Genomic DNA, 44,696 nt, shown 5'->3' with positions numbered 1-44,696 from the left:
CCTCGTCTCTTATAAGCGAAGCGACGTTGTTCCAGCATGGCATTGTATAGCCATCGGCACATGCCCAGACCCCACTCAATCTTCTCCCTTTGCTCGGTGGTGGGAACTAACTTGAATTTATAGGTGCGGATCACTGAATCACCTCCTTTTAACCATATTCTACCTTGGAATTGTCGGACTTGCGAGAGAGGGGGCAAGCCCTCCCTCGTCCGACGCTCGCTTTCATCCCAACTCTAAAGGGCTGGGTTTTCCCGCTCGCATTCTATAAAGGGGAGATTAGAATTCTCTAAGAGAAGATATTCACTTCAGAGGCAACCGTACTTTCACTTCTGTCCATTCTCCCACCCTGCTGTCAATCGTGATTTCCCCTTCGTGCAATTGAACAATCCTCTGGGCGATAGACAGCCCCAGCCCACTTCCAGACTTCTTTTTCCCCCGGCTTTGTTCCGTCCGGTAAAACCGCTCAAATACCCGATTCAGCTCTTTTTCCGGAATACCAACACCGGCATCACGGACGGTGAAGAGAACATGATTCCCTTCTCTTTTCAGGGTAACCGTGACCGGGGTGTTCTCCGTTGAGTACTTGCCGGCATTATCCAACAGGATATCTACCAACTCCTCCCAATCAGAGCGGGGGATGCAGGTGTAGATGGCGCCGTCTTCGATAAAAGTGACCTCCCGACCCGTATAAATCTGTTGCCACCGCCGAACACGCTCCCGCGTAATCGGGATCAGATCCGTCAGTTCCACTTTCTGGGGAGGAGCCTCCCCTTCCAGTCGGGCGAGGCTTAGAAGACGGCCTGTCATCCGCTCGATTCGATCTGTCTCCTGGTCAATCGCCTCCAATGCCTCCTTCAACACCTGAGGGTTTTCTTTTCCCCATCGGTTGAGAAGGTTGACATAGCCGCGAATCACAGAGACAGGCGTTTTCAACTCATGGGAAGCATCAGCCGTAAAACGCCGCTGTTGTTCCATCATGTGGTAAATGCGATCCAACAGCCGGTTGAACGTACGAGAAAGTTCCTCGATCTCATCATTGGTGTCAGGAACATGGAGACGACTTTCCAGGCGGGCGGGATCCAATTCCCGAACCGTCCGGATGGTCCGCTTAACCGGGTTGAGAGCAATGCTGGACATCAGGTAACCACCAGCCGCGACAGCCACTAACAAGATTGAGGAACCAATCATCAAGGCTGTCAACATCGTATCCAGGTAACGATTGAGAGAGGTGAAGTCGGTATACAGCTCCACCCTTCCCTCTTTGCCTTTGGAGAGAGGGAGAGCCAAAACAGAGACGTCCTTCCTTCCCCCTTTCCACACTTCCGTAACCGAACTACGGGGATCATTCGGCTTTAGAAAAACATCCTGTGGAATCCCACGGTTGACTTCCCATTCGATTCGTCCATTGGAAATGACACGAAACGCCTGTCCCTCGTCCACAAATGGGCGCAGCCAGCTCGAAAGCCAGTTCCTCAATTCCCATTCCTCGTCGTCCCCGCTCTTGTAGATATCGGTCAGAGTAGATAGTTTTTGGTGCAATACGCGTTGCTCCGTCTCGATAACCATATTATGGAATATCTTGTACACGAAAATATGAAACAGAAACAAGATGACGATCAGCATTAGAGCGGACAACAAGGCTAATCTCCATTTAATAGGCATGATCCACACGGCGGATCACGTATCCGACCCCCCGGACCGTCTCAATCAGATCCGTCACTTCCGCCTCGGATAACTTGCTTCGCAGGTATCGAATATAAACATCGACTAGGTTGGTATCACCGGTATACTCAAATCCCCAAACTTGTTCTAAGATCTGTTCCCGGCCCATAACCCGGTCCAAGTTTTGCATCAAAAATACGAAAAGGTCGAATTCCCGGGTGGTCAGGCGAACTTCTTTCCCATGGCAAAGAGCCCGTCTCTGCTCCAAGAGCAAGCGACAGGGCCCGTTGACCAGGGTATCTCCCGGCTCCGGATGGTTTCTCCGCAATAGAGCCCTCACCCGGGCAAACAGCTCTTCAATAGCGAAGGGTTTGGTTAAGTAATCATCCGCACCGGCGTCCAGACCACTCACCCGGTCGGGAATGGCATCCCGAGCGGTCAGCATAATCACAGGCACTCTGCTTTCGCTCCGAATGCGTCGGCACACCTCCAGCCCGCTTAGATCAGGCAGCATGACATCCAGAATGATCACCGCCCACGTCCCACTCAACGCTTTAGCAAGCCCTCCACGCCCTTTAGTCGCCGTTTCCACCGTCCAGCCTTCATGCCGAAATTCCAACTCCAGAAAACGCGACAGGTTTTCCTCATCTTCAATGATTAACACGTTGTTCTCCATGAATCATCCCGCCCCGTTCTTTTTGTCGGCTCTCCCCCATTATATAACAGGCCATCTATGTCTCCTATAGGGAGGGATAGGGGGATAGGGCACACTCGGGGGTATAGGAGCAGGCGGCATAGGAATTGGGGTTATCGGAGGTGGCGACGGAATTACGGGGGGAGGTACGATCGGCGGAACCACTTGGGCGAAATACCTTCCTCTGAGCGGATCACGAAAAAAACCGGGATGTAGGGAGTAAGAAAGCAGCGGATAGAACAATGGAATACCTCCCTCTACCTTCAGCAAAAAATGGATGCCTCTCTCGACTCTCCAATCAGGCACCCGGGGACGGGGGGACACCCGGGGACGCTGGGGGGACACCTGGGGGCGTTGGCGTGGGCGGTTCCTCTCTTGGAGGGGAAGGTGCTCTCTCTCTTCGTAAAACCGCATTAAGCGTCGTGCCGATGTTGAGGGAACCTACATCAGAGATGGACGTTACTTTGATTTTGTGAATGCAGATACGGAACAATCGGATCTCCCCCTTATCAACCAATCCTTCCTTGATCAATCAGATCATGATCGTTGTAGATGTTATCTCCATTGTTGGCGTTCCGTCCATAATCCCCGATGACCGATGAAGTGCCTACCGCTTTGGAATTGCTTTCCGCCCCGATGTTAATCGTGTTGCCAAAATTGACGGAACCCGCTCCGGTGACAGCGGCGATCTTCAGGATATTGACATTGTTGATTGTCGCCATCATCGATCCTCCCCGCAGGATCCGGCCTGGTCCGACTCAAGGGAACTGTCTAGCGCACCCGGCCCTCATGGGCGAGGCGGACGAACCATTCATTCAATAGAACGTCAAAGGGGGCCACGGTTTTGATCCGCCACATCCGTATCGAGGTAGCCATTCCCTTCAATAGTCACTGTTTTTCCGAAATCTCCAATCAATGAGGAGCCGCCCACTCCTTTTTCATTCGATTCCGCCCCGATGTTAAGGGCGTTACCAAAGTTGAGGGAGCCCGGTCCGGACACGTTCTGGATTTTCAAATTGAAGATGTTGTTCAACGTTCCCATAGATCGATCTCCTCCCGTTGCCACCTCATCCTATGTGCCTAACCTGGTAGATGTGCCCAGCCTTAAGAATCTGATACCCGGATGCGCCTGTCATCACCTGTAGAGGAAATCATGGGCAACCGGATTTCCAAGACACCCCTGCGGTAACGGGCACTGCCCTGACGCCGACTGACCACCCGACCAAGCGGAATGACCCGTTCAAAGGCCCCTCGGAAGCATTCGCTCACCAAGCGATCACATTTCGTATAGGGGGTAGGGACCGTCCCTTTAACAAAGAGGGTTTCCCCCTCGACACGGATATCTACGTCTTCCAAGTTGTCAACACCCGGCAGATCCATTAACACGATCACTTCGTTCCTTCCCAGCAATACATCGGTTTTAGGATGCTTCCCCTCTCCCATCCCGGACACTTCCGACCAAAAATCCTCCCCGAGAAAATCCCGGGCCATTTGGCTCCATTTTGAAAAGTTAGCAGATTCGTTCACTCCATTCGACCCCTTTCCCTACCGTGGGATACCGTACTTCGGTCCATCGCAGAAAAACGGCCACCACCATTGTATTCACAAGGAGGCCCATGGGTCACTGTCCCCGTCATCCGGAAAACAAAGGCGCCTTCCAATCCTGGCATGGAATACCCTTTCCACCCCATATACTGATAGGGGACTGCAGGCCGGAGGTGAAACAGATGTATGCCTATCTATGGGACCGGATCAACCAGTTGCAACAGGAGCTTGAGGCTTTAAAGAAAGAAAACGAAGAAATCCGGCGGAAGCTGGATTCCATACAGCCTCTGCGGATTGATAAAATCGATTATAAGGTGCAGGAGCTACACGTGGAACAACTCAGTGGAGCACTCAATATTGGGCTTACCCTCAAAGGGGATGAGGACAGCATCATGGGTATCGTGGATAAATTGAAAAACGAGACGGATTCGCAGATCGATTTGGCGGAAGCAACCGGAGAGAAGCCGTTTTGGGAGGAAAAATCCTCCATTCCTGTAAAAAAGGAAAGTTCATCTTCCGGCGAACAAGAACCAGGAAAGGGTACCGCCCCTCCTCCCCAGAAGGGGGATTCTGATTCGCCATAAAAAAACATTCATCCTTTTCGCGACTCAGACACCCTTTGGGCGATGATTGGCATAAGCTAGGGGGAACCTGCTGATTTCATAGAGGGGGATGCCGGAATGGGAACCATTAACAACCTGAAGGACGTGAAAATACAGGAGATAACCAGTGCCGGAGCCGTGGGTTACGGAAATACCATCAACGTGAATCCGACCCAAAACATAAAAAGTGAAGGAGTTATGGTTTCTTTGGGAGACTATCAACGCGGGTACTACCGTTCTAAAAACTTCTACAACGACCGGGATCTCTCTGACCAAAACCGTACCCCTTGATCAAGCCTGTGCAGCGAAATCAAAAAAAGAACCGATTCCATAGGGAACCGGTTCTTTTTCTTGGGGGGAGAACCTTTAGCTTCCCGCTCCCCGATAATGGCGAATCCCGTAATTCCATACCGTGACACCTAGAAACAACCAGACCACACCCACGACAGGCGTCAAGAGAGCAAAAACGAGCCAACGTTCATCCTTTAGAAGAAAACTGGCGGGATAAAACCCGACAAAGGCAAAGGGCATAACCCAAGTGAGGACCCCTTGGATCACCTTGTTGTAGATGTTGACCGGATAGCGGCCATAGTTTCCCACATTGTACATAATCGGCTGGATATCTGTTTTGGAATCGGAAAAAAGGCTGATGCTGGTTAGCATAATGTAAAGACCACCATAAATAGCCGCCCCGCCGAGGACAAACACGAGGAAAAGGATCGGATCATACCAGACCGGATTCAATCCCATCTGCCAGACAGACCATCCCATCACAGCGACACCCGTCACCGCCCCGGTCAGGGACTCGGGAGTCATCGTTTCCATAATCACCTGCAACAAGCTGTGAACCGGCCGGGTGAGAACCCGATCCAACTCCCCTTTAATAATGTATCGTTCATTAAAGTCCCACAGATTGAAAAACGCTGCGAAAACAGCGAAAGGAACCAGGAAATACCCGTAAATAAAGATAACTTCCTCCCGGGACCACCCGGCAAGGTCGGACGTGTGGGAAAAGACCACCAGAATAAAAATCAGGTTGACAGCCTGGAACAGTAGGTCCGTCACTAGCTGAACAAAAAAATCGCTCCGGTACTCCAACCGGGTCTTCAGATATTGGACAAAATAATAAGTAAAGAGCCGGAAAGGATACACAGCTTACCCTCCTTGAACAACCAACCGACGACGTGCCTGCATCCAGAGGAGTTGGATCGGCACCCACAAGAGCACTCCCCAGAAAAGTTGCACGGACAGAAAAGAAGTGATCTCCCCCTGCCCCAGCCCTTTTGACAAGATGGTGCTGGGGACATAACTGATCCCCTGAAAGGGAAGTAGGGACAACACCTCCCTGGCCCAGCCGGGGAAGAAAGAGATAGGGATGATTAGGCCGGAAAAAAGATCGACCAATACCCGCTTGGCTCGGATCATACCGGCGTTGTTCAAAACGAAAAAAGCCATTAATCCTGTCAAAACGTTAATCTGCGAATTAATGACAAAAGCGAGTACAAGGCTGAGACTGAACCAACCCCAGGGCCCCAACGCCGTCGGCAAACTGATAGGAAAGACGAGGGAAACAATCGCCATTCCTGGTACACTGAAAAGAAATAGCCGGAATAGGCCCTCCCCCAACCCCTGAAAACACTTGACTAAGATATATTGGTATGGGCGAATCAGTTGAACCGCAACCGTTCCATCACGGATTTCCTGCGCGATTTCCCGATCCAGGTTGTTGAAGTAAAAAGCCCGAGACATCCAAGCCACAGCCACATAGGTGGTCATTTGGAAGACGCTGGTGCCCTGGATGGAACCCTGGCTACCGTAGATGGCCATCCACAAAAAATAATACACCCCGATATTGAGACTGTAGATGATAATACCGCTGTAGTAGTTGACTCGATAAGCCAGCATCATCAAAAAACGGATCCTCACCAGTTCCAGGTAAGTGCTAAGCATGGTGAACACCTTCCCGGTAAATGCGGCGGACAATATCCTCTGTCGTTGACTCTTCAATTCGAATTTCTTTCACCGTCACATGAGATACGAGGCGGGAAAGCACCTCCGAGACCCCTGATTCCTGACCGGTCAAACGAACCTGATACCGACGCTCTCCCTCTTTCGTCCAGACTACAGAGAGACCGCGGGTTTTTTCCTCGAGGGGGAGGAGGGGCCAATCCTCCTCTAACTCTAATAGGATTCGCTGGCCGCCTCCCCATTGGACAGAGAGTTCTTTTAAGCCCCCGTCATAGATCACCCTCCCTTTGTCCAGCATCACCACCCGGCTGCAGAGAGCTTCAATGTCGGAAAGGTCATGGGTGGTGAGGAGAACCGTCGTCCCGTATTCTTGATTGATCTGTTTGAGAAAACGACGAATATTTTCTTTTACGAGGACGTCGAGGCCAATCGTCGGCTCATCGAGAAACAAGAGGCGCGGCTGATGGATCAGAGCAGCGGCCAGTTCACATCGCATCCGTTGCCCTAGGGAGAGTTTCCGTACCGGCTGATCAAGGAAGCTCCCGATATCAAGCACCTCCACCAGCCGGTTCATATGACATTCATGAACATCGTCGGGAACGCGGTATAACTTCTTCAAAAGGCGAAATGACTCCCGGACGGCGATGTCCCACCACAGCTGACTGCGCTGACCGAAAACCACCCCGATCGTCCGTACAAATTTCTCCCTCTCTCGATGCGGATCATACCCGTTCACCCTTAAGTGCCCCGCTGTCGGTTCAAGGATCCCGGTCAGCATCTTGATCGTGGTTGATTTACCCGCGCCATTCTCTCCGATATATCCAACGATCTCACCTGGTTCGATGGTAAGATCAATCTCGTCCACTGCACGAATCGTCCGGTATTGCCGGTTAAAAAGGTCCCGGAAGGCGCCAGCAAGCCCGCTTCGACTTTGGACCATCCGGAATTCCTTGGTCAAACCCTTTGCTTCAATGCTCTTCAACGGTTTCACCCCTTCCCGGTATACGCCTTGCATCCCTCTCGCAAAAAAGCATCCCATGGCCCGGGATGCTTTCGCAGGGTAGCCGTGACTGGTTGTTATCTTTGATCAATATTCCTGGATGACAGGATGGACCATGATCTCATCCACAAGGGCATGACGAGGGGCCGCCGCCATATAAACCGCGGCTTCTGCTACATCTTCCGCCTTTAACCAACCCTCCTTGGCTGGATCCCCTTGTTTGGTTTCATTGAAGAAAGTATCGGTCATCCCCGGTCGAATCACACCCACTTTGATGCCTAACTTCCGAACTTCCTTAGTCAGAACCCCCGTAAACCCTTCCAAGCCATATTTACTGGCACAGTAGGCGGAAGCCCGAGGAATGGTTCGGGTACCGACATCGCTAGAGATGTTGATAATCTGTCCCTGGCCCCGTTCCGTCATGGAAGCGAGCACCTCACGCGTGAAAAGAAAAGCCCCTGTCAGGTTGACTCCCAGTATTCGGTTCCACTCCTCTATGGAAGTCTCCCGGATCGACTTAAAGGTGCCGACCCCGGCGTTGTTGACCAGGATGTCAACCTTGCCGAAAGCATCCACCGCTGCCTGAACCGCTGCCTTTACTTCCCCTTCATCGGAGACATCAGCGGCGAACACTTTACACCGTCGCCCTTCTCTTTCTACAACCTCCGCTACTCTCTCCAGGTCGGAACGGGTCCGGCCCACCAAGAAAAGATCCACCCCTTCCCTGGCAAAAGCAAAGGCGATGGCTTCTCCGATGCCCCGTCCAGCACCAGTAACAATCGCTGTTTTATTTTTTAGCTTCACATCCATCACTCCCGTCGGAACAAGCCAAAACTCTTCCGAAACCTTCGCGAAAGATTCAACTACCCTGAAAATCCATCAGCAGCTCTGCTGGATGCGATTCCCTCAGGCTGCTACAATACTCCACTTCTCTATCATATGAAGATCGCGAAAAAGATGCAAGGCAGCAGGATCTCCCTGCTGCCTCATAGAGATTGTCAATAGAGATTAGTGCGCATGTTGCTGGATGAGGTCGGAAATTTTTTTCTGCAAAGCTTCCGTCCCCCCGGCCAAATCCGATTCACGAACCGTCAGCCGAACGGTTCGGTTGTCCAGCTCCAGTGCTTCCTCCAGAGAGGTCATCAAATCGGTGGCCCGGCGGTCTAGTTGCATGATGACCTCTACTTCTTTTTCGCCGATGTAAAACATCACTTCCAGCTCGTCGAGGACCCCTCTCAGATCACCGGTGGGCTTAAATTCGAACTCCTGAATGAAAGGATGCCGGGAAAAGTAATTTTCAAACTCGAAGTCGATGTCGACCAGCTGGAAGCCCACCTTTTCCACGACCGCCAGCACTTTTTCCACTAAGGTATGGGGAAGAATCTCAATGCCGTCCGTATCATCCGGATCCACTGCCATTTTAATATCGAGGCCGGTTTTCAAGTAAACAGGACAACCGCCGGTAGTAACCGGCGTATCATAGGGAAGGCGAATTTCGAAGGGGATCACCTTCGTTTCGCGAGGGCCAATGGTGAAGACCTCAGAAAGGCGGTACTCCTCCATGATATATTCATGTTGAGCCCGATCATGATGGTAGAGAACAACGAGATATAGGTAAATCTCGTCGATTTCCTGCTCCACCTGTCCCCCCTGGATATACACTTCCCCCTCAATGAGGCCGCCTTGGCGATATTGGGTTTGCCGCAGCCGGGTATCCACTTTGGCATTACCAACTCCAAGACTGGCCAAGGCTTTCGAAAAGAGTGACATGGGCTTTTCCTCCCCGCGGGTTTATTTTTTGAGTAGAGACTGGATCGTGGCCGCAGGGCTTTCCACGTGTTGCTTCTGGCCTCCGCTGGTTAGGGAGAGCGATCCGTCAGGATCAGCCAATTGCCAGGAGAACGCCGTATTCAGCACCTTGGTTCCACGTTGAATCTCTACTTGCATCTGGACATCATGGTTGTCCACATCGAAATAGAGATTGAGTTCGTCCAGATACCCGTGATACCGTTCTGCCGGCTTAAACTGAAATACTTGGATGAAAGGGAGGGCTTTCGATCCCGGATGATGTTCATTAAACACGCGATACATGATAAAACCGGATCGCTCGATTTCTCCAAGAACTTGCTCGACTGTCGAATGGGGAAAGACTTCGATTCGATCCAAGTCCGTAGGATCCACTGCTCGCTTGATATCTAAGCCTGTCTTTAAGTAAATGGGGAAACGGCCGCAGGACATCGGTGTTTGATACGGGAGCCGGATCTGAAAGGGAATGATCTGGTATCCCTTTTCCGGAATTTCAAAGGATTCACTCAGATGGAACTTATCAAGGATGTGTTCCACTTTCTTTCCATTCTTCAAGTAATGGATAACCAGATACAGATAAATATCATCCACCACCTGACGGGCTTGGCCTCCCCGGATCATCACTTCTCCCCGTACCAAGTCTCCCGGCTGGTAGTGATTGCTCTCCAGCCGAGTATCCACCTTGGCATTTCCGACACCGAGGCTGGCCAGTGCTTTATTGAACATAAAAAATCACCTCCTTGTTTGGATTCCCCTTTTTATTTACGTTTTTTTGGAGGGATCATTTGGTTAGGGTCCATTGCCTGATCCATTTCCGTTTCTGACAAAAGTCCTTCGTCACGGATGACTTCACGAACCGTCTTTCCTTCAGCGTAAGCTTTTTTGGCTACCTCCGCTGCACGGTCATACCCAAGAAAAGGATTGAGGGCGGTTGCAAGGGCGAGGGACTGCTCCATTAACTCCTGGCAGCGCTCCTTGTCAACTTCCAACCCTTCCAGGCAACGTTCCCGAAAGGCCTCCATCCCGTTGGTAAGGATGGTAATCGAGTGGAGAAGGTTATGGGCGATGACGGGCATCATGACATTCAATTCCAACTGGGCATGTTCACCCGCGGAGGTAATACAGGCATCGTTTCCGATTACCTGGGTCACAATCATATTCATCATTTCCGCCATCACGGGATTCACTTTCCCCGGCATAATAGAAGAGCCCGGTTGAACCGGTGGTAGCCGGAATTCAGCCAACCCCGTTCGAGGGCCCGAGGAAAGAAGGCGTAGATCACTGGCTAGTTTGCCGAGGTGTACGGCCAGATTCTTCAGAGCGGCACTCGTTTTCAGGGCAGCTCCAGTATTCTGCATGAAGGCGAAGCGGTTTTCCGGCTCTTTGAAAGGAAGACCGGTCCGTTCAGCAATATTTTTTATCGCCGTTTCTGCATAACCGGCAGGAGTGTTGATCCCTGTTCCAACTGCATTGCCCCCCAGCCCGATCTGATAAAGGAAAGCGAGGCTTTCCTCAACTCCTTCTCGAGCGTAGCGGATGGCGTAGGCGTGGCCGGAAAGTTCCTGTCCCACTTTAATCGGCACAGCGTCTTGTAGATGGGTTCGTCCCGATTTCACAATCTCCCCGAACGCTTCCGCCTTCTGTTCCAAGGTCCGGATCAGACGATCGGTAACAGGAAGAAGCCCGTGAACCAGTTCCTCCGCAGCAGCAATGTTGATAGCAACATGAATCGTGTCATTGGTGGATTGCCCACGGTTAACATGGTCATTGGGATGGACCAGAGAAATATCCCCCGGCTTGCCGCCTAAAATCTCCGCCGCCCGGCTGGCAATCACTTCATTGGCGTTCATATTCTGCGAAGTTCCGGCCCCCGCTTGATAGACATCGACGACAAAATGATCATCCCAGCGGCCCTCAGCCACTTCTTCTGCTGCCTGGATGACCGCATGGGCCAATCTTTCCTCCAGCTCTCCACATCGATGCTGGGCGTGAGCGGCGGCAGCTTTTATCAATCCCTGAGCACGGATAAAATGACGGGGCAAACGAAGTCCGCTAATCGGGAAATTTTCCACTGCCCGCTGGGTCTGTGCCCCATAAAAACGGTTGGCGGGCACCTTTACTTCACCGAGAGAGTCTCGTTGAATCCGATAGTTTTCAGCCATCCGAACACACCTCCGCCATGGATTCCCCCAGACAAGATCATCCGGGCGCTTCCAGACGCAGCTCCAAGTACGATGCGGCCCCCGAGATCCGGGAGCCATCCCCTGGGGAATCGTCAGGAAGTCCTCCTTTGTTTTTCCCTAGCCCTGACGGTTAAACACATGCCGAACATATTCCTCTAGCTGACCGGCCAACTTATCATGTTCTCTCCGCTCCGCTTCCAATCCGTTCACCACGGGAGCGGCAGCAACTACCCGTTCTTTCTCCCGCGAAATGGACTCTGGCCGGGTATGCTGTTCCGCTTCCCGGAGCTCCGCCTCTTCTTGGGCGCGGTGTTCCGCTTCCCGGCGCTCCGCCTCTTCCTGGGCGCGGTGTTCCGCTTCCCGGAGCTCTACCTCTTCTTGGGCGCGGCGTTCCGCTTCCCGGCGCTCCGCCTCTATTTGAGCGCGGCGTTCTGCTTCCCGGAGCTCTACCTCTTCTTGGGCGCGGCGTTCCGCTTCCCGGCGCTCCGCCTCTTCCTGGGCGCGGTGTTCCGCTTCCCGGCGCTCCGCTTCTTCCTGGGCGCGGTGTTCCGCTTCCCGGCGCTCTGCCTCTTCCTGGGCACGGCGTTCCGCTTTCCGGCGTTCCGCTTCTTCCTGGGAGCGGCGTTCCGCTTCCCGGCGCTCCGCCTCTTCCTGGGCGCGGTGTTCCGCTTCCTGGCGCTCTACCTCTTCTTGGGCGCGGCGTTCTGCTTCTCGGCGCTCCGCCTCTTCTTGAGCGCGGTGTTCCGCTTTCCGGCGCTCCGCTTCTTCCTGGGAGCGGCGTTCCGCTTTCCGGCGCTCTGCCTCTTCTTGAGCGCGGCGTTCCGCTTCCCGGCGCTCTACCTCTTCTTGGGCGCGGCGTTCTGCTTCCCGGCGCTCTACCTCTTCTTGAGCGCGGCGTTCCGCTTCCCGGCGCTCTACCTCTTCTTGGGCGCGGCGTTCTGCTTCCCGGCGCTCTACCTCTTCTTGAGCGCGGCGTTCCGCTTCCCGGCGCTCTACCTCTTCTTGGGCGCGGCGTTCTGCTTCCCGGCGCTCTACCTCTTCTTGGGCGCGACGTTCTGCTTCCCGGCGCTCCGCTTCTTCCTGGGCGCGGCGCTCAGCTTCCCGGTGCTCTGCCTCTTCTTGGGCACGGTGTTCCGCTTTCCGGCGCTCCGCTTCTTCTTGGGCGCGGCGTTCTGCTTCTTCCTTCAATTTGGCTTGACGGGCTTGCTCCAATCTTTGTTGCAGGACACTGGATGGAGGAGTGGGCGGAATCGTGGGATGCCGTTCCGATTTTTCGATCGTACGTCCCCCATCCTCCACCGTTTTTGGCCGAATGGTAGAAGAATCGTCCTGCTCTCCCTTTTTGAACAGCTGGTCCAACAATCCTTTGGAATCCCGCTTCTTCAAATAGGAGTCAATCTGGGAGATGACATACCCGACATGACGATTAAAGCTTTTATGTACCGCTTTACCTAGGGGTTTGGAAAGGCCTGCATCCGCCGGAACGCGTTGAAATGGCTCCTCGGAAACCTTTCCTGTTAACAGCATCAGCATCAGGTTTCCCCAATCATAAATCGGTTCCGGCAACGTTCGCCCCTCTACCCCACAGGCGATGACTTTGAGCTCCCCTTCCTCCGTGACACCGATATTGGAAGGGTGGAGCAGGGTATACATACGGAGAGGCTTTTCTTTCAACACATGTTCTACTGGTGCCAGGCTTTTAACCCAGTGAAACACCTGATCTTCATCCACCGGTCCCCGTGCCGCCCGTTCATGAAGACGTTCCCGAAAAGGGATATAGGGACGGATAAAAACCAGGGAACGCTCTTCGGAATAGACCTGGAGATACGGTACAATCTCCTTTTGATCCAATGATAAGTACTGTTGGATCGCACGGGGTGGTGCCGGTTTGGCGAGCGGTGTGTACTGGAGATAAAAACGCTCCCCTCTGGAAGAGGCGACAGCCCACTCTCCTCCAAAGAAGGACTCCACACTTTCAATTTGATAAGTTTCCCGATAATACTCTCCTACAGTAAAGAACGACAACGCCCTCTCCCCCACTTGCTTTATTTCAAAATCGTATGGATTTCCATTCCATTTGTCTACAAAACACCATTTTCAGAATACCACAGCCTTCCCGAAAGCGTACAGGTAAAATCGATGGGGACAACAACAAAAAAGCCGACGCATCCCTCCTCGTGAAATGCTAGGGGCTTATGGCGGCTTAAAAAATCGTCTATTTACCCGATTGATGAGAATAGTCTTTCCTTCTATGCCACACTACATAGGCTAATCGGCAGGTATCCTTGACGGATCGCCTCGGCTGATCGATGCGGAAACACTGACAACGTTGGCATCCCCACAGACTATCGCTGTTTAAATGACCTTAGCCCCCTCCCTTGTCTTTCCTTTCTGAAGGGTACTCTTTGAGTCTTCCTTCCTTTTCCATGGCGCTTAAGGGTCCGTCGTACACTTGCTTTTGCAAATAGGCAGCCTCATCCGCTGTTTCTTTGGTCTTCTTTTCCTTCTGGTTTTCCTGATCCATTGAAGTTCCCACCCCTTTTAAACCATGCAACGAAAATAGGGTGCCCAGCCCTCCTTTGATCCATCCAACTATCGACCACTAGTGCCCCGCGATGTATAACATCCTGTCTCAGGGGGAACTCTGAAGGTGGAAAAAGGGGGAGTCTCAGTGGCTGGATTGATTGCCAAACTAATCATCTGCCCTCTCGTTGTGTGGATCTCCATGTTTTTATTTGAGGGGGTTTATTACCCTAACTGGGTACAACCGATCATCGTTGGAATTATCTTAGCTGTATTGGCCCATTTCATGGAAGTTCTCTTTCTTCGAAGAGGGGTCTTCTGGATCAATAATTCCATGGACTTCGTTGCCGCTGTTCTCGTTCTTCTCTTCAGCGGAACCTTCTTTGAAGGGGCCCGTGTGACGATGACTGGAGCCCTGCTTACAGCCTTTATCCTGGCGGTGACCGAATATTTTCAGCACCTTTGGCTGCTTAAGTCGGGCCGTACTTATAAAGGAGCCGGTTGAACAACTTTCTTTATGTGCGGCTGATTTGCCGCATTTTTTGCTCCTAATAAAACAGCCCGCGTTAACGCGGGCTGTTTTTTATTGCTTCTTCTCGTTCTTTTTTGCATCGGCCCCATATTCCTCGGACATATCCCTACGGCCTTTTTCTACATCCATATCCGTCAGTTCTCCACTTTGTTCATAGGCAAACTGGACGTTACTATTGATATTTTCTTCGTTTTTCGTTTCGTAATCGTTTCTCTCGATATCTTTTTCCGTCAAAGGTTTCCCTCCTTTCAACCGATATCCTGTACTCACCTTTCAGTTTCCTCCCAAAAAGGAAAGATATGCATCCCAGGGAGTTTGATAAATACCATCCCTTTAAACTTGCTGTTCAACCAAACATCCATCCTGGTCCCGTCGCCAACGGTCTTCTGCCAAATGAACGCCCCCTACCCACCAGTCGATCCCTGTTGTTCGGATCCGATCCGTTTCTCCTTCCAGGATCCGCTTACCAAGGGGGGTAAGTTGCAGCCGATCGTTTTCACCGAGAACTTCTTTTCCAGACAGCCCGTCAACGGTATCCAATAAAGCACCGTTGGCAGAACCCAGTTCGTTAATGATAGCGGCGAAATGGACTGCATTTAATCCGTCCCCCGGTCTTGCTGCCGCCACCTCTCCAAACAGATTCTGGAATGTATCCACTCCGTTCCGGATCAGTGTAAGAGAAAGCTCTTCCACTGCATTCAAACCGTTTTGCTGAGACGGGAAGTATTCCATATTCATCTGGAATGCCTCTCCGAGGTAAGGGAAAAGCAGGTTCTCCCAGCTTGCCCGCTCAACCATACCCCTGGGGACGGGGGAGATATAATCTTGCCAAGCCTCTGCTCCCTCCTCCAAATGTTCAACCCCCAGAGGAAGGCGTTCGTTAAAAATGCGTTCCACTGCTAGGGGAGAAGCATTTGCCAACGTTAGGTCCTCCGGAATCGTCACCAGCTCCAGCCGCGAATGATCCAGGTTGCGAATCCGGAAAAGAAGATACAGGAGCATCAACTGATCATGACGATTGGGCTTAAACCAGAGGACAATGCGGGAAGTGCTCGGCAACCGTTTCAATCGTTGCTCCTGATAAGTAAGCACCATCTTCATCTGCCCAGCAGGGATCCCGAGCCGCTCTTCAAAATAAGTTGCTCTCGCCCCAGCCTGTTCGGTTTCATCCCAATCTGGGGAAAAAGGCCCAAAATCGACCATTTCCCGCCAGACAAAAACTTCTCCCCGAAGCGGTTCACAATCGCGCAGTACATCGGCCCAATGATCGCCGTTAACAATATGGATCATCTTCCTTCTCCCCTTCTTTATCTAGTGAGTTCTGCCACTCCATCAAAAAAGCCGGGCAAGCCCAGCCTATCCGTCTTTTTTGGTGATCCCATCCTGCACCCCTCGGATCGTCTCCACCTTCCTCCGTCTCTCAGGGTGCCTCCTGCCCTTCGATAAAGCCTACTTCCAATGGTAGATCTATTCCCGGTTTCCCCTGTATATATGCGATATTCCCTTTGCGGGGTTCTTTGATAGAATAAGAAGGGTCAGAGAAAAAGGAGGAAGTAATCGTGGAGCATTCCCGTTCGAAATTATTACATAGAGAAGCGATGGACCTCATTGTCGGGGGTGTCAACAGCCCGTCCCGTTCCTTCAAGGCGGTGGGGATGGAGCATCCCGTCTATATGAAAAGCGCAGCTGGCGCTCATTTCTTTGATGAGGACGGCAATCGGTACATCGACTACCTGGCCGCTTTCGGCCCCATCATTTTAGGCCACGCACACCCCGGCGTTACTCAAGCCATCCGAGAAACCGCCACGGAGGGGGTTCTTTTTGGCACACCGACGGAGAAGGAAGTCTATTTTGCCCGAATGTTGCGGGATGCGATTCCTTCCATGGAACAAATCCGGTTTGTCAACAGCGGTACAGAAGCAGTGATGAGCACGATTCGCCTCGCTCGGGCTGTTACGGGCAGGGATAAGATTATCAAGTTTGCGGGATGCTACCACGGCCATTCCGACTTGGTCCTGGTGGCAGCCGGTTCCGGCCCCTCAACTTTAGGAACGCCAGATTCCGCTGGTATCCCCCAAAGTATTGCCCAGGAAGTAATCACCGTCCCCTTCAATGATCCGGATGCCCTCGGAGAAGCCCTCGACAAATGGGGACACGAGGTAGCCGCCGTGTTAGTAGAGCCCCTAGTCGGGAATTTCGGGATTGTAGAGCCCGCCCCTGGGTTTCTGGAGTCCGTCAATCGACAGGCCCATGATGCTGGCTCCCTCGTCATTTACGACGAAGTGATTACGGCTTTCCGTTTCCATTATGGCGGGGTACAAACTTTGTATGGAGTGGAACCTGATCTGACCGCCCTCGGCAAGATCATCGGAGGAGGTCTTCCCATCGGTGCTTACGGCGGGAAGCAGTCCCTTATGGAGAAAGTGGCTCCCACAGGCCCCACTTACCAAGCGGGTACTATGGCTGGTAATCCGCTTTCCATCGCTGCCGGAATCGCCTGCCTGGAAGCATTGGCGGAGCCCGGCACCTATGAAGAATTGGACCGGAAAGGTCGACTTCTCGAAGAGGGGATCCTGCAACACGCCCAATCAGCAGGCCTCCCTGTCCAGGTTAACCGGAAAGCCGGGGCGCTTACGGTTTATTTCACGGATTCCCCCGTTACTGACTACGACGGAGCCCAAAGGGCAGACAGCGAATCCTTTGCCCACTTCTTCCGCCTGATGCTAGCAGAAGGTGTCTATCTTGCCCCTTCCAAATATGAGGCCTGGTTCCTGACCACCGCTCATACGGAGGAAGATTTGGAGCACACTCTAAAGGCGGTGGAAAGAGCCTTCCACGCTATGGTGCACACCTAAGAACCATCCATCGGAGGGATCCGTATGACTGAACCGATTACCTTATATGAGCGGATAGGGGGGGATCCGACGATTCGACGGATCGTTGAGTCCTTTTATCCCCGGGTACAGAAGGACCCTTTGCTCTCCCCCCTCTTTCCCGAGGATATACGCCCGACTATGGAAAAACAACGCCGTTTTCTCACCCAGTTTTTCGGCGGTCCGGCCCTGTACACGGAATTATACGGTCATCCCCGTATGCGTGCCCGCCATTTGCCCTTTCCGATCACACCGGAACGGGCGGAAGCCTGGCTCCACAATATGGCCGCCGCCCTGGATGACGCCGGAATCACCGGCCCGATCCGAGAAGAAATGTGGAGCCGACTCTGCTTCACTGCCGCCCATATGGTAAATAGACCGAATGCAGATGAGCGCGACACCAACTGATCACGGCATAAAAAAGATCCCCGCAACAACCGGGGTTTCGCCTCTCCCGAATAGATCTTTGATCAGAAGTCGGCCTTCCCTTTCAGGGGCAAGGACCGACTTCTTTTCCTACCTTAGCCCTTCCGTATCCTCTTTCATCCTGATCACGTGTAACCTTCAACCCTTCAGGAGGATCGATCTCGCATATCATCTACTTCATAAAGATTCCTATTATTGAATAAACACACAACCCTGCCCTTGTTGTGTCAAAGGATTCATGATATTCTATATTTACTTTTTTCCCTGTTTTTTTTGACCTTTCAGGCCGGTTCTATCCGGATTTTTAATGATGAGGAGACGGTACGACAGGTTCCAACCGCCGGAGGTGTTTATTCATGCAGAAAATCCAGACTGAACTGGGACGCTTTCGAAATCTGCTGGCCGATGAGCATGACAGCTGCGGGATCGTGGCCGTTATTGAAAAGGACGGAAATCCTACCCACCAAAACATGCGAAACACCATCGAGGCCCTCATCAAGATGGAACACCGATCCGGTTTTATCAACGGCGAAGGGGACGGGTGTGGGATCTTGACAGACATCCCACGGACACTGTGGGCTCAAAAATTGGCCCGTTCCGGAATGGATGCCGCACTCGCCTATTCCTCCAAATTTGTTGTCGCCCATTTTTTTATTCCCTGTGGGACGGAAAAGCCCGTCGGCTCCATCCAGGAAAAAATCCGACAGAAGCTGATGGACTGCGGGCTAGAACTCCTTCTCGAAGAGGCGGGAGCCGTCAACAGCGATGTCTTGGGCCCCAACGGACGTGCCGATGAGCCGCTTTTTTGGCAGCTGGGTTTGAAAGCGGATACGGAGACTCCGGGAAACCTTTCCGCTCGCCTTTTTAGCCTGACAGTAGAGATCGAGGAAGAAATGCCCGTCCAGGCAGCTTCCATCAGCGAACGGACTGCCGTCTACAAGGTGATGGGGGCCGCCAGTCTGTTGCCCAAGTATTTTCATGATCTAACCAAAGCGGAATTCCAATCAACCGTTACCATTGGCCATAACCGATACTCCACCAATACGCTCTCCAACTTTTTCCGCGTCCAGCCTTTTTCTGTCCTAGGGCACAATGGGGAAATCAACACGATACGCAAACTCCGGGACGAAGCACGGATGATCGGCGTCCCGCTGGCCGATAACGGAAGTGATTCCCAAGATTTGAACCGAGTGGTTGAAACCCTGATCCATCGCTACCGCTTCACCCTGTTCGAGGCGATTGAGACGGTGTTTCCCACCATTGTGCATGAGATCGGCAACCTGCCGGAGGCTATACAGGATCTTTATGCCTGGCTGAGGCAGACCTGGGGACCTTTCGCCCAGGGACCGGCTGGGATCGTTTCCCGATATGGAGATGAGTGTGCCTTTAGTGTTGACGCTCTCGGCTTGCGGCCCCTTTGGCAGGTGGAGAGCGAACATTGTCTTTACTTTTCCTCAGAGCAAGGAATTATCCCCGTTCATGAAATGACGGCAGAACCAAAGCCCCTCGCCCCTGGTGAAACGGTTGGGGTCGAACTAAAACCCAACGTCAAAATCATCCCCCACCACCTCCTGCAGCGAAAAGTGTTTGAGCGCATTGAAAAACGGACGATTTTCTCAGGCCGCAAGCGATTCTTGGCCTCTCCCGAAGAAATGGAGTGCGATATTTACAACCTCTCCGTCCCCACAGGCCGTCAATATGCAGCCTACGGTTGGGACAGGGACCATATCAAACTGGTCGAACAGATGGCCGACACCGGAAGTGACCCGATTCGTTCCCTTGGTCACGATTCCCCTCTGGCCGCCCTGGCCAAAAACCGTCACAATATTTCGGACTATATCAAAGAAAGCGTCGCTGTCGTCACCAACCCTGCCATTGATCGGGAACGAGAACAGGAGCACTTTTCCACCCGTGTTCTCCTCGGAACCCGTCCTCCTCTGACGGGTTCGCCAGCGGAGGAGATCCTGGTGGAACTCCCCTCCCCGATCCTGGTCGAAGGGGAGCAGGGCCTTTCCCTTCGGCGAAAATTCGATACCCTATCCTATGAAGAGTTACTGGCTACATTTAAAGCCGATAATCAACTAGCTGTGCTCCCCCTCCATTTCCCCCTTGGCCTTTCCATTCCCGAAGTCCTTGACCAATTGGCGGAGCAGGCGGTCCGGGCGATCCGGGAAGGAAAAACCCTCCTCGTTTTGGATGACACAGGTTGCCATCAGGAAAACCGCCTCTTCCTCGATCCTCACCTAGCAGTCTCCAAACTGGATCAGAGCCTGAAAGTGGCAGAAGTTGGGGGCGGCGGGCAAAACCTCCGCCGCCGGGCGGGATTGGTCCTTCGTTCCGGCGCCATTCGTAACCTGCACGATACAGCAGTAGCCCTCGGGCTGGGTGCGGATGCCGTTTCCCCTTACCTGATGTTCGCCACGATTCTGGAGGATGAGGAAAGGAAAGAAGGCCTCCTATTTGAAGCGATCAATAAAGGATTAGAGAAAATCTTCTCCACCATCGGCATTCACGAATTGCGGGGTTACGCCCGTCTCTTCTCTTCGATCGGCTTCGCTCCCGAAGTGGCCGATATCCTTCAAATCGCCAATTATGCCGGTTCCTCCGAGGCAGGAACGACTTTTGCTGATCTTCTCGCCGATTCAAAAGCCCGCTACGAGGAAATGGCCAATGAAAAAGCACGTCCGGGGCGATCCTTTCAGCTATGGCCCCGAATCTGGAAGTCCATCGTCCAGGTGGCGGAAGGTTCCATCGAATATGACGATTTCAAAGAGAAACTGGAAGGACTGGAAATCAACGATCCCCTCAGCCTCCGCCACGTGACGGACCTCAACCTAAGCCTGGCAAAGGCACAAAAGAACCCGATCCATCCCGACCAGGTGGAGATCGGGGTTGGAGGGCATGACCTCCCTTTCGTCATCAGCTCCATGTCCTTCGGTTCCCAAAACGAAACCGCCTTCCGCGCCTACGCCGAAGCGGCGGAACAGCTCAACATGGTCAGCCTCAACGGCGAGGGCGGCGAGATCAAGGATATGTACGGCCGCTACCGGAAAACTCGGGGCCACCAGATTGCTTCCGGACGATTCGGGATCAATGTCGAATTGGCCAATTCCGCTGATATTCTGGAAATCAAGATCGGTCAGGGCGCTAAACCCGGTGAAGGAGGACACCTCCCGGGTAAAAAGGTGTCAGCCAAAGTGGCAGCCGCGCGGAACGCCACTCCGGGAACCGACCTGATCTCCCCTTCCAATAACCATGACATCTATTCCATCGAGGACCTGGCCCAGATTATCACCGAATTGAAGACCGCAAATCGTAACGCTCGCGTCATCGTTAAGGTACCCATCGTTCCCAACATCGGGACGATCGCCGTCGGAATCGTGAAGGCCGGTGCTGATATCATCACCCTGTCCGGCTTTGACGGCGGTACCGGAGCCGCCCGGATTCACGCTTTGCAACATGTGGGTTTACCGGCGGAGATCGGGGTTAAAGCAGCCCATGTCGCCCTTGTGGAGGCGGGTATCCGGGACCAGGTGGAAATTTGGGCCGACGGCGGGGTAAAAAGCGGTCTGGACGTAGTTAAATTGGTGTTGCTGGGCGCAGATCGAATCGGGTTTGGGACACTGGCGATGCTGGCCATCGGCTGCACCACTTGCCGTGGCTGTCACTTGGACACCTGCCACGTGGGCATCGCCACCCAGATTGAAACCGAGGAGGAAGCCCAGGAACACGGCCTGCGCCGATTTGTTCCCCGCGTTCCCGAACACGCTGTCGCTGGCTTAAAACGCATGTTCACCGCTTTTGGGAATGAGGTGCGCCAGTTGACCGCCCAACTGGGTTTCCAACGACTATCCGATATGGTGGGCCGGTCTGATTTATTGATTCAAACACGGGCTCTGGATCGCCTCTCCCTGGCCGACCTCTTGCGACCAGTCCCCGATGGCTGGAAGCGGAAGACCCCTACAGAAGCAGAAGAAACGAACCTGTTTATCGCCGCTGGGGCAGAAGGAGAAGGAGTACAGAAGGATGTCGTTGCCTTCAGCCAACCCGGCACCCATTCCTACGGTCCCGTTCACGCCACCCACCGGGTACTGGCAGCAGATGTCTCCGGTGCCCGAGTCCGTAACCACCTGGATGGCAGTTACAAAAACCTTTCCGGAGTCCATCTTCAGTTCGCTGAAGGATCCATACCGGGAAACGGCCTTGCCGCTTTTAACACCGAGGGGATCACCGTCACCGTAAAAGGGGGGGCCCAGGATGGTGTCGGTAAGACCTCTTTCGGCGGCCGCGTCGCAGTGTTGAAAGCTCCCGGCGCCAACCGCCGATACATCAACGGCTCCGTAGGCAAGGGCTTCTGTTACGGCGCCCAGAAAGGCCTCTTCATCGTTCAAGGGGATGCCGATTCCCGTGCCGGTATCCGGCTTTCAGGAGCCGACATCCTGATTGCCGGTGAACCCCGGGAATCACTCCGAGACAATTTCGGCCTTCTAGGCGCCCGAGCCAATATCAAAGGCTTCGCCTTCGAATACATGACTAACGGACGGGGAGTTGTCCTCGGGGACCCCGGCCCCTGGATCTGCGCCGGCATGACAGGGGGTGTCGTCTACCTCCGCCTGCTACCAGAGATGGGCCTCGATGAAGCGGCTCTAGCCCGCCGCATCGCCAAAGGGGCTAAAGTTACCCTGCAACCCCTGTCCGATACAGGAGAAAACGATTTGACCGAACTGCTCGACGCCTACCAACAAGTGCTTCTTGAAACCGGCCAAGAAAAAGAAGCCGATAAAATCGGCTCCCTCCTTCAAGGCTTGAAGGTACATTTCATGCAGATTATCCCCCATAAAGTTCAGGCGGATCCGGCTATTTCAACAGAGTAATCCTTCACCAAAACAAAAAAACGGCCCAGGTCGGGAGCCGTCTTCCACAGCAGTAAGAGAGTATCGAGGGACACCTTTATTTTACAAGAAACGACGCCAAAATACAAGAACATTCGTTCGGAAAGGTCAAACAAAAGGGGATCTTTTTCGACAGAAAAAGGCTGCTGACCTGCATACTTTGTCAGCAGCCTCAGATCCATTGTAATATATTACAATGGATCGTTTTTTTATCTGCACCAATTATCTCAAATCTACTTTATATTCGTTATTTGGGAATGGAGGGAATAAGTATTTAAAGTCTACATGTTTATGAGTCATTATCTTTTTCCAGCCACCACCAGTTGCATAGGGTGCAATATAAAATTCATGTGAGGGTGCCTGGTCGTTAGTACCTTCTACATGGCCTGTACCATTTCTGTAGACCTTTGCTCCATACTCTGCGTCAATCGCAGGAACTAAATCCAAAAGAGGTATTTTAGATTCTAGCTTGACCCAATGAGTAACTGATTTTCCGGTGTTAGACACCCTTGATAATTGCATGTCAGACTCAGGTGCTTTACCTTCCCCGATAGGTTTTTTATCTTTATCATAACCAACTGTGATTCTAGTTGATGGGTTCATTTTTACATCATTAGATTTTTTGTTTTATAATCCCAGGTTACATAAACATCTGAGCGTGTTCTAAAACTGCTAGCCCAGGGATCAAACCCTCTTCCATAGGAAAGTAGATTTCCTTTCCTTTACTTCTATCTGTTATCCCACTTGATTGCATAATAGATTTTTTTGCCTAATCTGACTTTTGGTTTTCTTAGTTGATGTATTTACGATAACATAATCACTTTTACCAGAAAGACCGCCATGGGTTAATTTTACTTTGTACTCCTTTCCTGGTTCTAAATCTTTTATCTCATATTCACTTTTGTTTCCAGACCAAACTTTAGAAAAACTGCCATTTTCGTTAAATAAATCCAATTCAAAGTTTTCATTTCCGCCTTCCCAACTTATTTTAATTGAATTGCTAGTGCTTTTTGTATGTACATCAATCTCCTTTTTACTGAATGCAAATAATTGATTTGGTGTAAAAGTGGAAAAGCCAAAAAGCAAACTAGCAGCTAATGCAACCAAAAACCACTTTTACAAAACAACCGCTCCCTTTGTTTTTTTATAGGCGAATTAATTATATATACTACAACTCTTGTCAATAAGCCAATATACAAAAGAAGAAATAAGACCGAGTAGCAAAAATTTATAATAACCATCTATATTTAATAAAAGGTGAAAGTTTGGCGCTATCTCTATAATGTCGAAAAAAAGCGGGAAAAGAATCCCACCCAATAAATATATACCCAAAGAGGTAATTAAATTTACTTTTGCTATCTTTTCAGATAATAACGATATTATGGTCCCATAAGTTGAAAATAAGCAAAAAAATATTAAAAAAAACATCATAAAAGAAGCCATATCGTTAACTAAATTACCTAAATAATATCCCAACACAATGACTAAAGTTGACAATACAGACACAATGATTTTTCTTGTTGCATAAAGCAGCAATTTTGACCCCACCTTGTTAATAAGGATAGAGGGAGGGGGAACCTCAGAAAATAAACCCCTCTCTATACCATTGATTCAAAGAACTGGATTGGTATGTTTTCACCAAAGCTAATTTAAATATATCATTTTCTAGGTGATTTAAAATTTTCGGTACGAGGAACAAGTTTTATACTTATTTAACCATTACTATCCGTTACAACCTCAATTTTCGCAGTTAAAAATTAATGTGTAAAATCGAATATATGTACTAGAGTTATTCCGAAATTCAATTGATGGACAGAGGATGAGAGCTGAAAGACAAAAAGCCTTGTCATAATGAACCACCAAACGGCGGCAATAATTATCCATCCACGCAAAAAAGCGCTCGACTTTCTAGCGCTTTCGATAAGCCGATCCCACGTAAATCGGCCGTCCCTGTTTTGGCTTCCGATGCTTTCTTTGTGGCATAGTAGGCCTTGCTCCTCTCTTTCGTAAATATTGACGCCAACTGCGGCTGTCATAGGCTTGATCGGCTACCAACTCCTTGGGGCGATTGTGTGCCCCGTTTCTGCGGAACCCGAACCTGTTTTCCAACGTTTCCTGCGCCACGGTAATTTCGTGCGTCGTACGCTGGTGACATGGATCCCCATTAGCAGGCCGTTTCCATCGGATACCAGAATCACCCTGGATCCCTTCCCCCACTTGGTTTTCTCTCCCCTTTTTTCGCAAAGATTCCGTCCAATCCAACTTCTGTTGCTGATCCATTTGTTACAGGAGCGCTTGCCAAATCCGTTCCCAGGCTCCATCTTTTGACACTGGTTTAAACGACGTTAACAGGTTACGGGGGAGCCGTACTGAGAAGGCATATCGGACCATGTGCAGCCCGTTTTTAGCACGTACAAGATCCCATTCATGGCCTTTCTGTCATCTGTCCTTGGTCGTCCCCGACCTTGTTTAACAAGGCGGTAGAAGGGGCTTGATCGTGGTTCCCACTGTTCGGGAGTTAAATCATGTCGTGTATACACACAGTATAACAACTATCTAATTATTTTTGAATTAGGTTCAAATACACATACTCTTTAGCAAGCTAAAATATATATTGGTTGATTTTTGGTTTTGAATTAGGTATATTGTAGTTATAAAAACAAACCAGTATTTTGGTATAAAGGAGGATGAATGTACTGACTATAAGTGCATACATATGAGCTGTTGTACCTAGATGTCATTTACAATAATAATTTTAATGGGTGGGATATCAATGAAAAAAATATTAGCCTTCATTCTTGTGTTCGTCAGTTTTTTCTTTTTCACAAATAAATCTAATGCAACTGAACCGATTATGGAATATACCGAAATAAATAATAAAATAAATTTAACCAATCCGAAAACGGACTACTATAAAGTCTTTAATAATGGAAATATAGTGTATAAAGGCAGTGAAAGGGTTTGGAATGAAGAATTGAGGAGCGAAAGGGAAAATTACAAAGTAGGAATCTACAAAAAAGGTAAATTGAGTGAAGTTGTTTCCATAAAAACGGGTTCTCCGCAATCAAATGATTTTATTGCAGTGGAGAAAGACCAAGATAAAAATGAACGAAACATGGAAAGGTACATTAACTCCAACATGTTAAAACTGGTTGCTACATCTAAAAGTGTTGTTTTAGAGTGGGATTATCTACCTGATAGAGATGGATATTTTGAAATTTACCGTAATGGAGGATATATTGGCAAAACCAAAAAAATAAATTCGTAGATAACGGAACTTTAAAAGGTATGAATTATGAATATAAAGTAATGGCAAAGACTAGAGTTAGCAAAGATAGGAGGAAGGAAATAAATAATTATATCAAAAATAATTATAAAGAGATGACAAAGGAGAAGAAAGAAAAATTATTCGAAGTAACAGGGACTTTATCAAACAAGATCAGGACACCTGTTAAAAAAGAAAGCTTTTTGAAGCAAGAAGATCTTTTTGTGAAAACACAAGCGGCAAAGCGCTTACCTGGAAGTAAAAATTGGATGAACTATCTTGTACGGTATACAACTTTTATACCTTATAAATCTGTGGAGGATCCCAAACCATTTAATAGTACTTACTTAAAAGGTGATAATAGGGGTTTTGGTTTTTTTGCAAGATCTTTTAGAACTAGGTCTGACATTTATACTTATTTTTCTCCCTCTAAAAAATTTAAGTATGATAAAAAAATTGGGCAATCAGAAAGGTGCAAGGACAAAGACTGTAAAAATGTAATCGAAAAGAAAACAGCCAGTGATAGTGGTATCGAAGTCTTTAAAGATAAGGTAAGCAATAAAGAAATAAAATGGAGAGTAAAGCACGACGTAGGAATTCCCTTTGGTGATGAATATCCAAATATAAATTATTTCTATGAAGCTACACTTACTAATAAACCTTCTCTTGTAGTAAAAGGTGCACATGACAAAGCGCCAAACCATGAGTTCTATATCGCTCTTCAAAACAGCGATGCACCAGTACAAACAATACACAAATACAAGGTGAGTAGCAAATCTGATTTTCTTTTTTTAATCCCTGGGGCACCACAAGAGTTCTTCAATGTCTCTCTGTAAGAGTAACAAACCTGTTTCGGTGTTTTCACACGTTAAGAGGTGTATAGGTATCCTTCTTAAGGATACCTCTCGCCTTATTTTTGAAAATTTTAGGAGTTGGTTTTTTGCTTAAAAAACACATGAAATCAATTCTTTTATCGTCTATTTGTATGTCTTTAACCTATTTAGTGTTGGAATACGGTATCGAAGAATTAATTGAGTCAGAGTCCATATTCGGCAAGTTATTTATTATTATTACTATTTTCTTTTTGTTATTCTCTCTGTTTGCACTGCCAATAAGATTGGTATTAATTAATAAGTATAAATCTTCTGCATTTACCTTTCGATCTTTATCTATATATACAATATTCTCCTTCTTTATTATCTTTCTAATTTTCCCTGTATTTAATTATAATTATAATCCACTTCTGAATGACGAGTTTTATTATTACTCTTTTTCTAGTGCATTCTTCTTCTGGGTTTGGGAGTTTATATATAAGTAAAACCCCCTTTCCCTGACTCCCGCTACCGTGCTTAAGTTCAACTATTGGAACCTAGTTATTCAAAGCTTTGATGTACAACATATCGTAAGAGCCAAGCCCCCTACACAGGAGGCTTGGCTCTTTTTTATCCCCGCTCAACCGCCCTCCTTTTTTCCACCCTCCACAACATGTAAGTGGGAGGCAGAAGGGACTGGTTTCCCGGAAGAAGGGACAGCTTCCCTCTCTTCCTTCTCCCGTTCTTCCCTCACCCATTGGAAGAAGACGTGGGCCAGGGCAGAAGCATAGATGATCTCTTGCAGGACCTTCATGATCACGCCTCCCAGTTGCTGGTCATCTCTGGGAGATAGGATGGGAAATAGGGGATCGCCCCCCGAATAGGAGGCAAAGAGTAAGTGATCGGCAAAGATGATCAGGGCGCAAGCTGGGGTCAGGAGCACTCCGGCGGCGGCGATATAGGCGATTTTTCGCAAGGGGGAAAGAACCGTCCTCTCCTGCAGCGGGGTGACCACCGGCCACCACATGAGGGAAGCGGTCAGAATCAACACCATGTGAGAGAGGAGATGGAGAAGTTCGTCCCCCATCAGCGCATCAAAGATTTGCGGCACATGGTAAAGGGAGAAGAGACCGTTGAATAGGAGGAGGGACAGGAGAGGACGTTGGCCGAGAGCGAAGAACCGTTCCAACCACTGAACCTTCATTCCCCTCCGCCACATCCAGTCGGGAATACCCCGGATCAGGAGGGGAGGCATCATCAGGTAGAGGATCGACTGTTGCAGCATATGGACACTAAACAGCTCGTGGCCGATTAAGGCCATCGGGCTGCCCAGGCTTATGTAGAACAGGGCCAGACCGGTTAAAAAGAGCATTTTTTGTCCAGTGGTAACCGTCTTTAACGACATGGGGCGCCAAGGGCCGGTCGCCGCCAAATAAACGACCCCGAGGGCGACGACAACCAGGTTGAGCCCCAAATTCCACATGCCCGGTGTCAGAAATTGTTTAACCAGTGCATCCATTCTCGGACGCCTCCATTCCCTTTTCCTTGCCCAAATACCCCTTTAGGGCATCATCCCCATCAGGTAGACGACCGTGAAAATGAATACCCAGACCACGTCGACAAAGTGCCAGTAAAGACTGGCCACGTAAAACTTGGGCGCCGTATGGACGGTAATCCCCTTGTTTCTCCCCTGGATAATCAGGGATAGAATCCAGAAAAAGCCGTAGAGGACGTGACTTCCATGAGTTCCCAATAAAAGATAAAAACTGGACCCAAAGGCACTGCTCGTAAAGGTGTGCCCCTCATGGACATATTCGAAAAACTCATAGGCTTCCAGGCCGAGGAAAACCGCTCCGAGGAGAATGGTAACCAGAAACCAGCGGAGCATTCGATCAGCTTCGTTTCTGCGCATAGCGATGATGGCCAGCACGCTGGTGAGAGAACTGGTGAGCAGGACCAGCGTCGACGCAGCCACCATCGGCATCTGGTATAACTCTTGGGGTGTCGGTCCCTCCATGGTCGCTCCCTTGAGGGAAAGGTACGCCCCGAACAGGGTGGCAAAAAGAGTAGTCTCTGCCCCCAGAAAGAGCCAGAAACCGAGCACTTTGTTCTTTCCCTCCAGAGTCGCTTTCTCCGGCTCGGCGGGGAGACCTGCCACGGTACCCGTCTGTTCTTCGATGTGCATCAGCCTTCCACCCCTTTCTCTGTCCATTCATCCGGTCGGATATGATAGCCGTGATCCTCCTGGAAGGAGCGGATAAACAGGATCACAATCACAACGAGCAAGCCCAACACTCCCACCTGCCAGCTCTGAAAAACCAAACCAAAACCAGCGATAAAGAAACCAAGGGACATGACAAATGGGAGATAAGAGGGAGAAGGCATGTGGATGGGGGCCAACGGTTCTGCTGCCGGCATCCGATCATTTCCCTCCCGCTTTTCCAGCCACCAGGGATCTAACCCGCGAATGAGGGGTGTCTGGGCGAAATTGTATTCCGGAGGCGGAGATGAAACCGACCATTCCAGGGTGCGCCCGTCCCACGGGTCGTTCCCTGCCGGCTTCCCCTTGGACAGCGACCACAACACGTTATAGACGAGGAAAAAGACCCCCGCAGTCATCAGGAATGCTCCGATGGAGGAAAGAAGGTTTCCCCACTCCAGATGGTAGCCCGCCTCCCAGGTGTATACACGTCGCGGCATTCCGAACAAACCCAGGAAATGCTGAGGGAAAAACGTGAGGTGAAGCCCGAGGAAAAAAGCCCAGAAATGCCATTTCCCCAGTTTTTCGTTGAGCAGGGATCCGAACATCTTGGGCCACCAATAATAGAGACCCGCGAAAAAACCGAAGATGGTTCCCCCCACCATCACGTAATGGAAATGAGCCACCACGAAATAACTGTCGTGAAATTGGTAATCTGCCGGTGGAACCGCCAGCATCACCCCGGTTACCCCTCCCATGACAAAGGTGACGATAAAGCCGGAGGCAAAAAGCATGGCGGTTGTAAACCGGATTCGCCCGCCCCACATGGTAAACAGCCAGTTAAACACCTTAATTCCCGTCGGAACGGCAATCGCCATCGTTGCAATGGCGAAAATCGTGTTGGCAATCGGCCCGAGACCCACCGTAAACATGTGGTGAACCCAAACCATAAACCCGAGGAAGCCAATCAATACCAAGGCAAATACCATGGAGTGATAACCGAAGAGGCGCTTTTTTGAAAAGGAGCTGATCACGTCAGAAAAGACACCGAAGGCAGGCAAAACGATAATGTACACTTCCGGGTGACCGAATATCCAGAAAACGTGCTGCCATACCGTCACATTCCCTCCACCGTGAACAGCAAAGAAGTTCGTGTCAAAGAGACGATCAAACATCAGCATAAACAGACCTGCAGTCAGAGGAGGGAAAGCGAACAGAATCAGAGCTGAAGTGACGAAACTGGCCCAGGTGAACATCGGAAGGCGCAGATAGCTCATACCCGGAGCTCGCATGTTGATAATCGTCACCAAAAAGTTGATCCCGCTGATCAGCGTTCCAATCCCAGAAATCTGCAACCCTAGTACGTAGTAATTGACCCCCGGGCCGGGACTGTATTCAGGAAGAGCCAGGGTGGCGTAGCTGGTCCAACCTGCATCGGGCGCACCACCAAATAGCCAGCTCATATTGAGAAGAAGCCCACCAGCGAAAAACAGCCAGAACCCAAGAGCATTTAGAAAGGGGAAGGCTACGTCCCTTGCCCCGATTTGCAGGGGAATCACTGCATTCATCAGGGCAAACAGCAACGGCATAGCGACCAGGAAGATCATTGTCGTACCATGCATCGACAATAGTTGGTTATAGATATCCCCGACAATGAATTGATTGTTAGGAAACATCAATTGCAAACGGATCAGGAGTGCTTCCAACCCACCGATTGCAAAAAAGAGACCGCCCCCAATCAGGTACAGGATCCCGATCCGCTTATGATCGACGGTCGTGATCCAGCTCCAGAGCCATGTCTGTTCCATCCGCTCCAAATATCTCTTGTTATAACCGCCGGTCAGGATGGCCGACAGAAACAAGGCGAAAACAATGAGAATAATTAACGTGGTCATGGAAATCCATCCCTCCTTGTCATCAGCTGCTTCCTTTTAGTTCACGAAGATACCGGACAATGGCCCGGATCTGTTTGTCGCTCAGGTGGTCAAATGCGGGCATCCGGTTGCCCGGTTTGACTGCATGGGGATTTTTCAACCAGGCTGTCAGGTTTTTATCGTTGTTATCGATGACACCGGCAATCCGGGTTCGTTCGCTAAAGGCGGTCAGGTCAGGGCCTTTTTTACCTAAGACCCGATAGCCGGCATTCCGAATCGCATGGCAGCCGATGCAGTTCTGAGCCACCAGCTTCTGTCCTTCCCGGGCCATGACACTCTTCCCACGGGAGTCCGGCTTCTTTCTGGATCGGATCCATGCATCGAATTCATCCGGCGGATGGGCGATCACCCGAAAGTTCATCAAGGCATGCCCTGCTCCGCATAGTTCTGTACACTTCCCTTCATAGACCCCCGGTTTATCCGCCTGCAAAATCAAACGGGTATTTTTTCCAGGGCTTAAGTCCTGTTTACCGCCGAGACTGGGCACCCAGAAGGCATGAATGACATCGTGAGCCTTCATGATAAACTTCACTTTTTGCCCTGTCGGAATATGGACTTCATTGGCGGTTGTGACCCCTGCCCCAGGATATTCAAACCCCCACCAGTATTGGTAACCGACAACATTGATGCGGATGGCATCGTCGGGAGCCGGTTTTCGGTCAATGTTCAAGGTGGTGGTAATGGTGGGAACCGCCAGGATGACAAGCAGGACGATGGGGATCACCGTCCACAGAATCTCCAACTTTTTGCTCCCCTCCACTTGTTCCGGGATATGAGTCTGCCCGGGTCTCTCCCGGAAACGGAACACCACGTAAATATAGATGACAGCGACGACCACAGTTACCAGGGTCATGATCCCCGTAGCCAGATAGATCAGATTGAGCTGGGCTCTTCCCACCGGCCCCGTCGGATCGACAACGGATATCGATGGGTTAGCACAGCCCGACTGGGTTAACAAAGCACCCAGTACTCCGGGAATGGCGACTGGTGCAAATCGCTTCATGTTATCGAACCCCTCTTTCTAAAAACCTAGGAACAGCTTCACAACGAATATGGAGAATTCTATCCATCCTACTGGACAAAGAAGATCATCGCCGCCAGCATTCCCGACAGATAGATCAAGGAATACCGAAAGAGAAGCCTGGCCCACCGCTCTTCCCTATCCGGTCGCCAACCTGTCATGGCTAAGAAGAGATAGATCCCCCCCAAGACCAGTGCAACCATGAAGTAGCCCAGCCCCACTACTCCAACAGCGTGAAGCCAGAGAGACACCGGTAAAAGAATGGATACGAAGAACAGGATCTGACCCCGTGTCGCTCGGCTCCCCTTCACCACAGGTAACATCGGAATTCCCGCCCGCTGGTAGTCTTTTTTCTTCAACATTGCGAGGGCGAAAAAATGGGGGGGTTGCCAAAGGAAAAGGAAGGCAAACAGCGCCCATGCTCCAACATTTACCGTCCCGGAGGCAGCAACCCAACCGATCAGGGGCGGGATTGCTCCAGAAAAGCTACCGATCACGGTGTTCCACGTGGTGACCCGTTTCAGCCACAAACTGTAGACGACAACATAGGATAATGCTCCCGAAGCAGCCAATAAGGCACTCTGCTCATTCACTCGATACAGAAGCGTCAACAACCCGCCTGTAGTCAAACCGAATCCAGCCAACAGAGCTTGAGCCGGGGTGATGCGCCCCGTGGGAAGAGGGCGGTAGCGGGTTCGTTCCATCAATCGATCGATATCTCGATCGATCCAGTTGTTTAGCGTACAACTGCCAGCAATCACCAGGGCTGTCCCCCCCAAGGTCATCAAAAAACGAACCCAGTCTGGATTCCCCCCGCTACCCAGCCAGAAACCAGCCGCACAGGCCAATAGGTTAGACAGGATGATTCCCGGTTTGGTCAGCTCCAGAAAGCTTGCGGGCACGGATCGGGCATCCGCCCACTTTCCCCCGGTACCTTCCCGTATATACGGTCCGTTCATGGAACACCCTTTCCCGCCGTCCATCCGACAGCGCACAGAGTCTCATCTCGAATTACGATTCCAAAAACAGCACGGATTTATGTAATAATTGGTGTACTTGGCGAAATGTACACGTCTGATGGACAAAAAAACACGGAGGGTTCACCATCGGTTGAACCTCCGTGTTTTATGCTTCACGCTTTTCACTGTTCGCCTTAACCGGCAGCTGGTCTATGCACCCTTTCTTTTTTCCCGTCTTTGACGGAGGATGGCTCCTACCAGGCAGGTGATCCACAACAGGGAAAGCAACCCGTATACACCGATATGCCATTCTACCGGAATGGCCGGAATACAGAGGAGGAGGGTTTTTGCGTTGGTGATTAGAATTAACCCGCCAACCAGAACACCCAGAATATAGGAAGGAATAATCCTGACAAACCAAGCTGCAATAGGAGCGGCAACTATTCCACCCAGCATTAGTACCCCGACCCAAGTCCAGTTCAATTCTTGCCAGCCCAGGGAGATCAAAAACCCAAGCGTTGCGGAGACAGCTATGGCAAACTCACTCGTATCCACGGAACCGATTACTTTACGGGCTTCCATGCCTTTGCGAGAGAGGAGGATCGGCGTTGTCAACGGCCCCCAGCCCCCACCTCCCGTCGAATCAGCAAAACCGGCAAAAAGGCCGAGAGGGATCGTCCATTTACCCGGTGGGCCCTCCTGAGTGGATCCTTTTCCTGGACGCGAGTAAAGAAAACGAAAAAGAACGTAGAATCCGAGCAGGAACAAAAAAGAGGCAATATAGGGCTTCACGATTTCCCCTGGGAGACTGCTCAAAAAGCAAGCTCCCAGGAAGGCACCGATCGATCCGGGTACCATCAGCCGTTTGACCATGGTACGATCCACATTATTAAATTTCCAGTGCGAGATTCCGGAAGCTGCAGTCGTCACCACTTCCGCCATATGAACGGATGCAGAAGCGACTGCCGGGGCGATTCCAAACACCAGTAACAAGGAAGTGGAAGTCACTCCGTAGGCCATTCCCAAGGAACCATCAATCAACTGGGCGACAAAACCGATCAATGCCAGGACCAGCAATCTCTGCATACACCCTATCCCCCTGAACCTGTCGTTTTCCAACGGACCCCATTTCGTTATCAAGTGAAATCGTTTCAATTGGATTTGACCCGATATGCATCCTATGCAGGAATACCGAACAGGTGCCAGGAACGGGTGCCATGATTGCAGAATTAGAATCATGGGCAAAGCCATCGGCAAAGCGATTCGCCAAACAAAAAGGCGCCGACCCTTTCTTTCAGAGGTCAGCGCTTTCATCCAAACCAAGATTGTGGCTTGGTAGCAGCCAATTTGGGATATTGGACCTTTCAGAGGACTTTTTCGTAGGATAACCAACATCATTTTCTATTTATATCCGTTTAACTACTGCCATTTTTATATTTATCATAGAACATGTTCGTGTGGGTGCCAGTTCCCGATAATCCGGCGCGGGAGATTCAGGAACAGTGTCATTTCCCGGGAAACGTCGCCGCCTGTCGTTTCTTATACAAAAAAAGCCTGGGCAAACGCACAGGCTCTTTCCACTGGTATCTTTTCCTTAGTGGTTAAAGGATACGCTGGAAACATCGGTGTCTTTTTCTTTTTTGCGGGCAGCAAGCTCATCCGCATCCTCTCGGCGCTGCTTCTTCACCCACTGGAAAAAGGTATAACCGAGAACCCCCCCATACGCCAATTCCTGAATGATCTTCATCGCGACTCCGCCTAGGGATTGATCGTCCAGGGGCTGCAGGAAAGAAAATACCTGGCTCCCTCCCTGGTATGTGCTGTATAAAAGTACGTCGGAGAAGGCGATGATAGCACAAGCTGGAGTGAGCAACACGCCGTCGCCAAAGATGTAAGCCATCTTTTGCAGGTGGCTAAGATGGTCCTTCTCCGGTAGCGGGCAGATCACCGGCCACCACATCAGGAAAGCACTGACGGTCAACACCCAATGAGACAAGGACATCAGCCACCCGTAACTCATGACGGTGTCGAAGACCACCGGCAGATGGTAGAGGGAGAAAAATCCGTTAAACAGGATCAGGGTAATCAGAGGTTGGGTGAAGAAATGGAGTACCCGTTCCCGTTTCTTCCCGTTCCAAAGGGGCCGAATCAGCCAAGCAGGCGTTCCGAACAAAAGGAGCGGAGGCATTGCCAAGTAGATCAGAGCCATCTCCGTCATATGGGCGCTGAAGAGCAGAGGGGCAAAAGCCTGCACTGGACCTGTAGCCAAATAATAGATCAGCAGCCCGCAGACAAAAGAGATTTTCTGGCTAATCTGTACCGATTGACCCGCCCCGCCAATCCGGTCCTTCCAAGGACCGATGACCGCAAAATAAAGAACGGCCAGAACCAAGGTTATGAGAAGGGTACCAGGGCTTAAAATACCCCAAAAATCTGGAATTGTCGGGTCTCCATGGTGTTGATGCATGGAAAGCTCCTCCTTTCCAGCGGTTTTCTCCGCAAATATGGGTCTCCCCCTCGCCGAAAGCAAGGGGGAGATGCCCGACTTTCATCAGGAGATCAGCCAGAGGGCAATCGCACAGATGAGGCCGATTCCAAGTCCGGTAAAGGTGAACATCACCGTTAGCCAATTGTTTTTCAAATCTAGATGCATGAAGGTAAAAAGCTGCAGAATCACTTGAACCGCGGCCAGAGCGATAATAAATGGAATCACCATCGCATCGGGAATGACTTGAAGCATTACGGCCGCAAATGCAGCAGCGGTCAAGAGAATCATCCAGACAAAAGACATCACGTATTTGGTGCCGCTAGGTGCTGCATGCGTGGTTTGTGTATTCTGTTCGATATTACTTTCCATCGGTTAACCCACCTTCCCCATCAGGTAGACGACGGTAAAGATGAACACCCAGACCACATCGACAAAGTGCCAGTACAAGCTGGCAACATACAACTTCGGAGTGGTCTCCAGCGTGAGGCCTCGGCGGGCCACCTGAATCATCAGCGCGGTGATCCAGCTGATCCCGAACAGCACGTGAGATCCATGGGTGCCGATCAAGGTGTAGAAGGCCGATCCGAAGGCACTGCCGGTAAAGGTGTGCCCTTCATGGACATACTCGAAAAACTCGTAGATCTCCAACCCGAGGAACGCGGCTCCCAGGAGTACCGTCGCCCCGAACCAGAATTGTGTCTTCTTCACATTGTTCTGGTGCATCCCCACAATTCCCAGCACGCTGGTCAGCGAGCTGGTGAGCAGGAGCAAAGTGGCAACGGCCACCATCGGGATATTGTACAGTTCAGCCGGGGTAGGGCCGTCCAAAGTGGACCCTTTCAGAGCCAGATAGGTGCCGAACAGACAGGCGAACAGCACGGTCTCCGCACCGATGAGCAACCACATTCCCAGAACCTTGTTGCGCCCTTCCAGTGTGGCTTTCTCCGGATGGGGAGGGAGCGGCGCAGATGTCCCCGCATGTTTCACTTCTGCAGTGTTCATCGTGCCTACGCCCCTTTCTGCGTCTTTTTAATTTCATCCAGTTCGATGTGGTAACCATGGTCTTGTTCAAAGGAACGGAGGAACATGGTAAGCAACACCACGATCAAGCCCAAGACCCCGACTTCGACGGAACGGAAGACGAAGCCCAAGCCGGAAACAAAAAATCCAAGGGTCATGACAAAAGGCAGATGGGTAGAACTCGGCATATGGATGGGGGCCAAGGGTTCAGCCGGCTCCATTTCCTTATTACCTTCCATCTTCTCCTGCCACCAGCAATCCAAGGAGCGTACTCGAGGCAGTTGGGCGAAATTGTACTCCGGCGCCGGGGACGGGATCGTCCACTCCAAGGTACGACCATCCCAGGGATCATTGTCGGCGGCCAATTCTTTACGGTTACGGTAGCTAACTACGAAGTTGACCACCAACACAATGGAGGCAATTCCCATCAGCACAGCTCCAACCGTACTGATTTGGTTGAAGAGGGTGATTCCATCTTCAGCCTGATAGGTGAAATAACGGCGCGGCATCCCGTACAGCCCGATAAAGTGTTGGATGAAGAAGGTGAGGTGGAACCCGATGAAAAACAACCAGAAGTTCCATTTCCCCAAGGTTTCGTTCAATTTGTAACCGAACATCTTGGGCCACCAGTAGTAGAGACCCGCCAAGATACCGAAGACCGTACCGCCGATCAGTACGTAATGGAAGTGAGCCACAACGAAATAACTGTCATGGTACTGATAGTCAGCGGGAGGCGAAGCCAGCATGATACCGGTCACCCCGCCTAGTACGAAGGTGGGGATAAAGCCTACCGCATAGAGCATCGCTGTCGAATAGGTAATTTTTCCGCCCCACATGGTAAACAGCCAGTTAAACACCTTAATCCCCGTCGGAACGGCGATAGCCATTGTCGCGATAGCAAAGATCGAGTTGGCCACAGGCCCCATACCGACGGTAAACATATGGTGAGCCCACACCATGAAGCCGAGGAACCCGATCAGGAGCGTAGCGAACACCATGGAGGTGTACCCGAAGAGACGCTTTTTGGAAAAGGTGGAGATGATATCGGACATGATCCCGAAAGCGGGCAGAATAACAATGTACACTTCCGGGTGGCCGAAGATCCAGAACAGATGCTGCCAGATCACCGGGTTGCCCCCAAGGGCGACATCGAAGAAGTTAGCCCCGAATAGCCGTTCGAACATCACCAGGAACAGCCCTGCCGTCAGCGGAGGAAATCCAAACAGGATCAACGCGGAAGCAACGAAACTGGTCCAAGTGAACAACGGCATACGCAGAAAAGTCATCCCCGGCGCACGCATGTTAATGATGGTGGCAATGAAGTTCAAACCGCCCATCGTCGTCCCAATCCCCGATATCTGCAGGCCCAGGACATAATAGTCAATCCCGGTACCTGGACTGTACTCGTTGAGAGCGATGGGAACATAGTTGGTCCAGCCGGAATCCGGCGCACCCCCGAACAGCCAGCTGAGGTTCATCAGAAGACCACCGGCGAAGAACAACCAAAAACCGAGGGAGTTCAGGAAGGGAAACGCGACATCCCGCGCCCCGATCTGAAGCGGTACCGCCACATTCATAAAGGCGAACAGAAGCGGCATCGCAACGAAGAAGATCATGGTGGTGCCATGCATGGACAGCAATTCGTTAAACGTGCGGCCCACGATGAAATCGTTATCGGGGTAGAAGAGTTGCAAACGCATCAGCAGGGCTTCAATCCCACCGATGACAAAGAAGATACCGCCGCCGATCGCGTACAAAATTCCAATTTTCTTATGATCGACCGTCGTGATCCAATCCCAGAGCCAGTGGGACCGGAACCGGTCCAACATTTGCTTGTTGTAGCCCCCGGTCAGAATCGCCGCCAGGAACAAGGCGAAGACGATCAAGGTAACCAGTGTAGCCAAGGGTGTTCCCTCCTCCGTTCCAATCGGATCTGCAACCATATCCCCCTCGGGGAAAATAGTTGCGGTCTGGATGCCTTATTCAAGGCTCCTTAGATACTCCTGCAGAGAGGACATATCTTTCTTGCTCAGATGGGAGAACCCGGGCATGTAGGTCCCTGGTTTGAGACTCTGAGGATCTTTCAGCCACTGATCGAGGTTCTCCTCGTTGTTTTCCATCAGGCCGGCCACTTTCTTGCGCTCGCCGAACCCGGTTAGGTTAGGGGCTTTATCCCCTTTGACCTTCAGGTTTGTGCCATCGATCGCGTGACAGCTCATACAGTTCTGACTGAAGACTTTCTTGCCTTCTTTCTGTGCAACTGTCTGCGGTTCGGAGGAAGGCTTCTTCCGCTTTTCTACCCACTTGTCGAAATCGCTGGGTTTCTCTGCCACCACCTGGAAGTTCATCAGCGCGTGGCTGGCTCCGCACAATTCGGCGCAGCGCCCTTTGTAAGTACCGGGTTTGTCCGCATCCAATTTCATCCTGTTGATCCGGCCTGGTACGAGGTCGGTTTTACCAGCTAGGCTCGGAACCCAGAAGGAGTGAACGACATCATCGGACTGCAACTCCAGGAAGACTTTCTTACCCGTCGGAATATGGAGCTCCTGGGCCGTTTTGAAACCGTATTCCGGATATTCGAACTCCCACCAAAACTGGTGCGCCGTCACCTTCACCTTAACAACGTCATCCCTCTGCTCTTTGGGAGCTTTTTCGGCTAGGGAGAAGGTCGTTTGCAGTGTTGGAACCGCCAGGATCACCAGCAAAATGATCGGGATGACAATCCAGAGCAACTCCAATTTCATATTCCCTTCTACTTGCTCAGGTATGGTGTTGTCCCCTGGCTTTTGTTTAAAGCGGATAAGTACGTAGAAATAGATCGCGAAGACGACTACGCAGACGAAAACCATGATGTAAACGCTCAAATTAATAAGCGCGAGCTGCTCTTTCCCGGCCCCGCCCTGGGGGTCGAGCACATTCGACATCGGTTCTTCGCAACCGGTCAACAAAAGGGCGAACATGGTGAAAACAAAGAAAATCCGCCCAAAATATTTTCCTCGACTCATACCCCTGTAACCCCGCTTTCTCTCATCAGATGGATCAGCCGATCACTATTTTATATATGAAAACGCCGTCAGGCTATTGGGAAATAAAGCCGAGCGGCAAAGATACCGCTCAGCTTTCCCGATTTATCAGCCCAAAACGGCAGGATCCAAAAACATGGCAACTTGCATCAAAGTCAGGTAAAACAGGGAATAGAGGAAAAGCCTCCGCGCCCATGCCTCGTCATCTTTCGATGAATACCCCGACAGAGCCAAATAAATGAAGCCGCCACCAAGGACGATAGCCGTCCCGAGATAAATCCAGCCGACCACTCCCGCTGCATAGAGCAGCAACGAGGCAGGCAAAATCAGAATCACGAAGAAAAGCGTCTGCCGCTTCGTCTCTGCAAAACCCTTCACCACAGGAAGCATAGGAATCCCAGCTGCCCGGTAGTCCTCCGTCTTCATCATCGCCAGGGCAAAGAAGTGGGGCGGCTGCCAGACAAACATAAACAGAAACAGCACCCAAGCCGGCCAATCCAGTCCACCGGTCACAGCAACCCAGCCGATCATCGGCGGTACGGCCCCGGATATGCTCCCGACTACGGTATTGAGCGGCGTCGTTCGCTTGGTCCAGGCCGTATAGACGAAGACGTAGACAAAAAAGCCTACGGCTGCCAGCAAAGCAGAGAGCGGGTTAACCAATGCTACCAATACAGCTACCCCGGCCAGTCCCAGAATGAGGCCCATCCATAGCGCTGTTTGGGGTCGGATACGACCTGTAGGAACAGGCCGATCTTTCGTCCGGGCCATGAGCGGATCGATATCCCGGTCGATATAATTGTTGACGGCGCACCCTCCAGCGATAACTAAGGCTGTTCCCAGCAAGGTAGCCAACAACAGACCGAAATCGAAGGAATGGTGCCCGGCCAGCCAGAAACCAGTAAATGCAGCCATTAGGTTGGACGCGTTGATTCCCGGTTTGGTCAGTACCCAGAAATCCCTCCACGTAGCTCGTCCCGAGACCCCGGATCTCGCCTCGCCGGTTAGAAACCCTGCCGAGGGTTCTTGTGTCATTGGTCGTTCCACGGTACCCCTCCTTTCTATGGACCGGGCCCAAAGAGAATCGAATATACTGCCCCGCAGGTACCCGCGGATTCTCATTCATCTCAGTTGGGAAAGACCGCAAAAAAACTGCGCTGGAAAAACCCCGTCCATGTCCTTCAAAGGACAGGGCCCCAGCGTGTTAGGCCGGGGTCGGAAGCGTCGAAAGGCTTCGCGGTCTGTCGACACCGGCTTATGCTAAATTTAGTCAAGACTACGAAGGCATGATGGGGTCTTCCCCATCATTTAGCAGAGTGTATACAATAGATGGCAGTATAGCTCAGTACCATTTTAGATGTATCTTCCGATAAGCGTCAAGAGCGGCCCTAAAAGGTTCATAATATAGATACATACACATTGGAAGGGAAAAAACGCTGTCGAAAAGAAGCCATATAAAAACCGTCCCCTACCCAGGACGGCGAGGTTATTGACAAAAATCCCATCGGATAGTCAGTGCAAACCGGTATCGATGATTTCCGGATGACGAAGCTCCAGAAGCCCTCTCAGCCGCAGAATCTCTTCGACGGAGCCTTCAACGACGGCGCCATATACCCGTAAGGGCCCCGAAGCCAACAATTGCCTGTGATGGGCTGGATCAAAGGTTTCACCCAGCCACTTCACTGGACGACTCTGCTCTCCCAATGTTTCCATCAGCAAACTCCGCCGTTTCGGCAAGTTGGTTGGGGTGATCCCCCCCTCTTCTCCGGCTGGAATACCAAGGGGATGGGCCAAATGCGGCCCGGATGCTTCCCAGATCGGCATCCACTCCACGCGGAGCCGATAGGGAGACAGCATATCGAGTAGCCCTTCCGGCGAAACGGGGTGGCGGGTAGAAAAAGAGAAGCGAACCCGCGCATGGGGCGGCATTTCCTCCAGGGCCATCCAGACGGCGGCCTCCTTGCTCTCCGGTTTTCCGCGGATGTTCGGCGGTGTAAAGCGGGGTAAGGTATTCGCATCCATCCGAAACAGACGGATTTCCGAAGAGAGGCCCTGTCTCCTCTCCAACAGCGTTCCTTCAAACCGCCACCTTCCCGACCGGCGGGAAAACAGGGAGATCTCGGTATCTCGTATGTAAAAAGGAAACCAACTTCTGTGTGTGACTTGGCCCCGGGCTTGCAAACCGGGCATCAGCAAGGGAGCGAAAGCCGTTGCCTCTTGTCCCGGCTTTCCACGCACCCAAAAATCCTCCACCTGACAGAAGACGGAAAAAAGAAGCAACAGCACGATCAGCCAACGTGCTATGCTTTTCAACTGTTCTACCGCCTTCTTCATCCCTCCATCCCACTCCTTCGTGCCTGTCTCCTTATAAAAGCTTATGCCGGGGACGTAGAGGACAGAAGGAGGGTGAAGAGTTATCCATTTTCGTTCTCCATCGGTTGTGGATATCTTAGTCGGAGGGCCTCAGGTCGGACTCATCTTTCCATTTCGTTACAGATACATAGGTTCCCTTTCCGTCCACCGCACGAATAGAGAACTCATCCATCAGTTCCCGCACTTGCTTCAGTCCGTATCCTTCCATGGAAGTAGGGGATTCAGACAGGCGGATAATTTGATCTAGATCTTCGATGCCTGGCCCGAAATCCTGCACGATAATCCGAATCCCTGCTTTGCCCTCTCCCTGGACTGATTCCACCTGAACCATCCCCTCCACTGCGTGATGAACGACGTTACTGGCCAATTCAGATACCGATTGCACGATACGGGCCTGGTTCAATTCGCTGAACCCATGTTCCCGGGCCAGTTCCCTCACCGACTTTCGAATGGCAACGATATCCCATTCGTATTTGATCGGGAATGACTTTTCCACTCGTTTCTCCTCCCAATGGTTCAAGGTGCTCCGGTCGTATGACTGGCCGGTTCCCCTGCCCCTTCTAGATTTTGCACACTGAAGAGACGCGCATACCGACCGCCAGCGTTCATCAGTTCCCCGTGGCTTCCCTTTTCCACGATTCGACCGTTTTCTATGAGATAGATTCGGTCGGCGTGGGTGATCGTTGAAAGGCGGTGGGCCACAATCAGCGTCGTTCTATTTTCCGCTAAGCGGTTGAGAGATTCTTGGATCAACTGCTCGGATTTCAAGTCGAGAGCGGAGGTAGCTTCGTCCAGGATGAGGATTGCCGGATCTTTCAGGAAAACACGGGCGATGGCGACCCGTTGTTTCTGTCCTCCGGAAAGTTTCACCCCTCGCTCGCCAATCTCTGTCCTGTACCCATGAGGGAGTTCAAGGATGAAATCATGGGCATTGGCTGCCCGGGCAACCGCCTCCACTTCCTCCATGGAGGCGCCTGGCTTCCCCATCCGAATGTTGTCCAGCACACTTCCGCTAAACAGGATGTTATCTTGGAGAACGATTCCGATCTGTTCTCGCAAACTGGCCAGGGTCCAGTCACGTACATCTCGTCCGTCCACCATCACCTGTCCTTCCTGGACATCGTAAAACCGGGGTATAAGAGAAACGATGGAGGACTTCCCCCCGCCGCTCATCCCTACAAGCGCCACCGTTTGTCCCGGCTTAATCTCCAGATCCACTCCTTTCAGCACTTCTTCTCCACCCTTCCCATAGGAGAAACGAACATCATGAAAGGCGATGGCGCCCCGGGCACGGCCTAGCTCACCCGCTCCAGCCTGGTCTTTGATATCGTATGGCTCATCCAATAGTTCGAAAACCCGGTCCATCGAGGCTAGAGACTGAGTGAGGGTCGTGGACGCGTTAACCAGTCTCCGAACCGGTGAGTAGATCAGGCCGAGATAACCGTAAAAGGCCGTCATCTCCCCGATGGTTACATCTCCCTCAATCACCTGGTACGCAGCAAAACCGATGAGGAGGATCGGTGCGATATCCGTAATCGTATTGATGACGGCGAAGGTTTTCCCGTTCCAACGGGAATGGGCTAGGGCACGATCCAGGAAATTGCGGTTCTGCACCTGAAACTGCTCCTGTTCGTGCTTTTCAAGGTTGAAGGCCCGGATCACGGAAACTCCCTGGATCCGTTCATGCAAATGTCCCTGCATTTCAGCCAGCGCCTGGGATCGCTCCCTGGTCAAATGGCGAAGCCGTTTGTAGAAATATTTGACCGCCACCCCGTATAGCGGAAAGACTGCCAGAGAGACGAGCGTCATCCCCGGATCCATCCAAACCATGATCCCGATGGCGATAAAAAGAGTAATCATATCCAGCCAGATGTTCATCATCCCCGTCACCACGAATTCTTTTGTCTGTTCCACATCATGGATGACTCGAGAGATGAGCTGCCCAACTTTCTGGTTGTTATAAAAACGAAGCGAAAGCTTCTGCAAGTGGGCAAAAAGACGGCTGCGGACGTCAAACAGCACTTTACTCGCTGTCCACTGCGCGAAATACTGTCGATAATATTCAATAGGCCAACGCAAAACCGTAAATACAAAAAAAGAACCTGCCAAGACCCAGAACAAGCGATCCAACTTCTCCTCCGTAGGGCGATCCGTCAATAACAGGTCATCGACAACATACTTCAGGATCAACGGCAGGAGGAGGGGAATGCCGAACTTGAGTACGCCAACAACCATGGTCGTTGCGATTTCTTTTCGATAGGGTCGTATAAAACGAAGGTATCTCCGAACACTCCCCAATAGCTTTCATCTCCCAATGACAAAAAATCTCCCCGCCCCGTTCTGATCGAACCCCTCTATTATACAAAAGGGATAGGCGATCATCATCACACGGCCTTCGATAAGGTCGTGTAATCCTTTTAACCTCTAAACGCTTTTTTGAGAGAGAGGGATTCCTCGGGTTCCAAGGTTGTTACCTTTCCCCCTCGTATCAACCAGATCCTACTCATCGATGGATTTGCCGATAAATTCTTCCTCCACCAAAACCATGCTAAGATCCAGACCAACCCGGATGCATTCCTCCCGCTCTCTCCGGGACAGCGGATCCGCTGCGACGTGCTTCTGGATTTCTTCGTAATGAGAGAGGCCGGCATATTGCCAAATCGCCGTCACCTCAGTCTTACCCTCGTTGGTCCATCGACCAACCAGTTTCGCTCCGTATTTCATCTGAACCGGATGGACGAATCGATTGAAATAATGGTTGAAGTCGTCGGCCATTTCCGGCGGGATCTTGTAGACCCTTTTGCGGAATAGCATGGAGTACCCCTTTCCCCCATCCATCCACCCCCTGCTCTTAAGACCTTATCCTAATGATGGAAAGGAAGGCAAGTTCATCGA

General features: G+C 51.1%; 45 protein-coding genes. 8 read left to right on the top strand and 37 right to left on the bottom strand.

Annotated elements, in window-relative coordinates; translation table 11 throughout:
- The 6 genes from ACFOUO_RS12940 to ACFOUO_RS12915 all read right to left on the bottom strand — a co-directional run.
- Positions 1 to 134 (bottom strand): helix-turn-helix domain-containing protein (locus tag ACFOUO_RS12940; RefSeq protein ID WP_380705581.1); only part of this gene is annotated, 134 nt, incomplete at its 3' end.
- A gap of 166 nt (positions 135 to 300) precedes the next feature.
- Positions 301 to 1,635, bottom strand: coding sequence for a sensor histidine kinase (locus ACFOUO_RS12935; RefSeq protein ID WP_380705530.1), 1,335 nt, complete (start codon positions 1,633 to 1,635; stop codon positions 301 to 303).
- A 16-nt stretch (positions 1,636 to 1,651) separates the two neighbouring features.
- Entirely contained in the window at positions 1,652 to 2,338 is a 687-nt protein-coding gene (locus ACFOUO_RS12930) for a response regulator transcription factor (protein ID WP_380705529.1), read from the bottom strand.
- Positions 2,339 to 2,865: 527 nt separating this feature from the next.
- The gene (locus ACFOUO_RS12925) at positions 2,866 to 3,078 is read right to left on the bottom strand and encodes a spore germination protein (protein ID WP_380705528.1); all 213 of its coding nucleotides are present in this window, start codon (positions 3,076 to 3,078) and stop codon (positions 2,866 to 2,868) included.
- Between the two features lie 104 nt (positions 3,079 to 3,182).
- On the bottom strand, positions 3,183 to 3,398 hold the full coding sequence (locus tag ACFOUO_RS12920) for a spore germination protein (protein ID WP_380705527.1): 216 nt from the start codon (positions 3,396 to 3,398) through the stop codon (positions 3,183 to 3,185).
- Between the two features lie 62 nt (positions 3,399 to 3,460).
- Positions 3,461 to 3,883, bottom strand: coding sequence for an Hsp20/alpha crystallin family protein (locus ACFOUO_RS12915; RefSeq protein WP_380705526.1), 423 nt, complete (start codon positions 3,881 to 3,883; stop codon positions 3,461 to 3,463).
- A gap of 200 nt (positions 3,884 to 4,083) precedes the next feature.
- Between ACFOUO_RS12915 and gerPC the strand changes: the two genes are divergently transcribed.
- Complete coding sequence (gene gerPC, locus ACFOUO_RS12910) at positions 4,084 to 4,485, top strand: spore germination protein GerPC (RefSeq protein WP_380705525.1); 402 nt, start codon at positions 4,084 to 4,086, stop codon at positions 4,483 to 4,485.
- 96 nt (positions 4,486 to 4,581) lie between these two features.
- On the top strand, positions 4,582 to 4,794 hold the full coding sequence (locus ACFOUO_RS12905) for a spore germination protein (protein ID WP_380705524.1): 213 nt from the start codon (positions 4,582 to 4,584) through the stop codon (positions 4,792 to 4,794).
- 75 nt (positions 4,795 to 4,869) lie between these two features.
- Here ACFOUO_RS12905 and ACFOUO_RS12900 read toward each other — a convergent pair whose 3' ends face one another.
- The 9 genes from ACFOUO_RS12900 to ACFOUO_RS12860 all read right to left on the bottom strand — a co-directional run bounded on the left by ACFOUO_RS12900 (position 4,870) and on the right by ACFOUO_RS12860 (position 13,984).
- Complete coding sequence (locus ACFOUO_RS12900) at positions 4,870 to 5,655, bottom strand: ABC transporter permease (RefSeq protein WP_380705523.1); 786 nt, start codon at positions 5,653 to 5,655, stop codon at positions 4,870 to 4,872.
- Positions 5,656 to 5,658: 3 nt separating this feature from the next.
- Positions 5,659 to 6,453 (bottom strand): ABC transporter permease, encoded by a 795-nt coding sequence (locus ACFOUO_RS12895; protein WP_380705522.1) that lies wholly within the window; start codon positions 6,451 to 6,453, stop codon positions 5,659 to 5,661.
- The gene (locus ACFOUO_RS12890; protein ID WP_380705521.1) at positions 6,446 to 7,453 is read right to left on the bottom strand and encodes an ABC transporter ATP-binding protein; all 1,008 of its coding nucleotides are present in this window, start codon (positions 7,451 to 7,453) and stop codon (positions 6,446 to 6,448) included. Before ACFOUO_RS12890 ends, ACFOUO_RS12895 begins: the two co-directional genes overlap by 8 nt.
- A gap of 105 nt (positions 7,454 to 7,558) precedes the next feature.
- Positions 7,559 to 8,275 carry an SDR family oxidoreductase gene (locus ACFOUO_RS12885; protein ID WP_380705520.1) on the bottom strand — a complete coding sequence of 239 codons (717 nt, stop codon included), beginning with the start codon at positions 8,273 to 8,275 and terminating at the stop codon, positions 7,559 to 7,561.
- A 204-nt stretch (positions 8,276 to 8,479) separates the two neighbouring features.
- Positions 8,480 to 9,241, bottom strand: a complete 762-nt coding sequence (locus ACFOUO_RS12880; RefSeq protein ID WP_380705519.1) for a sporulation protein — start codon at positions 9,239 to 9,241, stop codon at positions 8,480 to 8,482.
- Positions 9,242 to 9,262: 21 nt separating this feature from the next.
- The gene (locus ACFOUO_RS12875) at positions 9,263 to 10,003 is read right to left on the bottom strand and encodes a sporulation protein (RefSeq protein ID WP_380705518.1); all 741 of its coding nucleotides are present in this window, start codon (positions 10,001 to 10,003) and stop codon (positions 9,263 to 9,265) included.
- A gap of 32 nt (positions 10,004 to 10,035) precedes the next feature.
- Entirely contained in the window at positions 10,036 to 11,439 is a 1,404-nt protein-coding gene (locus tag ACFOUO_RS12870; RefSeq protein ID WP_380705517.1) for a class II fumarate hydratase, read from the bottom strand.
- Positions 11,440 to 11,577: 138 nt separating this feature from the next.
- A complete protein-coding gene (locus ACFOUO_RS12865) occupies positions 11,578 to 13,485 on the bottom strand; it encodes a hypothetical protein (RefSeq protein WP_380705516.1) in 1,908 nt (635 codons plus the stop codon).
- Positions 13,486 to 13,825: 340 nt separating this feature from the next.
- Positions 13,826 to 13,984: a hypothetical protein gene (locus ACFOUO_RS12860; RefSeq protein WP_380705515.1), complete on the bottom strand. Its 159-nt coding sequence runs from the start codon at positions 13,982 to 13,984 to the stop codon at positions 13,826 to 13,828.
- Positions 13,985 to 14,131: 147 nt separating this feature from the next.
- Here ACFOUO_RS12860 and ACFOUO_RS12855 point away from each other — a divergent pair, with 147 nt between their 5' ends.
- The gene (locus ACFOUO_RS12855; RefSeq protein WP_380705514.1) at positions 14,132 to 14,488 is read left to right on the top strand and encodes a hypothetical protein; all 357 of its coding nucleotides are present in this window, start codon (positions 14,132 to 14,134) and stop codon (positions 14,486 to 14,488) included.
- Between the two features lie 78 nt (positions 14,489 to 14,566).
- On the opposite strand, the gene ACFOUO_RS12850 is transcribed toward ACFOUO_RS12855, so the two are convergent.
- Positions 14,567 to 14,749, bottom strand: a complete 183-nt coding sequence (locus ACFOUO_RS12850) for a hypothetical protein (protein ID WP_380705513.1) — start codon at positions 14,747 to 14,749, stop codon at positions 14,567 to 14,569.
- Positions 14,750 to 14,848: 99 nt separating this feature from the next.
- Entirely contained in the window at positions 14,849 to 15,805 is a 957-nt protein-coding gene (locus tag ACFOUO_RS12845; protein WP_380705512.1) for a DUF1835 domain-containing protein, read from the bottom strand.
- A gap of 269 nt (positions 15,806 to 16,074) precedes the next feature.
- Here ACFOUO_RS12845 and ACFOUO_RS12840 point away from each other — a divergent pair, with 269 nt between their 5' ends.
- The 3 genes from ACFOUO_RS12840 to ACFOUO_RS12830 all read left to right on the top strand — a co-directional run bounded on the left by ACFOUO_RS12840 (position 16,075) and on the right by ACFOUO_RS12830 (position 22,688).
- Positions 16,075 to 17,370 (top strand): glutamate-1-semialdehyde 2,1-aminomutase, encoded by a 1,296-nt coding sequence (locus ACFOUO_RS12840; RefSeq protein WP_380705511.1) that lies wholly within the window; start codon positions 16,075 to 16,077, stop codon positions 17,368 to 17,370.
- A gap of 24 nt (positions 17,371 to 17,394) precedes the next feature.
- Positions 17,395 to 17,796 (top strand): globin domain-containing protein, encoded by a 402-nt coding sequence (locus ACFOUO_RS12835; protein ID WP_380705510.1) that lies wholly within the window; start codon positions 17,395 to 17,397, stop codon positions 17,794 to 17,796.
- Positions 17,797 to 18,170: 374 nt separating this feature from the next.
- Positions 18,171 to 22,688, top strand: coding sequence for a glutamate synthase-related protein (locus tag ACFOUO_RS12830; RefSeq protein ID WP_380705509.1), 4,518 nt, complete (start codon positions 18,171 to 18,173; stop codon positions 22,686 to 22,688).
- A 240-nt stretch (positions 22,689 to 22,928) separates the two neighbouring features.
- Here ACFOUO_RS12830 and ACFOUO_RS12825 read toward each other — a convergent pair whose 3' ends face one another.
- From ACFOUO_RS12825 to ACFOUO_RS12810, 4 genes are all read right to left on the bottom strand, one after another.
- Positions 22,929 to 23,309, bottom strand: a complete 381-nt coding sequence (locus ACFOUO_RS12825) for a hypothetical protein (RefSeq protein ID WP_380705508.1) — start codon at positions 23,307 to 23,309, stop codon at positions 22,929 to 22,931.
- 132 nt (positions 23,310 to 23,441) lie between these two features.
- A complete protein-coding gene (locus tag ACFOUO_RS12820; protein ID WP_380705507.1) occupies positions 23,442 to 23,813 on the bottom strand; it encodes a fibronectin type III domain-containing protein in 372 nt (123 codons plus the stop codon).
- A 48-nt stretch (positions 23,814 to 23,861) separates the two neighbouring features.
- Positions 23,862 to 24,242, bottom strand: coding sequence for a hypothetical protein (locus ACFOUO_RS12815; RefSeq protein ID WP_380705506.1), 381 nt, complete (start codon positions 24,240 to 24,242; stop codon positions 23,862 to 23,864).
- Positions 24,243 to 25,051: 809 nt separating this feature from the next.
- Positions 25,052 to 25,246: a transposase gene (locus ACFOUO_RS12810; RefSeq protein WP_380705505.1), complete on the bottom strand. Its 195-nt coding sequence runs from the start codon at positions 25,244 to 25,246 to the stop codon at positions 25,052 to 25,054.
- A 233-nt stretch (positions 25,247 to 25,479) separates the two neighbouring features.
- On the opposite strand from ACFOUO_RS12810, the gene ACFOUO_RS12805 reads away from it, so the two are divergent.
- Positions 25,480 to 25,974, top strand: a complete 495-nt coding sequence (locus ACFOUO_RS12805) for a hypothetical protein (protein WP_380705504.1) — start codon at positions 25,480 to 25,482, stop codon at positions 25,972 to 25,974.
- Between the two features lie 41 nt (positions 25,975 to 26,015).
- Positions 26,016 to 26,807, top strand: a complete 792-nt coding sequence (locus ACFOUO_RS12800; RefSeq protein WP_380705502.1) for a DUF3238 domain-containing protein — start codon at positions 26,016 to 26,018, stop codon at positions 26,805 to 26,807.
- Between the two features lie 616 nt (positions 26,808 to 27,423).
- Here ACFOUO_RS12800 and ACFOUO_RS12795 read toward each other — a convergent pair.
- The 16 genes from ACFOUO_RS12795 to ACFOUO_RS12720 form a co-directional block, all read right to left on the bottom strand.
- Positions 27,424 to 28,302: a cytochrome c oxidase assembly protein gene (locus ACFOUO_RS12795; RefSeq protein ID WP_380705501.1), complete on the bottom strand. Its 879-nt coding sequence runs from the start codon at positions 28,300 to 28,302 to the stop codon at positions 27,424 to 27,426.
- Between the two features lie 42 nt (positions 28,303 to 28,344).
- Positions 28,345 to 28,968 carry a cytochrome (ubi)quinol oxidase subunit III gene (locus tag ACFOUO_RS12790; protein WP_380705499.1) on the bottom strand — a complete coding sequence of 208 codons (624 nt, stop codon included), beginning with the start codon at positions 28,966 to 28,968 and terminating at the stop codon, positions 28,345 to 28,347.
- On the bottom strand, positions 28,968 to 30,791 hold the full coding sequence (gene ctaD, locus ACFOUO_RS12785; RefSeq protein ID WP_380705580.1) for a cytochrome c oxidase subunit I: 1,824 nt from the start codon (positions 30,789 to 30,791) through the stop codon (positions 28,968 to 28,970). Before ctaD (ACFOUO_RS12785) ends, ACFOUO_RS12790 begins: the two co-directional genes overlap by 1 nt.
- Before the next feature lie 109 nt (positions 30,792 to 30,900).
- Positions 30,901 to 31,920, bottom strand: coding sequence for a cytochrome c oxidase subunit II (gene coxB / locus ACFOUO_RS12780; protein WP_380705498.1), 1,020 nt, complete (start codon positions 31,918 to 31,920; stop codon positions 30,901 to 30,903).
- A gap of 68 nt (positions 31,921 to 31,988) precedes the next feature.
- Positions 31,989 to 32,897 carry a heme o synthase gene (gene cyoE / locus ACFOUO_RS12775; protein ID WP_380705497.1) on the bottom strand — a complete coding sequence of 303 codons (909 nt, stop codon included), beginning with the start codon at positions 32,895 to 32,897 and terminating at the stop codon, positions 31,989 to 31,991.
- Between the two features lie 210 nt (positions 32,898 to 33,107).
- Positions 33,108 to 33,983, bottom strand: coding sequence for a sulfite exporter TauE/SafE family protein (locus ACFOUO_RS12770; protein ID WP_380705496.1), 876 nt, complete (start codon positions 33,981 to 33,983; stop codon positions 33,108 to 33,110).
- 508 nt (positions 33,984 to 34,491) lie between these two features.
- Positions 34,492 to 35,364, bottom strand: coding sequence for a cytochrome c oxidase assembly protein (locus tag ACFOUO_RS12765; RefSeq protein ID WP_380705495.1), 873 nt, complete (start codon positions 35,362 to 35,364; stop codon positions 34,492 to 34,494).
- A gap of 84 nt (positions 35,365 to 35,448) precedes the next feature.
- Positions 35,449 to 35,754, bottom strand: a complete 306-nt coding sequence (locus ACFOUO_RS12760) for a cytochrome C oxidase subunit IV family protein (RefSeq protein ID WP_380705494.1) — start codon at positions 35,752 to 35,754, stop codon at positions 35,449 to 35,451.
- A gap of 3 nt (positions 35,755 to 35,757) precedes the next feature.
- On the bottom strand, positions 35,758 to 36,387 hold the full coding sequence (locus ACFOUO_RS12755; protein ID WP_380705493.1) for a cytochrome (ubi)quinol oxidase subunit III: 630 nt from the start codon (positions 36,385 to 36,387) through the stop codon (positions 35,758 to 35,760).
- Positions 36,388 to 36,392: 5 nt separating this feature from the next.
- Entirely contained in the window at positions 36,393 to 38,234 is a 1,842-nt protein-coding gene (ctaD, locus tag ACFOUO_RS12750; RefSeq protein WP_380705579.1) for a cytochrome c oxidase subunit I, read from the bottom strand.
- Positions 38,235 to 38,384: 150 nt separating this feature from the next.
- Positions 38,385 to 39,410 carry a cytochrome c oxidase subunit II gene (gene coxB, locus ACFOUO_RS12745; RefSeq protein WP_380705492.1) on the bottom strand — a complete coding sequence of 342 codons (1,026 nt, stop codon included), beginning with the start codon at positions 39,408 to 39,410 and terminating at the stop codon, positions 38,385 to 38,387.
- A gap of 126 nt (positions 39,411 to 39,536) precedes the next feature.
- The gene (cyoE, locus tag ACFOUO_RS12740; RefSeq protein ID WP_380705491.1) at positions 39,537 to 40,475 is read right to left on the bottom strand and encodes a heme o synthase; all 939 of its coding nucleotides are present in this window, start codon (positions 40,473 to 40,475) and stop codon (positions 39,537 to 39,539) included.
- Positions 40,476 to 40,940: 465 nt separating this feature from the next.
- Entirely contained in the window at positions 40,941 to 41,762 is an 822-nt protein-coding gene (locus ACFOUO_RS12735) for a hypothetical protein (RefSeq protein ID WP_380705490.1), read from the bottom strand.
- A 115-nt stretch (positions 41,763 to 41,877) separates the two neighbouring features.
- Entirely contained in the window at positions 41,878 to 42,297 is a 420-nt protein-coding gene (locus ACFOUO_RS12730) for an anti-sigma regulatory factor (RefSeq protein ID WP_380705489.1), read from the bottom strand.
- A gap of 20 nt (positions 42,298 to 42,317) precedes the next feature.
- Positions 42,318 to 44,099 carry an ABC transporter ATP-binding protein gene (locus tag ACFOUO_RS12725; RefSeq protein ID WP_380705488.1) on the bottom strand — a complete coding sequence of 594 codons (1,782 nt, stop codon included), beginning with the start codon at positions 44,097 to 44,099 and terminating at the stop codon, positions 42,318 to 42,320.
- 201 nt (positions 44,100 to 44,300) lie between these two features.
- Positions 44,301 to 44,615, bottom strand: a complete 315-nt coding sequence (locus ACFOUO_RS12720) for an NIPSNAP family protein (protein ID WP_380705487.1) — start codon at positions 44,613 to 44,615, stop codon at positions 44,301 to 44,303.
- Between the last annotated feature and the right edge of the window lie 81 nt (positions 44,616 to 44,696).

The sequence above is a fragment of the Salinithrix halophila genome (genome assembly GCF_042650125.1).
GTDB lineage: Bacteria > Bacillota > Bacilli > Thermoactinomycetales > DSM-45169 > Salinithrix > Salinithrix halophila.
The sequence above is the reverse complement of the archived record's forward strand: the minus strand, read 5'-3'. Positions and strand labels throughout refer to the sequence as shown.

Excerpts from the sequence above, each read along its gene's own strand:
- ACFOUO_RS12895 (WP_380705522.1), bottom strand. The coding sequence starts at position 6,453 with ATGCTTAGCACTTACCTGGAACTGGTGAGGATCCGTTTTTTGATGATG.
- ACFOUO_RS12860 (WP_380705515.1), bottom strand. The coding sequence starts at position 13,984 with ATGGATCAGGAAAACCAGAAGGAAAAGAAGACCAAAGAAACAGCGGAT.
- ACFOUO_RS12875 (WP_380705518.1), bottom strand. The coding sequence starts at position 10,003 with ATGTTCAATAAAGCACTGGCCAGCCTCGGTGTCGGAAATGCCAAGGTG.
- coxB (WP_380705492.1), bottom strand. The coding sequence starts at position 39,410 with ATGAGTCGAGGAAAATATTTTGGGCGGATTTTCTTTGTTTTCACCATG.
- ACFOUO_RS12800 (WP_380705502.1), top strand. The coding sequence starts at position 26,016 with ATGGCAAAGACTAGAGTTAGCAAAGATAGGAGGAAGGAAATAAATAAT.
- ACFOUO_RS12765 (WP_380705495.1), bottom strand. The coding sequence starts at position 35,364 with ATGCATCAACACCATGGAGACCCGACAATTCCAGATTTTTGGGGTATT.
- ACFOUO_RS12735 (WP_380705490.1), bottom strand. The coding sequence starts at position 41,762 with ATGAAGAAGGCGGTAGAACAGTTGAAAAGCATAGCACGTTGGCTGATC.
- ACFOUO_RS12755 (WP_380705493.1), bottom strand. The coding sequence starts at position 36,387 with ATGAACACTGCAGAAGTGAAACATGCGGGGACATCTGCGCCGCTCCCT.
- ACFOUO_RS12790 (WP_380705499.1), bottom strand. The coding sequence starts at position 28,968 with ATGCACATCGAAGAACAGACGGGTACCGTGGCAGGTCTCCCCGCCGAG.
- ACFOUO_RS12825 (WP_380705508.1), bottom strand. The coding sequence starts at position 23,309 with ATGAACCCATCAACTAGAATCACAGTTGGTTATGATAAAGATAAAAAA.
- ACFOUO_RS12845 (WP_380705512.1), bottom strand. The coding sequence starts at position 15,805 with ATGATCCATATTGTTAACGGCGATCATTGGGCCGATGTACTGCGCGAT.
- ctaD (WP_380705580.1), bottom strand. The coding sequence starts at position 30,791 with ATGGAACAGACATGGCTCTGGAGCTGGATCACGACCGTCGATCATAAG.
- gerPC (WP_380705525.1), top strand. The coding sequence starts at position 4,084 with ATGTATGCCTATCTATGGGACCGGATCAACCAGTTGCAACAGGAGCTT.
- ACFOUO_RS12870 (WP_380705517.1), bottom strand. The coding sequence starts at position 11,439 with ATGGCTGAAAACTATCGGATTCAACGAGACTCTCTCGGTGAAGTAAAG.
- cyoE (WP_380705497.1), bottom strand. The coding sequence starts at position 32,897 with ATGAACGGACCGTATATACGGGAAGGTACCGGGGGAAAGTGGGCGGAT.
- coxB (WP_380705498.1), bottom strand. The coding sequence starts at position 31,920 with ATGAAGCGATTTGCACCAGTCGCCATTCCCGGAGTACTGGGTGCTTTG.
- ACFOUO_RS12880 (WP_380705519.1), bottom strand. The coding sequence starts at position 9,241 with ATGTCACTCTTTTCGAAAGCCTTGGCCAGTCTTGGAGTTGGTAATGCC.
- ACFOUO_RS12830 (WP_380705509.1), top strand. The coding sequence starts at position 18,171 with ATGCAGAAAATCCAGACTGAACTGGGACGCTTTCGAAATCTGCTGGCC.
- ACFOUO_RS12925 (WP_380705528.1), bottom strand. The coding sequence starts at position 3,078 with ATGGCGACAATCAACAATGTCAATATCCTGAAGATCGCCGCTGTCACC.
- ACFOUO_RS12760 (WP_380705494.1), bottom strand. The coding sequence starts at position 35,754 with ATGGAAAGTAATATCGAACAGAATACACAAACCACGCATGCAGCACCT.
- ctaD (WP_380705579.1), bottom strand. The coding sequence starts at position 38,234 with ATGTTGGACCGGTTCCGGTCCCACTGGCTCTGGGATTGGATCACGACG.
- ACFOUO_RS12920 (WP_380705527.1), bottom strand. The coding sequence starts at position 3,398 with ATGGGAACGTTGAACAACATCTTCAATTTGAAAATCCAGAACGTGTCC.
- ACFOUO_RS12805 (WP_380705504.1), top strand. The coding sequence starts at position 25,480 with ATGAAAAAAATATTAGCCTTCATTCTTGTGTTCGTCAGTTTTTTCTTT.
- ACFOUO_RS12770 (WP_380705496.1), bottom strand. The coding sequence starts at position 33,983 with ATGCAGAGATTGCTGGTCCTGGCATTGATCGGTTTTGTCGCCCAGTTG.
- ACFOUO_RS12905 (WP_380705524.1), top strand. The coding sequence starts at position 4,582 with ATGGGAACCATTAACAACCTGAAGGACGTGAAAATACAGGAGATAACC.
- ACFOUO_RS12720 (WP_380705487.1), bottom strand. The coding sequence starts at position 44,615 with ATGCTATTCCGCAAAAGGGTCTACAAGATCCCGCCGGAAATGGCCGAC.
- ACFOUO_RS12795 (WP_380705501.1), bottom strand. The coding sequence starts at position 28,302 with ATGGATGCACTGGTTAAACAATTTCTGACACCGGGCATGTGGAATTTG.
- ACFOUO_RS12930 (WP_380705529.1), bottom strand. The coding sequence starts at position 2,338 with ATGGAGAACAACGTGTTAATCATTGAAGATGAGGAAAACCTGTCGCGT.
- ACFOUO_RS12835 (WP_380705510.1), top strand. The coding sequence starts at position 17,395 with ATGACTGAACCGATTACCTTATATGAGCGGATAGGGGGGGATCCGACG.